The following is a 55461-nucleotide window of genomic DNA, read 5'->3' on the forward strand; positions in this document are numbered from 1 at the left end:
CCCGACCGTCTTCTTCTCGGCGATTGCACTCGCTGCCACCGTCATCTTCTGGCTCTGATCAGTGAGTCCTGAACCTACATTTCGCTGCTCCTGTCCCCACATTTCCCTGCTCTTTGCATCCGCAAGATGGACGACAGCACGAAAGGTGGATACCGTTGCGAAGAGGGAGGAGCCATGCGGGCGTGGATAGGGGAAAATAGCACGCGTTTGATCGTGATAGCGATTCTGACCGCGCTCTTCCTGACACCTCTAATGGCGCTGTGCTGGATGACCTCAGTTCCAGGCAAGTCGTGGGCCGGGCCCTTGCCTGCGCTAAGTTCGGCCGAAAGCGATCTTGCTCGGCGTCTCCGCTCCCATGTCGTCGCGATCGGTACTAGGCCGCATAACATAGGCCATGCACCCGGCTATGCCAAAGCCGCTGCCTACATCGAGCGCACGCTGACAATGCTTGGCTATAAAGTCGCGCGTCAGACCTTTGACGGGGGGCGGGCGGCCAATCTCGAAGCGATGATTGAGCCTGCCGTTCCCGGCGCACCGACACTGGTGGTCGGAGCACATTATGACAGCGTCGGCGACATGCCCGGTGCCAACGACAATGCCAGTGGCGCCGCAGCCCTGATGGAATTGGCGCGTATGCTGGCCGACCAGCGAGGCGAGGCGAAGGTCCGCATGCGACTGGTCTTCTTTGCGAATGAAGAGCCGCCATATTTTCAAACCGACCGGATGGGCAGTCTCGTTTATGCCCGGGCGCTGGCGGACAGGGGGCTGAAACCGAGTGCCATGTTCTCGCTGGAAACCTTAGGCTTCTACAGCGATCAGGCGGATAGCCAGCATTATCCCTTTCCGCTCGGCGCGCTGTACCCCGGCACCGGCAACTTCGTTGCGTTCGTGGGTACCGTCTCCTCGCGTCCGCTCGTGCGGCGCGCGGTCGCAGCGTTTCGCGCAGTTGCGCAATTCCCAAGCGTTGGCGGAACCGCGCCCGGCTTCGTTCAGGGCATCGAATGGTCCGACCACTGGTCCTTCGGCAAGATCGACGTACCGTCGTTGATGATCACCGACACCGCTCCGTTCCGTTATCCTTACTATCACACTCCGGAAGATACGCCGGATAAAGTTGACTTTGAGCGCCTTGCTCGAGTCACGGAAGGTTTGGAGCGGATGCTGAGAGGCTGGCAGTAACTTTCTCGACGTGGGAATTCGGGGGAATTCGGGGACAGTATACCTATTTGACTCCCCTACCCCGCCCGCCTAGCCTCCACCCATGGCAAGGCTTTCGCGGATCGTTGTGCCGGGCGTGGCGCATCATGTGACGCAGCGGGGGAACCGCCGATTGCCGGTATTCTTCTGCGAGGAGGACCGCACGCTCTACCTCTCCCTGCTGCGCGAGGCGGCGGCGGCGAGCGGTACGCGGTGCCTGGCGTGGTGCCTGATGGACAATCACGTCCACCTCATCCTTGTCCCCGAAACGGCCGACGGGCTGCGGGCGATGCTGGGGGAGGCGCATCGGCGCTATACCCGCCATGTCAATCTTCGAGAGGGCTGGACCGGGCACCTGTTCCAGGGCCGCTTCGCCAGCTATCCGATGGATGACGCGCATCTGATGGCAGCGGTGCGCTATGTCGAGCGCAACCCGGTGGCGGCGGGTCTGGTGGCAGAGGCCGCCGACTGGCGCTGGTCGAGCGCGCGCAGCCACATCAATGGACGACGCAGCGCCGACGATCCGCTGACCGACATCGCCGCGCTCGGCAGCCATGTCCGCAACTGGCGCGCGCTGCTGCAGCACGGGCTGGAAGCAGCCGACCTCGACGCTGAGGGGGAAGCCCAGGCCGACGCGATCGAGGCGCGCCTGCGCACCGGCCGGCCGCTGGCGGCACCGGAGCTGGTGGGGGATTGGGAAGCAGCGCTCGGGCGAAAGCTGGCGCCCGGCAAGCCGGGGCGGCGGAAGGGGATGAAATAGGTATACTGTCCCAGCATTACCAGGAGAATAGATATACTGTCCCCGCATTACCCTGCTGTCCCCGCATTACCCTGTCCCCGCATTCCCCCGCATGACTTAGGCCCTTGGGCTCGCGTGATGCCCGGTATAGAAACGCCCGCCACCCCAGCGAGTGCCCCCATGCCGCGTATCCCGATGCTCCCCCTGCGCCCGATCCTGTTCCTCGCCGCCTGCCTGCCTGCCCTCCCCGCCCATGCGCAGGACCGGCGAACCGTGACCGAGCCGGCCCTGCCCGCCGCCGTCTGCACCACCCTCGCCGCCCAGCCCGACCCCGCCCCCGGCACCGACACGCGGCGGCTGCAGGCGGCGATCGACCATTGCCGTGCCGGCGCGGCGGTGCGGCTGGTGCCGGGGACGGCGAGCGGGCGGTTCGAGAGCGGGCCGCTCGCCATGAAGTCCGGCGTCACGCTGTGGATCGATGCCGGCGCGGTGCTCGCCGCCAGCCCCGATCCGCGCGCCTATGACCTGGCCGGGCGCTGCGGCACGATCGACGACAAGGGCAAGGGGTGCGCGCCGTTCCTGCGCTTTGCCGGTACGCGCGGCGGCGGCATCGTCGGCGATGGCGTGATCGACGGGCGCGGCGGTGCGGCGATGACGGGGCGCGGCGGCGCGACCTGGTGGCAGCTCGCCCGCCAGGCACAGCGCGACGGCGGCAAGCAGAACAATCCCCGGCTGATCGAAATCGACGATGCGCGCGACATCGTCTTCTATCGCATCACGCTGCGCAACGCCGCCAATTTCCACGTCGCGATGAACGGGGTGCAGGCCGCAACCTTCTGGGGCGTGCGGATCGACACACCGGCCGATGCCCGCAACACCGACGGTATCGATCCGGGTGCATCGCAGGACATCACCATCGCCCGTGCCTATATCCGCACCGGCGACGACAATATCGCGATCAAGGCCGGCAAGGGCGCGACGCGGCACGTCTCGATCCTCGACAGCCATTTCTATGCCGGTCACGGCCTGTCGATCGGCAGCGAAACCAATGCCGGGGTCAGCGACATTCTGGTGCGTGGCGCAACCTTTGACGGCACCACCGCCGGCCTGCGCATCAAGAGCGACGCGAGCCGGGGCGGGCTGGTGCAGCGCATCGTCTATGACAATGTCTGCCTGCGCGGCGTGGCACGGCCGATCGATTTCGACACGCGCTACGATGCCCATGCGATCGGCCTTTCGATTCCGGTCTATCGCGACATCGTGCTGCGCGCAGTGCGCGGCGATGGCGGCACGCTGGTGATGCGCGGGCACGATGCCGGCCATCCCATCGGCGCGACGCTGGACGGCGTGGCGTTCGATCCGGCGACGCGGTGGCTGGTCGCCTTCGCCGATCTTGCCGTCGGGCCAGGCGGCGCCTCGCCGCTGCCGCCGGGCCTGTCCGCGCCGGCCCCGGCAGATACACTCCGCTGCGGCCCTGCGCGCTGGGAGCCCTTCCCCGCCCGTTAACCCTGAAAATCTGCGCAAGTGCCGGATCAGCAATTCAGCGTTCATCGAGCCTGCTTTATTTCCCGGATTACTGCGGGGGACACGCAGGAGCGATCACCATGAAGAAGCTATGGGCCGCCGCGACCATTCTGGCCTCGGCTTTCCCCTGCGCGGGCACTGCCTCGGCGCAGGTTTCGATCGGCATCAGCGTGCATCTCGCACCGCCGCCGCTTCCCGTCTATGCGCAGCCGCCGCTGCCGGGGCCGGACTATATCTGGACGCCGGGCTATTGGGCCTGGGACGATTACAGCGAATCCTATTTCTGGGTGCCGGGCACCTGGGTGCTCGCGCCGCGCCCCGGCCTGTTGTGGACTCCGCCCTGGTGGGGCTGGTCGGGCGGCGTTTATGTGTTCCATTCGGGCTATTGGGGGCCGCATGTCGGCTTCTATGGCGGGGTATCCTATGGCTTTGGCTATACCGGCTTCGGCTATCAGGGCGGATACTGGAATGGCGGTCACGTCTTTTACAACAAGACGGTGACCAACGTCACCAATGTCACCAACGTCACCAATGTCTACCAGCGCAACGTGGTGGTGAATAACGTCACCCATGTCAGCTATAATGGCGGGCCGGGCGGCGTGCAGGCGCAGGCAAGGGCGCAGGAACTGGCCGCGGCGCACGAAGCGCATATCGCGCCGACCAGCAACCAGCAGTCGCACCTGATGGCGGCGTGGCACAACCCCAATGCCTTCGCCTCGGCCAATCACGGTCGCCCGGCGATGGCGGCGACGGCCCGGCCGCTCGATGCGTCGCGGGTGCCGGCACGCGGCCCCTCCGGCGGCCAGCACTGGTCGCAGCCCAATCCGGGGCAGGCACAGACGAGCCGGTTTGACCGGTCCTTCCGCGCCAACGGCCAGGTTGCCCAGCCCCAAAATGCCCACGCCATGTCGGCGTGGCGGCAGCCGGCGCCGCAGCAGCATTGGGGCCCGCCCCAGCCGCCGCGCTACGCCGCACCGCCACGGGTCGCCTACCATCAACCCTCGGGCGGACAGCATCCGCGCCCGCATCCCGAGCCGCACCATGAACATCATGGCTGAGCCCCTGCCCCGGCGCGTGTACCCCGCGCGCCGGGGCATCCCCTCGACAGGCGGCGCGGAATAGCGCATCGCCCCGCCACGCGATGCGGGAGGCGGGGATGCGCCAGGAAAGCGGGACAACGCGGCTCGACATGCTGGGGCCGCGCATCTGCATCATGGGTCCGTCGAACAGCGGCAAATCGACGCTGGCAGTGGCGATCGGGCGCGCGCGGGACGTGCCGGTGGTGCATCTCGACCAGCTCCACCATTTGCCCGGCACCGACTGGGTGCCGCGCCCGGCAGACGAATTTACCGCGCTCCATGATGCGGCGATCGCCGGCGAGCGCTGGGTGATCGAGGGCAATTATTCGCGCCTGTTCCCACAGCGGCTGGCCCGGGCGACGGGGGTGATCCTGCTCGACCTCGATGCGGCGACGAGCCTGTATCGCTATGTCCGCCGCTGCTGGTTCGAGCCGGACCGGCTCGGCGCGCTGGCTGGCGGGCGGGACAGTGTGAAATGGGTGATGCTGCACCATATCGCCGTCACCTCGCGGCGGAACCGGCGGCGCTACCGGGCGGAGTTCGACGGCTGGACGGTGCCGAAGGTGGCGCTGCTGTCTCCGCACGCGCTGGCGGCGTTTTACGCGGCGGAGGGATTGGTGCGGTAATCCCGCGCGCCCGGGAGCCGGGGCAATGACCTTTCGCTCCCCTCCCTGAAAGGGAGGGGTTGGGGGGTGGGTGCGCGCGTCCGCGCGCTCCGAAGACTCTCTCCTTACCGGACAGCGAACCCGCCGCCTAACTGCGGCGGACCCACCCCCAGCCCCTCTCTTTCAGGGAGGGGAGCGAAAGCGCCAAATACGATTACCGCCCCCGCTCCGGGGGAGGATCGGGTCACCCCCCGATGCCCTCCAGCGCCTCGCTGGCTTCCATCCACGCCAGTTCCGCCGCCTCGATTTGCGCCGCCACATCGGCGCGGCGCTTCATCAGGTCGGTCATGGTTAGCTTCGCCAGCGCGGGCTCGGCGCTCGACGGATCGAACATCGCCCGATCGAGTGCCGATAGCTGGCCCTGCAGCTTCGCGATCTCCGCCTCGGCCGCCTTGGCCGCCTTGCGCAGGGCATTGCCCTTTTCGCGCGCCTCGGCGGCGGCGCGGCGGGCGTCCTTGCGGTTCTCCTTCGCCGCGCCGCCCTTCGATCCGGCGGGATCCTTGGCAAGCACGAAGGCGATATAGTCGTCGAGGCTGCCGTCGAACTCGCGCGCGGTGCCCTGGTCGACCAGCACCAGCCGGTCGGCGGTCATCTCGAGCATGTGGCGGTCGTGGCTGACCACGACGACGGTGCCGGTATAGCCGTTGAGCGCCTGGATCAGCGCCTCGCGCGCATCGACGTCGAGGTGGTTGGTCGGTTCGTCGAGGATCAGCAGGTGCGGCGCGTCGCGGGTGATCAGCGCCAGCGCGAGGCGGGCGCGCTCGCCGCCCGACAGCTTGCCGACCTTGGTGGTCGCCTTGTCGCCCGAAAAGCCGAACCGGCCGAGCTGCGCGCGCACCGCCGCCGGGCTGGCACCGGCCATGTTGCGCGTCATGTGCTCGAGCGGCGTGTCGTCGCGGTCGAGTTCCTCCACCTGATATTGGGTGAAGTATCCCACCTTCATCTTGCCGCTGGCGTTGATCGCGCCGTCCATCGGCGTGAGCTGCGCGGCGAGCAGCCGGGCGAGCGTGGTCTTGCCGTTACCGTTGCGGCCAAGCAGCGCGATGCGGTCGTCGGGGTCGATGCGCAGGTTGAGCCGCTGGAGGATCGGCCTGTCGCCATAGCCGACGCTGGCCATGTCGAGCGTGATCAGCGGCGGGCGCAGCTCGTCCGGGTTGGGGAAATCGAAGCTGAGCGAGGGATCGTCGACCAGCTCGGCGATCGGCTGCATCCGCGCCAGCGCCTTGGCGCGGCTCTGCGCCTGCTTGGCGGTCGAAGCGCGGGCGGAGTTGCGGGCGATATAGTCCTGCAGCTTCTCGCGCTCGGCCGCCTGCTTGGCGCGCGCGGCAGCGATCTGGGCCTGACGCTCGGCGCGCTGGCGCTCGAACGCGTCGTAACCGCCGGGATAGAGCGTCAGCTTGCCGCGTTCGAGGTGGAGGATGTGGTCGACGACATTGTTGAGGAAGTCGCGTTCATGGCTGACCAGCAGGATCGTCGCCGGATAGGATTTGAGGAAGTCCTCCAGCCACAGCACTGCTTCTAGATCGAGGTGGTTAGAGGGCTCGTCGAGCAGCAGCAGGTCGGGCTGCGAAAAGAGCAGGCTGGCGAGCGCGACGCGCATCCGCCAGCCGCCCGAAAAGCTCTCCAGTTCGCGGTGCTGCATCTCCTCGTCGAAGCCGAGGCCGACCAGGATGCGCGCGGCGCGTGAGGGGGCTGCATGGGCGTCGATCGCGATCAGCCGCTCATGGATTTCGCCGAGCCGGTCGGGATCGTGGCTGGTTTCGCTTTCGTGGAGCAGGGCGGCGCGCTCGGTGTCGGCGGCGAGCACGGTTTCGAACGGCGTCGCAGTGCCGCCGGGGGCCTCCTGCGCGATATAGCCTATGCGCGCGCCGCGCGGCATGTCGACGCTGCCGCCATCGGGTTCGAGCTGGCTGGCGATCACCTTCACCAGCGTCGACTTGCCGGCGCCGTTGCGGCCAATCAGGCCGATGCGGCCACGCGGGGGCAGCTTGGCGGTGGCGCCGTCGAGGATCGTGCGCCCGCCCAGGCGCACCGTGATGTCGGTTAGATTGAGCATGATCGGCCAGCGCCTAGCCGATGCGAGGGCGAAGGGCCAGCGGCCCGGTGCGGCAATCGCCAGCGGGCGTGACCCGAGCGCCGCCGGGAAGACCAGGCGCAGGGCCTGATGCGACATGTACAAGCCGCCCAGCCCCTGCGCCCGGTTCTATTGAAACGGATCCTCAGGTCCGATCAGGCCGAGCCGCGGTCGCCCGGCACCGGCACGCGGACCCGTCTCCGCTCAAGCCTCTTCGAGAAGCTCGAGATCGGCCGCCAGCGTGGCAGCGTCCACCGAGTTGCGCAGCCAGAGCTGCGCCGGCGAGCTGTTGTTGGGGTACAGCCAGATGGGATTGTTTTCCTGCAGAACCCGGTTCTTGTCATCAGCCACCATGCCCGGCACGCTGATCGAGCTGATAACCCCGGGGTTACCGGTCATCGACCACTTCTGCAGGGCCGTCGACGACAATTGATCCACGATCAACTGGGTTTCGCTCTTGGAGGAGGGTGCCGTCAAAAACAGCCGGGCCGTGGCCGGGCTATTGCTGAGACGGATCGTCTTGCTGGCAGCGTTGACGTCCCAGAGGATAAGATTGGTATCGATGTCGGGCGTAAGCCGCTTCAGCACGACCTTCGACCCAGTCTGGAGATCGCTTGCCGCCAGCACCCAACCCGGAGCAGCCGCGTACTCAATTAATACAGACATATTTCCTCCTAATAGAATATGCGTTACCGGCGAGTGTACAACCTCAACCGCACGCAAAACATTTCACCAAACTCAGTATTATTCCATAATACATTGCTTCATTGCGGAGGATGTTGCGTTTACATAGATCGATTATGGATGGTTCTAATAATATTTTACCCAAACAACATGTCTAACATCGAATATTTTAATAAGACTCTATTCATCGGGCGCGAAATTTTGGGAAATTCGCCTTTTACGACACTGGTCGGGAATGAATGCGCCCGCCGCCCGATGTGGCCCTCGATCCCCTCATGGTCGCGCTCACTTTCCATAATGGAAAGTTTTAACTTGCCGAGTCGGAAAGTCACAGCTATCGCTTTCCATATTGGAAAGAGAGGTGCCGCAATGACGAATGCAACCGAAGCGCGCGCGGCGCTGGACGCGATGCAGGCCAGCCGGGAACAGCTTGCCCGGGTGGCGCATTGCCCGCCGGCGCGGCATCTGGCCTTTGCGGGGTTGATGGCCGGCGTCGTGCTGTCGCCCGTGTTCGCGCCCTATCAGCTGGTCGCGCTGGTGCCGGTGCTGATCGGCGTGGCGCTGGTCGTGCGATGGGATCGCCGGCGGCTGGGCATGTTCATCAACGGCTATCGCCGGGGACGGACGCGGCGCGTGATTGCCGCATTCCTGCCGATGCTGCTCGCGCTTTATGGGCTGAGCGTCTACTGCGCCATCGTCCGCGAGATGGTGTGGCCGTCGGTCGCGCTGGCGGCGCTGACGATGCCGTTTGCCTATTATGGCAGCGTCATTTGGCAGCGAGTGTTCCGGCGCGAACTGGGGGTGGCGGCGTGAAGGCGCCGGCCTTCGATCCGGTGATCCACCCGCCCGCGCGGCTGCAGCTGATGGCGCTGCTCGCCAATGTGCAGGACGCAGAATTCGCGACGCTGCGCGAACTGGTGCAGGTGAGCGACTCCGTCCTGTCCAAGCACCTCGCCGCGCTGGCGGAAGCGGACTATGTCCAGCTGCGCAAGGCGGCGGCGAACGGGCGGCAGCGGACCTGGGCAGCAATGACGCGGGCGGGCCGCAAGGCGTTCGACGGCCATGTCGCGGCACTCCAGCAGCTTGCCGGGCTGACGCCAGCCTCCTAGCTGGCGCACGGCGCCGGGAACCGCTAGCGGCGAGGGATGGCTGCGCCCATCCCATCCTATGACGCGATCCTTCTCGGCGCCGGTGCGGCGGGGATGTTCTGCGCGGCCATGGCCGGGCAGCGCGGGCGCCGCGTGCTGCTGCTCGACCATGCCGATGCGCCGGGCAAGAAGATCCTGATTTCGGGCGGCGGCCGCTGCAACTTCACCAATATCGGTGCGGCGGCCGACCGCTATCTTTCCGCCAATCCGCATTTCGCCAAGTCGGCGCTCGGCCGCTACACGGCGCAGGACTTTCTGGCACTGGTCGAACGGCACGGCATTGCCTGGCATGAAAAGACGCTGGGCCAGTTGTTCTGCGACGGATCGGCGCGGCAGATTGTCGACCTGTTGCTCGACGAGTGCGCGCGGGGCGGCGTCGAGCTGCGGCTGAGCGCGGCGATTACCGATATCGACCATGCCGATGGCCGGTTCCGCGTCACGACCGCCGTCGGCACCGCCGAGGCCCCTGCCCTCGTTATCGCCACCGGCGGCCCCGCCATCCCCAAGCTGGGGGCGACCGGCTTTGCCTATGATCTGGCGCGGCGTTTCGGGCTGAAAGTGGTCGAACCGCGCCCCGCACTCGTGCCGCTGACGCTCGGCCCAGATGAGGCGCTGTTCCGCGATCTGGCGGGCGTATCGGCGCCGGTCGAGGCGCGCGCGGGCAAGGCGGCGTTCCGCGAGGCGGCTTTGTTCACGCATCGCGGCCTGTCGGGGCCGGCGATCCTGCAGGTTTCTTCCTATTGGCGGCATAGCGAGACGATCACGATCGACTTCCTGCCCGAGCACGCACCCGGCTGGCTTGCCGCGGCCAAGCGTGCCGAGCCCCGGCTGGGCCTGCGCGCGCTGCTCGCCCGCGCCCTGCCCGACCGGCTGTCCACGACGCTGGCGGAGCGGATCGCGCTGCCGGCCGAACTCGGGAATTGCCGGGACGCAATCCTTGCCGAGGCGGAACGTCGGCTGGCGGGTTGGACCTTCCGCCCCAGTGGCACCGAAGGCTTTGCCAAGGCGGAAGTGACCGTCGGCGGCATCAGCACCACCGATCTCTCCTCGCAGACAATGGAAGCGCGGCGCGTACCCGGACTGTATGCGATCGGCGAAGCAGTCGACGTCACCGGCTGGCTGGGCGGGTATAATTTCCAATGGGCCTGGGCCAGCGGCTGGGCGGCGGCGCAGGCGCTGTAGCCGTGTGAAGAGCGTGGCAGAAAGGCCACGTACGGCAACATAAGTTGGGAAATATGCAATTCACTTTCCGCGCCCGGTGGCAAGTCGCCGGGCTTTGCGTCACAATCTTGTCTATCGGGTGGGGGCGCGTATCGTTACGTTTCGTGAATACCGGAAATTGGGGTCGGTTCTGACGGCGGTGGCATTGGCGTGGCCTGCCGTGACGCTGGCGCAGCAACAGATGCCGGGTACTGCGGGCGAAACCGGTACGCTGATGTTCGGTCCGGACTATTTCGCCAAGACCGCGCTTTCGACCGCGCTGGAGATGATACAGCGCCTGCCCGGCTTCACGCCCGATTTCGGCAGTACCGATGCACGCGGCCTGGCCGGCAACAGCGGCAACATCCTGATCGACGGCAAGCCGATCGTGCTCAAAAGTCAGGGCATGGCGGAAACCTTGCGCCGCATCAGCCTGGGCAGCGTCGCCCGCATCGAGCTGATCCGCGGCGGCGCGCCGGGCATCGACATGCAAGGGCGGCCGGTGATTGCCAACATCGTGCTCAAGCGCAACGAGTCGACCGAAAAGCTGATCGACCTCCAGAGTTTCATCTATACCAACGGCTTTGTCGGCCCGGACCTTACGCTGCAATATAACCATCGCGATGGCGATGCGCGCGAGGAACTGATCGTCGAGGTGGCGCGCGACCGCACCAGCACCGGCACCGCCTGGGGCACGCGCACGCGCACCGATGCCGCCGGCAACCTGATCCAGCGCGCGGACCTCGATCTGTCGGACCGGTATCGAAACGCCAATGTGCGCGGCAGCATCGAGCGCGATGTCGGCGGCGGGCTGCTGCACCTCAACGGCCGGTTCGACTATACGCCGCTGAACAGCAACCAGCAGGTGATGGTGGAACAAGGCGCCGGCACCAATGACTGGGCGAGCGACCGGACGCACAACTGGAAGGCCGAGCTGGGTGCCAACTGGACGCGCTCGCTGGGCGAGAAGGCCGAGCTGGAGCTGATCGCGCTGCAACGGCTGGGCCATAGCAGCTATACCAGTGCCAGTTCGATCAGCAGCCTTGCCAGCACGTTCGATTCCGCCTCGCGCGACGGCGAAAGCGTGTTCCGGCCGATCCTGCGCTACAAGCTGGACAAGGACTGGTCGTTCGAGGGCGGCGGCGAGATTGCCTATAACTTCGTCGACAACAGCACGGTCTATACCGCAGCCGGCGTGCCCATCCCGCTGCCCGACCAGAAGGTGTTCGTCAGCGAATTGCGCGGCGAAGTGTTCGGCCAGGCGACCTGGACGCCCTCGGCCAACTGGACGATCGAAGGCGGGTTGCGCGCCGAGGTTTCGCGGATCGCCAGCGACGGCGACACCGACCGCAGCCGATCCTTCTTCTATCCCAAGCCGCGTCTGCAGATCACCCGCCAGCTCGGCAAGCGCGACCAGTTGCGGCTGCGGCTGGAGCGCACCGTCAGCCAGCTCGACTTCAACGATTTCATCGCCGCGACCGAGATCAACCTGGGCACGGTGCTCGCCGGCAACGCCCGGCTGGTACCGCAGCGCACCTGGACGATGGAGGCGGTGTACGACCATCGTTTCTGGGGCGACGGCGCGCTCGAACTCGGCTTAGTGCACGAAGCGACCAGCGACGTGATCGACTATATCCCGCTGGCGGGGGGCTATGACGCGGTCGGCAATATCGGCGACGGCACGCGCGATACGCTGTCCGGCACGCTCAACCTGCCGTTCGACAAGCTGGGGCTGAAGGGTGGCCGGTTGCGCGCCACGGGCGCGCTCACGCGCTCGCGCGTGACCGACCCGCTGACCGGCGAACGGCGGCGCTATGCCAAGGAAGTGCCGTTCACCTGCAACCTCACCTATACGCAGGATTTGAAGGGCGGGCGCTTCACCTTCGGCATCGACCACAGCTGCAATGCCGACCGGTACAAGCTGTATCGCATCAACGAGTTGCGCACCGTCGACATGCAGCCGCAACTGACGATCTTCGGCATCTGGAAACCGAGCAAGAAGCTGACCGTGCGCATGGACGTGGGCAACGCCACCAACGCCGCGACCAGCAATTACCGCGATCTCTATACGGTCGCGCGGAACAGCAGCCCGTTATTGTACCGGGAGGTGCGGACGCTGCGGCACGGGCAATATCTGTACCTGCAGGTGCGCCGCGCGTTTTGAGGGGTGGGTGGATCACCCTCACCCTTCCCACCACCTAAGGCGGCGGGCCCCTTCCCTCTCCCATCGGGAGAGGGAGGGAGGCGCAAAGCGCCGGAAGGGTGAGGGTGACCCGCCCGCTCAGTCCAGGTTCGGCCGGAGGTACCGCGTCGCCAGCTCCTCGCTGATCCCGCGCCGCAGCGCATATTCCTTGAGCTGGTCCTGCCCGATGCGCGCGACGCCGAAATATTCTGCCTGCGGGTGGCCGAAATAGAATCCCGACACCGCCGCCGTCGGCAGCATGGCGAAGCTTTCGGTCAGGCTGATGCCGGTGCGCTTGTGCGCATCGAGCATCTCGAACAGGATCGGTTTCAGGCTGTGTTCCGGGCAGGCCGGGTAGCCGGGTGCCGGGCGGATGCCGCGATATTGCTCGCGGATCAGCGCGTCATTGTCGAGCTGCTCGCCCTCGGCATAGCCCCAGAGCGAGGTGCGGACGAACTGGTGCAGCCGTTCCGCGAATGCCTCGGCCAGGCGGTCGGCGAGCGCCTTCAGCAGGATGTCCGAATAATCGTCGATTGCCGCCTTGAAGCGGGCGAGGTGCGGCTCGATGCCGTGGATCGAGACCGCGAAGCCGCCGATCCAGTCGCCGTCATGGTCGATGAAATCGGCCAGGCACATATTGGCGCGCCCCTCGCGCTTGGCGATCTGCTGCCGCAGGAACGGCAGGCGGACATGTTCCTCGTCGGGCAGGTGGACGATCACATCGTCGCCCTCGCGCCGGCACGGCCACAGCCCGGCCACGCCGCGCGCGGTCAGCCAGCGCTCGGCGATGATCCTGTCGAGCATCTTCTGGGCATCGGCGAACAGCGACTTGGCGCTCTCCCCGACAATCTCGTCCTCCAGGATCGCCGGATAGTTGCCCGCCAGCTCCCAGGCGCGGAAGAAGGGCGTCCAGTCGATATAGCGACGCAGGTCGCTGAGATCCCAGTCGTCGAAGCTGTGCACGCCCGGCATGCGCGGCTTGGCCGGTTTGAGCGCCATGTCGGCTTCGAAGGCGTTGGCGCGGGCATCCTCCAGCGGCAGCAGTTCGCTCTGCCCCTTGCCGGCGCGTGCAGCCCGCACATGCTCATATTCGTCCGCCACCTTGGTCACGTACGGATCGCGCTGGGTATCGGAGACGAGCGCCGTCGCCACGCCCACGGCGCGGCTGGCGTCGAGCACGTGCACCACCGGACCGGTATAGGCAGGGTCGATGCGCAGCGCAGTATGGACGCGGCTGGTGGTCGCGCCGCCGATCAGCAGCGGCATCGTCATGTTCGCGCGCTGCATTTCCTCGGCAACCGTCACCATTTCGTCGAGGCTGGGGGTGATCAGGCCCGACAGGCCGATCATGTCGGCGTCATTCTCGTTGGCGGCCTTGAGGATGTCCGGCCAGGGCACCATCACGCCGAGGTCGACGACCTCGAACCCGTTGCACTGGAGCACGACGCCGACGATGTTCTTGCCGATATCGTGGACATCGCCCTTGACGGTGGCGAGCACGATGCGGCCCTTGCCCTTGGCGCCTTCTTCCTTCTCCGCCTCGATATAGGGGAGCAGGTGCGCGACTGCCTTCTTCATCACGCGGGCAGACTTCACCACCTGCGGCAGGAACATCTTGCCCGATCCGAACAGGTCGCCGACGACGTTCATGCCGTCCATCAGCGGGCCTTCGATCACTTCGATCGGGCGGGCAAAGGTCTGGCGGCATTCCTCGGTATCCTCGACGACATGCGCGTCGATGCCCTTGACCAGCGCATGCTCGAGCCGCTTGGCGACGGGCCAGCTGCGCCATTCGGCGGCCTGCTTCTCGGCCACCGCATCGGTGCCGCGATATTTCTCGGCCAGCGCGACCAGCCGCTCGCCGGCTTCCGGATCGCGGTTGAGGATCACATCCTCGCACGCCTGGCGCAGCTCGGGGTCGATCGCGTCATAGACGTCGAGCTGGCCGGCATTGACGATCGCCATGTCCATGCCGGCAGGGATCGCGTAGTAGAGGAAGACCGAGTGCATCGCCCGGCGCACCGGTTCGTTGCCGCGGAAGCTGAACGACAGGTTCGACAGGCCGCCCGAGATATGGACGTGCGGGCAGCGCTTCTTGATCTCGCGGCACGCCTCGATGAAGTCGACGCCGTAGTTGTTGTGCTCCTCGATGCCCGTCGCCACCGCGAACACATTGGGGTCGAAGATGATATCCTCGGGCGGGAAACCGATGCCGGTGAGCAGCTTGTAGGCGCGCTCGCAAATCTCGACCTTGCGCGCCTGGGTGTCGGCCTGGCCGACCTCGTCGAACGCCATGACCACGACCGCCGCACCATAGGCCATGCACTTGCGGGCGTGCGCGAGGAACGCTTCCTCGCCTTCCTTCATGCTGATCGAGTTGACGATCGGCTTGCCCGAGACGCACTTCAGCCCCGCCTCGATCACGTCCCATTTCGAGCTGTCGATCATCACCGGCACCCGGGCGATGTCCGGCTCGGCGGCAATCAGCTTGAGGAAGGTGGTCATCGCCTCGACGGCGTCGAGCAGGCCCTCGTCCATGTTGACGTCGATCACCTGCGCGCCGTTTTCGACCTGCTGGCGCGCGACTTCGACGGCGGCGGTATAGTCGCCGGCCATCACCAGCTTCTTGAAGCGGGCCGATCCGGTGACGTTGGTGCGCTCGCCGACATTGACGAAGTTGGTGGAGGAAGGCGTGGTCATGGATCAAAACTCATCCCCCTCCCGCATGCGGGAGGGGCTAGGGGTGGGCGCCCGCTGTCCACGGGCCGGATCGCAGGAGGCGAGCGGGCGCCCCCCCCCGACCCCTCCCGCACGCGGGAGGGGAGAGAAGTCAGGCCGCCATCGTGAACGGCTCCAGCCCGGCGAGGCGGGTCCGCACTTCGGGCGTCGGGATGCTGCGCGGGGCCAGCCCCTGCACCGCCTTCGCGATCGCGCCGATATGCGCGGGCGTCGAGCCGCAGCAGCCGCCGAGGATGTTCACCTGCCCCGCATCGGCCCATTCCTTGACCAGGCCGGCGGTGGTCTCCGGCAGCTCGTCATAGGCGCCGAGCTCGTTCGGCAGGCCGGCATTCGGGTAGACCATGATCAGCGTGTCGCACAGGCCCGACAGCGTCTTCACATGCGGGCGGAGCTGTTCGGCGCCGAACGAGCAGTTGAGCCCGATCGTCACCGGCTTCGCATGGCGCACCGCGTGCCAGAACGCCTCGACCGTGTGGCCGGAAAGATTGCGCCCGGACAGGTCGGTGAGCGTCATCGACAGCATGATCGGCAGGTCGCGGCCCAGCGCCGCCCCCGCCTCGATCGCGGCCATGATCCCGGCCTTGGCGTTGAGCGTGTCGAATACCGTCTCGATCAGCACGAAGTCGATGCCGCCCTCGACCAGCGCGTCGATCTGCTCGCGATACACGTCCTTGAGGTAATCGAAGTCGATCTCGCGATAGCCGGGATCGTTGACGTCCGGCGAGAGCGACAGCGTCTTGTTGGTCGGGCCGAGAGCACCGGCAACGAAGCGGGGGCGCCAAATACCTTTTTCGGCGTCCTTCGCCTCATACTCGTCGGCAATGCTGCGGGCGAGCTTCGCGCTCTCGATGTTGATCTCGCGCACCAGATGTTCGGCGCCGTAATCGGCCTGGCTGATCCGGTTGGCGGAGAAGGTGTTGGTCTCGGCGATGTCGGCCCCGGCCTCGAAATAGGCGCGGTGGATCGAGCCGGGCACCTCGGGCTTGGTCAGCGCGAGGATGTCGTTATTGCCCTTCTGGTCGTGCGAAAGGCCAAGATCGCCGGCATAGGCAGCCTCGTCGAGCTTCCAGCGCTGGATCTCGGTGCCGAACGCGCCGTCGGTGATCAGGATGCGCTTCTGCGCTTCGGCCAGCAGTTTCTCGCGTGGTGTCATGGTCTGCCTCTCAATCCTCCCCGGCACGGGGAGGGGGACCATTCGCGCGAGCGAATGGTGGAGGGGGCCCTCCGCTGGATTCATCGCTGGTGGAGGGCCCCCTCCACCACGCCGCGTTGCGTCGCGGTCCCCCTCCCCGTGCCGGGGAGGATCGAAAATTACGCCGCCGCCACCGCCGCCTGCTGCCGCGGGCGAAGTCCCAGCAGGTGGCAGATCGCGTAGCTCAGCTCGGCGCGGTTGAGCGTGTAGAAGTGGAACTGTCGCACGCCGCCCGCATAGAGCTTGCGGCACAGTTCGGCCGCCAGCGTCGCCGCGACCAGCTGCCGCGCCGCCGGATGCTCGTCGAGCCCTTCGAACAGCTTTTCCATCCAGGCCGGCACGTCGGTGCCGCACATCGCCGACATCCGCACGACGCTGGCATAGTTCATCACCGGCATGATGCCCGGCACGATCTCGGCATCGATCCCCGCCGCCGCCGCGCGGTCGCGGAAACGCAGGAAGGTCTCGGCCTCGAAGAAGAACTGGGTGATCGCGCGGTTGGCACCGGCGTCGATCTTGCGCTTCAGATTGTCGAGATCGGCCTCGGGGCTCGGCGAATCCGGGTGGCATTCCGGATAGGCGCTTACCGAAATCTCGAACGGGTGCAGCCGGCGCAGGCCCGCGACCAGATCGGCCGCATTCTCATAGCCGCCGGGATGGGTGCGGTATTTCTCGCCGGCGCGGGGCGGATCGCCGCGCAGCGCGACAATGTGCCGCACGCCCGCCGCCCAATATTCCTCGGCGATCTGGTCGATTTCCTCGCGCGTCGCCTCGACGCAGGTGAGATGCGCGGCGGCGGCCAGCGGCGTCTCGCGGGCGATCCGCGCAACCGTCGCATGGGTGCGCTCGCGCGTCGTCCCACCGGCGCCATAGGTGACGCTGACAAAGCGGGGACCGAGCGGCGACAGCGTCTCGATCGACTGCCACAGCGTCTCTTCCATCTTCTCGGTCTTGGGCGGGAAGAATTCGAAGCTCACCGCCACATCGCCCGCCACATCGGCGAACAGCGGCGGCGCCAGGGGATCCACGATACTCATGCCGCCTTCACCTTCTCTATACTCTCGCCGGTCTTGCGACCGAGCCACAATTTCACCGTCAGCTCGCCGCCTTCCAGCGTCTGCACCTGCACCGGCGCCAGCCCGGCGCGATCGAACCAGCCGAGCATCTGCTCGTCCGAAAAGCCCAGCCGCGCATGCGCGTCGCGGGTGCGCAGCTCCTCGCGCTCGTGCGGCGCGAAATCGACGATCAGCAGCCGGCCGCCCGGCGCCAGCACCCGCGCCGCCTCGCCGATCGCCGCGCCCGGTTGCTGCGCGAAATGCAGCACATGATGCAATATAGCAGTATCCGCAGCGCCATCCGCCAGCGGCAGCGCGTAGAGATCGGCCTGGCGCAGCTCGGCATGGGTCAGGTCGGCCAGCTTGGCGCGCGCCAGCCGCAACATCTCCGAAGAGCGGTCGATCCCCAGCGCCGTTTCCGCACGCGGCCCGAACAATTCGAGCATCCGCCCGGTGCCGGTGCCGATATCGACCAGGCTGCCCAGCGATCCCTCGCCCAGCGCCGCGCCCATCGCCGCCTCGACTTCGCTTTCGGCGATGTGGAGCGAACGGATCGCGTCCCACTGCCCGGCATTGTTCTGGAACCACGCCTCGGCCGACGCCGCGCGATCGGCACGCACCGCCGCCAGCCGCGCCTGATCGGCGATCACCCAATGGTCCTGCGCATCCCAGGCATCGAGCGCGGCAAGCACCGGCGCCACCACCGCGCGCGCGCCGGGCGCCACGAATACCCAGCTGCCTTCCTTGCGCCGCTCGGCAAGCCCGGCATCGCACAATATCTTCACATGACGCGAAACCCGCGGCTGGCTCTGCCCCAGCACCTGCGCCAGTTCGCCGACGCTCAGCTCCATCGTCCGGAGCAGCGCAACGATGCGCAACCGGGTGGAGTCCGCGAGCGCGCGGAAGATGGCGAGAGGCTCTGTCATGGGCGGGATAGAGATATAAAGATATCTTTATATCAGGTCAACGCACCATCCAACCGGTTGCGCCTTGCCCCGGGGCTGGGCTAGCCCGTCCGCCGTACCCCGTTCCAGAAGGAAGAACCATGCGCAAGGCACTGATCCTCCCCGTCGCGGCGCTCGCTTTGGCCGGGCTGTCGGCCTGCGGCAACAAGGCGAAGAACGAAGCTGCCGAAGCCAATGAGGCGATGGCCGGCGACGGCAACACCATGGGCGAAGCGGTTGCCGATGTGAACGCGGCCATGGCCACCAATGCCGCGTTTGACGACGCCGAAAATTCCTATGCCGGCGCGGCGCCGGGCAACGAGATCACCGACTGAGCGTTGGCGGACGAGTGACCATGGCGCGCGTGCTTCCCCTGATGCTGTTGCTGGCCCTGTCGGCCTGTGGCGGCGCACGGGATGCCGCACCCGCCGGCCTTACCCGCGACGAAAATGCCCGGCTCGACGCCGCGGCCGCCGCGATCGACATCAACGCCACCGCCGCAAGCGGCAACGCCACGGAGCCCACGCCATGACCGATCTTCGCCCGCTGGGCGCCTCCGGGCTCGCCACCCCGCCGCTGGTGCTGGGCGGCAATGTCTTTGGCTGGACCGCCGACAAGGCGACGAGCTTCCGCATCCTCGATCGCTTCGCCGAACGCGGCGGGGTGATGATCGACACCGCCGATGTCTATTCGGCCTGGGTGCCGGGGCATCACGGCGGCGAATCGGAAAGCGTGATCGGCGAATGGCTGCGCAGCTCCGGCAAGCGCGACAAGGTGCTGATCGCCACCAAGGTCGGCATGCTGCCCGGCGAGGGCGGCGAGAAGCTGGCCCCCGCCCGCATCGCCGCCGCGGCTGAGGCGTCGCTCGCCCGGCTGGGGGTCGAGACGATCGACCTGTATTTCGCGCATCAGGATGACGAGAGCGTGCCGCAGGCCGAATATCTGGCGGCGTTCGGCACGCTGATCGACGCCGGCAAGGTCCGCGCGCTGGGCGCCTCCAACTTCCATGCCGCCCGGCTGAAGGCAGCGCTCGACCTTGCGACCAAAGAGGGGCTGCCGCATTTCCGCGTGCTCCAGCCCGAATATAATCTGGTCAGCCGCCACAAGTTCGAAGGCGAGCTGCAGGATCTGTGCATCACCCACAATATCGGCGTGGTGCCCTATTACGGGCTCGCCTCGGGCTTCCTGACCGGCAAGTACCGGAGCGAGGCTGACCTGTCGAAGAGCGTGCGCGGTGGCCGGATGGGCGAATTGCTCGCCGGCAAGGGCGCGGCGGTGCTGGCAGCGATGGATGCCGTGGCAGCGGAGACCGGCGCTACGCTGGCCCAGATCGCGCTCGCCTGGCTGGCGGCGCAGGACGGCGTGACCGCGCCGATCGCCAGCGCGACCAGCACCGAGCAGCTCGACGAACTTGTCGGCGCGTGGGACGTGGCGCTGACCCGCGACCAGCGCGACCGGCTGACGGCAGCCGGCGCCTGATGACGGCAAGCGAGCTTACCGACCTGCTGACCACCCAGCTCGTCCGCCGCTGGGGCGGCACGCGGCGGCGCTGGAAAGGCGTTCTGGGCGAGGTGCGCCTATACGACCCCGCAACCCACCCCCATTGCAACTGGGCACTCGCCCCCAGCGGCGCGACGGCCGATGTGGCGGCGGTGGAAGCACTGCTCGACGAGATACGGACGCGCTATCCGGTGGTGTCGGCGGGGTAAACAGCGGTCCATCCAAGAACAGAGCGCCTTCAGGTAACAGGCTCACGTGCGACGGCACCGTTGCGCTCGCTACCAATCGATCGACACAGCAACCACAAGCCAGCGATCAGGATCGGCACACTCAGCGTCTGCCCCATAGTCAGGCCCCACGAAAGGTGCTCGAGTCCGCGATCCGGTTGCCGCACCCATTCCAGCAGAAACCGAGCCACGGCGTACCAGGTGAGACCAGCCCCTGCGAGCCGCCCCGGCTGCCGACGCAAATCCGTTCTCCAGAACAGGAAGGACAGGAGGACCATCGTCACCACGCCTTCCAGCGCAGCCTCGTATAGCTGGCTTGGGTGTCTAGGCACGCCATCCCCCGTGCCCGGAAACACCATGCCCCAAGGCAGGTCGGTCGGGCGGCCCCAAAGCTCGCCATTCACGAAGTTGGCGATGCGTACCAGTATCATGCCGAACGGCGTGGCGCACCCGACATAGTCCAGCAGACGCAGCAGGTTCACCTTATACTGGCGGGCAAAAAGGGCCAGCGCCGCCGCCAGGCCGATCAGGCCGCCATGGAACGACAGGCCGCCATGCCAAAGCTGCACCAGTTCCAGCGGATTGCCCCATAATTCCGGATGGTAGAAGCTGGCATAGCCCAACCTTCCGCCAAGAATGACACCAAAGGCTGCATAGGCCGTCAGATCGTCAATGCCAGCGGGTGACAGGCGCATCGGGAACCCGCAGCAGGCGCCCCATATACCAGCGGGCGAGCAGGAAGGTGGCGAGGAAGCTCATCGCATACCAACGGATAGGAACCGGCCCCAGCCAGAAAGCCACCGGGGACAGCCCCAGATCAGCCCAGAGCAGCGAATGCGCGAGACTATGCGGCGTCGACGTCATCATGCGCATCTACCACCACGCCGAAACCGAGGAAACCGCGTCATGTCTCGATGCCCCATGCACAGTCGCCGGACGCGGAGTTGACGTGTCCGCTCGTCCTCACCGCAGCGCCCTCGGCCCCAGATCGGCGGGGATGGTCGCGCGATAGGCCGGCGCGACGCGGGCCTTGCTCACCTGCTCATAGGCATAGCCGGCGCGCAGCAACAGGCCGTCCGAATAGGCCGTGCCGATGAAGGACAGGCCTGCGGGCAGCCCCTGTACCAGCCCCATCGGCACGGTGAGGTGCGGATAGCCGGACACGGCGGGAAGCTCGCTGGCCGACGGGCCGGTGAACTGGTCGCCATGTGCCGGGTCGCTGAGCCAGGGCGTGCCATAGGTGGGGGTGACGAGAAGCTGGGCATCCGCCGCCTTCAGCATCGCATCGATCCCCTCGGGCCCGGCCAGATGCTGCGATTTCGCGCGGGCAGCCCTGTATTCGGGATCGTCGAGGCCCTTGGTCGCTTCCGCTTTCAGGAAAGTTTCCTGGCCGAAGAAGGGCATTTCGGCATCCTTGTGGGCGGTGTCGAACGCGATCACGTCGGCCAGCGTACGCACCTTCACGGCGGGCGGCGTGGTGGCGAGATAGGTGGCGAGGTCAGCCTTGAGTTCGGTGTGGAGCACCAGGCTCTCCGCCTCGCCCAGCCCCTCGAGCTTCGGCATCTTTACTTCCACCAGCACGGCACCCGCCGCGCGGAGTTCGTCCAGCGCCTTGTCGAACCGGGCGGCGAGTGCGTCTTCCATGTCGGGACGCCAATAGCCGATCCGCATGCCCTTCAGCGCATCGGCGCGGAGGCCGGTGGCGTAGTTCTGGCGATAGGCGTTCGCACCCTTGGTTGCCGGGTCGGCGGGATCTTCGCCGATCATCGCCGAGAAGAGCAACGCCACATCGGCAACGCTGCGCCCCATCGGGCCGGGCGTGTCCTGGCTGTGGCTGATCGGCACGACATGGGTACGGCTGACCAGCCCGAGCGTGGGCTTCAGGCCTACCAGCCCGTTCATTGCCGAAGGGCAGACGACCGAGCCGTCGGTTTCCGTCCCCACCGCCAGCGCGGCGAGGCTCGCCGCCACTGCCACGCCCGACCCGCTCGACGAGCCGCACGCGGAGCGGTCGAGCGCATAGGGGTTGCGCACCAGCCCGCCGACGGCACTCCACCCGCTCATCGACCGGTCGGAGCGGATATTCGCCCATTCGCTGAGATTGGTCTTGCCCAGGATCACCGCCCCGCCCGCGCGCAATTGCGCCACCAGCGGCGCATCGCGGCCGGTGCGGTTATCCTTCAGCGCCAGGCTGCCGGCGGTGGTGGGCAGCTCCTTGGTCTCGATATTGTCCTTGATCAGCACGGGGATGCCGTCGAGCGGCCCCAGCGTCTTGCCGGCCTTGCGCCGGGCATCGCTGGCACGCGCCTGGGCCAGCGCATCGGGGCTTACGGCGATCACCGAGCGGAGCGTCGGCCCCTTGCGGTCGATCGCTTCGATGCGGGCGAGATAGGCGGCGGTAATCGCCGCGCTGCTCGTCTTGCCGGCCGCAAGATCGACCCAAAGCTGCGTCGCGGGGACTTCCTCCACCTGCGCTGCGCCCTGCGCCCAGGCCGGCCCCGAGGCTGCCGCCGCCACCGCTATCGCCAAACCCCAAAGCCGCATCGCCGTCCCCTTTTGCTGTCGTGGCGGCCAGCCTAACATTGCCCAATCGCGGCGCAATCCTGCCTGCGCGGACATTCCGCAAGATCGGTCGGGCGGGCGCGGCGGCGGGGCGGTAGCAGGGCGGCGCCACGGAGGAAATGATGCAGCCAACACCGCTCGAACGCTACCATGACCGGATGCAGCGGGTGCTCGACCATATCGACGCGCACCCGGATGCCGATCTGGACCTGGAGACACTGGCGCGCGTCGCGGCGTTTTCGAAGCATCATTTCCACCGCCAGTTCAGCGCCTTGTTCGGCCTGTCGGTGCATCGCTACGTCCAGCTCGTGCGGATGAAGCGAGCGTCGTATCGCCTTGCCTATCGGCAGCACGAGGCGATCACCGGAATCGCGTTTGACGCCGGCTATGAAGCGCCCGAGGCCTTTGCCCGGGCCTTTCGCCAGCGCTTCGGGCAGGCGCCGTCGCAGTTCCGCGCCGCGCCGGACTGGCAGCCATGGCATGCGGCCCTCGCGCCGCTCACCCAAGCCAGGAGCCAGACCATGCAGACCCGATTCACCTTGGACGACGTGACGATCCTCGACGTTCCAGCCACGCCGGTTGCATTCATGACCCATCGCGGCGACCCCGCGCATCTGGGGGAGACGATCCGCCGATTCATCGCGTGGCGCAAGTCGACCGGCCATCGCCCGCCGGCAAGCGCCACCTACACCATCTTCCACACCGATCCGCGCACCACGCCCCCCGAGGACTATCGGCTCGACCTGTGCGCCGGCGCCGCGCATCCGGTGGCGGACCCGGCGCAGGGCATCGAGCCGGGCCTGATTCCGGCCGGGCGCTGCGCCATGCTGCGCGTGGTGGGCCAGGCCGACGATCTCGAGCCGGCGGCGCTGTTCCTATACCGCAACTGGCTGCCGGAAAGCGGCGAGGAGCCGGGCGACTTTCCGCTCTTTGCCCGTCGCGTGACCTTCTTTCCCGACGTTGCCGAGCATGAAGCGGTGACGGAGCTGTATCTGCCGCTTCAATAGCGCCCATGGTGCAGCTTGCGCGGGGCGCACCACAAGCGGTTGTGCCCCGCGCGATTCATCCCCGTAAATTTATTTGCAGTTCCATGTTCGTTCCCTTGCCTTTTGCGAAGGTAAGGAAAGTCCGTGCGTCGCGCCTGGTAACCGGTTTCGGCTGTGCCACGAACCGAGTCATTTCAGCGACGAACCGTTGCATTCAGAAGTCATTTACTGTCTTGTGCCCGGACTCGGATTGGCACAATCTGTAGTGGTTGCACTGGGGAGCACGCTCAAGCACTGGTAGACCTTGGTTCGCATAGCCATATGCGAGGCGGGACTGTTCGTGCCGGCGGCCGGGAATGCGTACACTTTTTGTTCTTACGCAAACCGGACAGTGCTACCATCGGGTACAACCCCCGAGTCGTACAGCGTAGGGCATCACAGGGGCTTGCAGGCATGGAATTCAGGGACACCGAAACGAGCGTGAACGACACCGCCACCATCGAAGCCGCGCCTGCCGTGCGCAAGGAACTGGACAGCAAGGCCGTTGCGCCCCGACCCTATCCGGTCGAGGTCGATCATGCCCGCGACGCACTGCTCACCGATTTCGGCAAGGAAACGCTGCGCGACCGCTATCTGCTGCCCGGCGAAAGCTATCAGGATCTGTTCGTCCGCGTCGCCTCTGCCTATGCCGACGATGCCGCGCACGCCCAGCGGCTCTATGACTATATCTCGAAGCTGTGGTTCATGCCGGCCACCCCGGTGCTGTCGAACGGCGGCACGGGCCGCGGCCTGCCGATCAGCTGCTACCTAAACTCGGTGCCCGACAGCCTGGACGGCATCGTCCAGACCTGGAACGAGAATGTCTGGCTCGCCTCACGCGGCGGCGGCATCGGCACCTATTGGGGCAGCGTGCGCGGTATCGGCGAGCCGGTCGGCCTGAATGGCAAGACCAGCGGCATCATTCCGTTCGTCCGCGTGATGGATTCGCTGACGCTCGCGATTTCGCAGGGCTCGCTGCGCCGCGGTTCGGCCGCCTGCTATCTCGACATCTCGCATCCCGAAATCGAGGAGTTCCTCGAAATCCGCAAACCCTCGGGCGACTTCAACCGCAAGGCGCTGAACCTGCACCACGGCGTACTGATCCCCGACGCCTTCATGGAAGCCGTGCGCGACGGCGCGGAGTGGGAGCTGAAGAGCCCGAAGGACGGGTCGGTCCGCGGCAAGGTCGATGCGCGCGCGCTGTTCCAGAAGCTGGTCGAAACCCGGCTGGCGACGGGCGAGCCGTACATCGTGTTCTCGGATCACGTGAACTCGACGATGCCCAAGCATCATCGCGATCTGGGCCTGAAGGTCTCGACCTCGAACCTCTGCTCGGAAATCACGCTGCCGACCGGCCGCGACCATCTGGGCAACGACCGCACCGCCGTGTGCTGCCTGTCCTCGCTCAACCTGGAAACCTGGGACGAGTGGAGCAAGGACAAGCGCTTCGTGGAAGACGTGATGCGCTTCCTCGACAACGTCCTGACCGACTATATCGCGCGCGCGCCCGACGAAATGGCCCGCGCCCGCTATTCGGCGGAGCGCGAGCGTTCGGTCGGACTGGGCGTGATGGGCTTCCACAGCTTCCTGCAGGCGCGCGGGCTGCCGTTCGAAGGCGCGATGGCGAAGAGCTGGAATCTCCGCATCTTCAAGCACATCAGCGCGCAGGTGAACGAAGCGTCGATGGCGCTGGCGGTCGAACGCGGCCCCTGCCCCGACGCCGCCGACATGGGCGTGATGGAACGATTCAGCTGCAAGATGGCGATCGCGCCCACCGCGTCGATCTCGATCATCTGCGGCGGCACCAGCGCCTGCATCGAGCCGATCCCGGCGAACATCTACACGCACAAGACGCTGAGCGGCTCCTTCTCGGTCAAGAACCCGTATCTGGAGAAGCTGCTCAAGGAAAAGTCGAAGAATTCCGACGCGGTGTGGAATTCGATCCTCGAGCAGGGCGGCTCGGTCCAGCATCTCGACTTCCTGACGCAGGAAGAAAAGGATGTGTACAAGACCAGCTTCGAGATCGACCAGCGCTGGATCCTCGAACTGGCTGGCGACCGCGCGCCGTTCATCGACCAGGCGCAGTCGCTCAACCTGTTCATCCCGGCGGACGTGGAAAAGTGGGACCTGCTGATGCTCCACTATCGGGCGTGGGAGCTGGGCATCAAGTCGCTCTACTATCTCCGCTCCAAGTCGGTGCAGCGCGCCGGCTTCGCAGGCGGCGTCGAGGCCGACAACACGATCGAAAAGCCGAAGTTCGATCTGGGCGAGACGACCGACTACGACGAATGCCTGGCGTGCCAGTGAGCAAACGGGATGGAGGAGCGGCGCATCCCTGAAATTCCCTCTCCCCTTGTGGGAGAGGGAGGGGCCCGCGCTGCACAGCAGCGTGGGAGGGTGAGGGGGACAGGTGCAAGCCGGTCCCGCGGCAATGCCGAAGGCCTTATCAAGCGCCAGCTTCTTCCAGCCACTATCGTCGCCCGCTCGCGCGCGAATCGTCGCGACGCCGGTCCGGTCGAACGCACATTATGGGCAGCGCTACGCCGCGCGCTGCCGCACGCGAGGTTCCGCAGGCAAGTACCGATGGGTCCGTATTACGCCGATTTCTGTTCGCACGGAGCGAAGCTGATCGTCGAAGTCGACGACGCGACGCATGTCGTGCGCCGGGAGCAGGATGCCGCACGTACCAGTTTTCTGCACGCCGAAGGCTATCGCGTACTGCGCTTTTGGAACAACGAGGTGATGACCAACCTCGATGGCGTGCTCGCAGAAATTATGCGGCATGTGGATGAAGGTGGCAGGGCGTGAACCCGCGTCCCCCTCACCCTTCCCACCGCCTGCGGCGGCGGGCCCCTTCCCTCTCCCACAAGGGGAGAGGGAGTGGTGCGCTCCTGCTCCCTCTTCCCTTGTGGGGGAGGGAGAGAGCCACGAATCGGCGGAAGGGTGAGGGGGACTCACGCCTTCCGCTTAACAGCTCACGCCTCTTCTTCAAAAATCTCCACCGCCACATCAGCGTTGGCGGACAGTCGCACCTTGTCACCTTCGATTTCGGCAACCAGTCCGAGCGGGATGTAGTGGTGGTGCCCTTCATGGCTGCCCTCGGCACCCTCGACCTGCGCCGCCGAATCCTTCTTGGTCAGCTTGATACGGTGATGCTCGACCTTGTCGACGGTGCCGATGTGCACGCCGTCGGCGCCAATGACTTCCATATGCTCGCGGACATCGCTGTGGTGGCCCATGCTCGTTCTCCTTCGATGGCTTCGGTTCGGGTAACGCATACGGGGGCGGAACGGTCCACGACATCGGGCAATCGCCGGATGCGCGCACTACGTAGGGTGGGCGCCGTGCGACAAACTACCATACACCCGGATAGGAAGTCGCAATGAAACCCGTCCGCACAGCCCTTGCGCTCACCGCCCTCGCGTTGCTCGCCGCTTGCGCCCATCAGGTGCCGAGCGCCGTGCAGCCGCACGCGCCGGGCTTCCTGCTCGGCCTGTGGCACGGCTTCATCTTTCCTGTGGCCTGGGCGCTGTCGCTGATCTTCCCGGACATCGCGGTCTATGCGGTACCGAACAATGGCGGCTGGTATGATTTCGGCTTCTTCATCGGCGTAGTGTTCCTGGGTGTCGGCGCCAATGGTGGCCGCAAGGTCGTCTATCGCGAGCGCATCGTGATGCGCGATGGCGGGCGGGTGATCGACCAGTGACGCGCAGCCTCGCCCTTCAGGCTGGGATCGGCATTGCCTCGGGCATCACCGGACTGATCGTGCTGATCCGCCCGGAAATGGCGCGCGGGCTGCTGCGCGTCGCACCGGGCGAAGCGGCGACCTATGCGCTGCGGATCGGCGGCATGATGCTGGTCGCGCTCGGCCTGTTCCTCACCGGCTTCGCGCTGGCCTTTGCGAGTGCTGGAGGGGTGGCGTGAGCGAGACACTCCCGATGGAACGAGGCCGCTATCGACCCACCGGCAAACATTGGTTTGCGCTGAAGCTGATCATAGCCTTGGCGGTTCTCGGGCTACTCAGCGCCATGCCCGTAAGAGATACCGTCCTGTACTGCGGGTATGTTCTAGTCGCATTGCACGGCATTTTCGAAGCCGCTTGGCTTCTTTTCAAGCCACAACGCAGCCGCGAGGCCGCCGAGGATGGCCAGTCCATTCGTACCGTACGCGTGCAAGGAACATTTCTGCTGATCGCCTGGGCAGCGCTCCTCTTCTTCGCCATTCCAAAATTGTTCTGATCCGGAGTACCCGCAATGTCGCTTCTCGAAGCCCGCAAGACCTACAAGCCCTTCGAATATCCCTGGGCCTATGAATATTGGAAGCGCCAGCAGCAGGTCCACTGGCTGCCGGAAGAAGTGCCGCTGGGCGAGGATTGCCGCGACTGGGCGCAGAAGCTGACCGATCACGAGCGCAACCTGCTCACCCAGATCTTCCGCTTTTTCACCCAGGCCGACGTGGAAGTGCAGGATTGCTACCACGAGAAATACGGCCGCGTGTTCAAGCCGACCGAGATCAAGATGATGCTCACCGCCTTTTCCAACATGGAGACGGTGCACATCGCGGCGTACAGCCACCTGCTCGACACGATCGGCATGCCCGAGACCGAGTACTCAGCCTTCCTCCAGTACAAGGAGATGAAGGACAAGCACGACTATCTCGCCACCTTCGGCGTCGATACCGACGAGGATATCGCCAAGACGCTGGCGATGTTCGGCGGCTTTACCGAGGGGTTGCAGCTGTTCGCCTCGTTCGCGATGCTGATGAACTTCCCGCGCTTCAACAAGATGAAGGGCATGGGGCAGATCGTCAGCTGGTCGGTGCGCGACGAGAGCCTGCACTGCGAAGGCATCATCAAGCTGTTCCACACCTTCTGCAAGGAACGGAACTGCCTGACCCCCAGCGTGCGCGACGACATTCTCGACATGTGCCAGAAGACGGTGCGGATCGAGGACGCCTTCATCGACCTGGTGTTCGAGATGGGCCCGGTGAACGGCATGACGCCCAAGGACATCAAGAAGTACGTCCGCTTCATCGCCGACTGGCGGCTGGGCCAGCTGGGCATGAAGCCGATCTACATGATCGACGAGCACCCCCTGCCCTGGCTCGCCCCGCTGCTCAACGGCGTCGAACATGCCAACTTCTTCGAAACCCGCGCGACCGAATATTCGAAGGCGGCGACGCGCGGCCAGTGGAACGAAGTGTGGGACAGCTTCGACAAGCGCCAAAAGGCGAAGGTCGGTACTGCCGCCAACGAAGACCCGAACGGCGAAGGCGACATGTTCGCCAAGGCCGGCATCGCGGCGGAGTAAATTATTTTCTTTGCCGCGATCGCACCTACACGATCGCGGCAACCCACCCAGAGAAAGGAGAAATATATGTAATCACGAAATTAGATATCCCGAAAAATGGGCATGCCTAGACACGGGGAATGTTGCTCCTTGGCCAATGCGGGGTGGCGGAAGAATAGACCGAAAAGGCGGTCAGAGCCTTGTATGCCACATAGAACATTTCCACTACGATCGCCCGCCTGCCCAGAACAGCAGGAGACCCATCGTGAAATCAATAATCTTTCTCGATGCGGACGAATGTTGGACTTGGAAAATCCTCGACGAATATGGTGTGTATTTGCGCTCAACCAGTCGCCTTAGCTCCCAAGCCGAAGCGCTGTTGAATATGGCCCGTGAAACGCATCTTATAGCCTCGATGCTAATCTCAGCCTAACCGTCCGTGCGGGCGGGGGATTATTCTCCCGCCCAATCGGCGTCGTCTATAGATGCGCGATCAGATAGCGGATCAGGTCGACCGCGCCGGAAAGGCTGACCGGCGCCACCAGCAGCACCAGCGCATAAAACAGCAGCATGCGCGTCAGCACGCGCTCGCGCCGGCTGCGCGGGACAGGCGCGGGCGGCTGCGGCTCCGGCCGTGGCCAGACTCGATGCTCGTCATAGAACATGGCCGCAGCATAACATGTTCGGCACGGCGGCGGCGGAACAACCGCGCCTTCCGGCAATTGTCGGCGTAACGGTTCGCCGCATTCGTCCACCAATCGTCGCGCCGTTTACCATTTATTAACTTCACTTTCCGATTTCTTACCGCGCCGGTCGCCAGTCAGGCGGTTCGGGGTTTCGACAAGGATTGTAAGGATGCACCGGCTCGCCTGCGCGTTGCTTGTCGTGACCATGCTCGCCGCCTGCCAGCCCGGCAGCGGGGGAACGGGGCCCCGACCCGTCGTCATCGCCGAAACACCACCGCCCCCGCCCTTGTGGCGGACGCGCATTGCCGATGCCGACGTACCGCGGCTCGATACGCTCGCCACCAGCTGGAGCCGGCTGCACGCCGCGCTGCGCAGTGCCGTGCGGCGGGCGCAGGGCGCGGCGATCGACCCGGCAGCGGCCCAGGCGCACCCGGCGCTGCCACCCGGTTCCTATCGCTGCCGAACGTTACGGCTGCACGCAGGCGCGCGCGGCCTTGCGACGGTGCAGGCCAGCACCCCCGGCTTCTGCTTCGTCTCGCCCACCGGCGAGACCGAGGATGCCGCGCCGCTGGGCTTTGCCAAGCAGACCGGCAGCGATGTCGTTGCCGGCTATGTCTATCCCGATGGCAAGCGGTATGTCTTTCTCGGCGCGCGCCAGCGCCGCGCGGGCGAAAACGACCTCGCCTATGGCCGCGAAACCGAGCGCAACGTGGTCGGCACGCTCGAGCGCTATGGCCCGTTCCGCTGGCGGCTGGTCACCCCGGGCGCCGAAGCGGGCGACGTACTGGTCTATGAACTGACGCCGGTGCCGGCGGAGAGCCAGCCGCGCGGTTGAACCGCGCATCGCGTTCATCTGCTCGACAGAAACCGTTGCCGCGCTGCAACAGGACGATGCGAAGTTCCGCAACTGCGCAACTTTCCCGCACTGCGGAACATTGATCCCCCGTCCCCGCCGCCGCGAGCGTCGCCGGCCTGCGGAGACTGGTTTTGTCAGCGTACGAGGTTTTCTCCACATGCGTATTTTTCTCGCTGCCGCGGCGTTGGCCGCGCTTCCCTTCGCCGTCTGTGCTGCGCACGCGCAGGACAGCACGACCACGCCGCCGCCCGCAGCCGATACGACGCCGGCGGCCGATGCGGGCACGCCAAAGGCCCCCGATGGTTCGCGTGCATTCGGCGTCGAACCCTATATCGGCGTGATGGGCGGCTGGGAGCAGTTCGATCGCCAGCCCAATGCGGGCATTCCGATCCAGCCGGGCCGCTATCGTTATGACGGCGCGCTGGTGCAGGGCGTCGCGGGCGTCAATGTTCCGCTGGGTCCGGTGTTCGTCGGCGTCGAAGGCAATGCGACCAAAGGCGTGAGCGGCGACATCGACTGGGAATATGGCGCCGCCGGCCGCTTCGGTCTGCGCGCAGGGGACAGCGGCCTGATCTATGGCAAGGTCGGCTATCAGTGGGTCAACTTCGACAAGATCCCCAATGCCAATCGCGACTATCACGCGATGACCTATGGCTTGGGCGTCGAAGTAGGGCCGAAGGATATCGGCCTGGGCGGCATCACCGGGCGCAGCGGTGTGCGGCTGCGGCTGGAAATGAACACCTTCAATGATGCCAAGAGCTTCCGCCCGATGGCGGGCATCATCGCGCATTTCTAACCTTTGGGCGGGCGTACCGATGGGTGCGCCCGCTTGCCCCATGTTGATCCGCATCAACGCCGGCAAGGGCGCACCGGCCTAGAGGCACGGACCATGTCCGACCTACTTTCGCCCTTTCAGCGTATCGGCGGGGCCGATGCGGTCCACGCGATCGTCGATCGCTTCTACGATCTGGTCGAAACCGACCCGACCTATACCGAACTGCGGGCAATGCATGGCGCGGATTTTGGGCCGGTACGCGAATCGCTTACGCTGTTCCTGACCGCCTGGACCGGCGGCCCGCGCGACTGGTTTTCGGCACGCCCCGGCACTTGCATCATGTCGCTGCACCGCGCACTGGGCGTCACCAGCCAGACGGCCGCGCAATGGGCGCACGCCATGGACCGGGCGATCGCCGCAGACCCGGGGCTAGACCCCGAACTCGCCCGCTGGTTTTCCGACGCACTCGACCGGATGTGCCGCGGCATGGCGGCGCAATCGGCGATGACGGGCGCAGCAGCCTAGGGGCGCCGCGCCCCGTTTGCTCAGTGCGTTTCGGGCTTGCGATAAAGCTGGTGGCAGGCGCCGCAGGTCTTGCCGACTTCGGCGAACTGGGCGGCGAAACCTGGCTGATCGCCAGCTTTGGCAAGTTCCGCGAGCTTGGCCGTAGCGGCGGCGAAATCGGCCGCCTTGGCCTCGAAACCAGCACGGTCGCTCCAGATCGTCGGCAGCGCTTCGGAGTTGGGAGCAGTGCTGCCGGCGGGGAACATGCCCGGCAGCGCCTTTGCCCAGGCGGCGAGCGCGCGGGCGCCACCGGCCAGCGTCTTCACATCGTCGCCGCGCGCAATGGCACCCTTCATCCCGCCCATCACGGCACCCGAAAGACGAAACGCCGCCTGGCGTCCGGCGATAACATCTGCGCTCGAATCGGCCGGCGCCGCGCCGCTGCCTGCATGTGCCACTGCCGCCGCCAACAGCAGGGCAGACCCCGCCAGACCCCAACGCACGATCCGCATCGCTCTTCTCCGCTTTCGAGGAACCGCGCCTGTCTACTCCGCCCGCGGGCAGCGGGCAACGTGCGGGAAAGCTTCTCCGTTTCGGAGCAGTTCGGCGCCGAAATGGAGATTGGATGCCGTATGAGGCGAGGCGTGACGATGAACGCCTCGCCCCGACTGGATTATGTGTGCCAGCACTGCGGTGCCGGCGGCGCGACCCGCGATGCCTGGGCCGAATGGGACATCGATGCGCAGGACTGGCAGTTAAGCGAGATCTTCGATTTCGCCTTTTGCCATCACTGCCACCGCGAGACGCGGCTGGTGCCGGTGCCCATCGCCGCGCACAACGACAAGCACTGAGCGTTCAGCGCTCTACCCCCAACTGCCACAGCACGAAGGCCATCTCGTCAGCATATTCGCGCAGGCTCTCCCAGCGGCCCGACTTGCCGCCATGGCCGGCGCCCATATTGGTCTTGAGCAGCAGCACATTCTGGTCGGTCTTGGTGGCGCGCAGCCGCGCCGCCCATTTGGCCGGCTCCCAATAGGTCACGCGCGGGTCGTTCAGCCCGCCCGAGATGAACAGCGGCGGATAGGCCTGCGCGGTCACATTGTCATAGGGGCTATAGCTGCGGATCAGCTCGAACGCGGCCTTGTCCTCGATCGGGTTGCCCCATTCGGGCCATTCGCCGGGCGTGAGCGGCAGGCTTTCGTCGAGCATGGTGTTGAGCACGTCGACGAACGGCACGTCGGCGATCACCGCGCCCCAAAGCTCGGGATCGGAATTTACCACCGCGCCCATCAGCTCGCCGCCCGCCGAACGGCCGGCAATCGCGATCTGGCCGGGGGCAGTATAGCCCAGCGCAATCAGGCCCTTTGCCACATCGACGAAATCGTTGAACGTGTTGGTGCGCTTCTCCAGCTTGCCCTCGTGATACCAGTGCTGGCCGAGATCGTCGCCGCCGCGGATATGGGCGATGGCGAAGGCCATGCCGCGGTCGAGGAACGACATACGACTGGTGGAAAAGCCCGGCGGGATGGCATGACCATAGGCGCCGTACGCATAGAGATAGAGCTTGCCGCTGCCGTCGCGCGGGAAGTCGTGCGGATAGACGATCGACACTGGCACGGCCGTACCGTCGCGCGCGGTGATGGTCCGCCGTTCGGTGCGGTATTTGCTGCCATCATAGCCGCTGGGAATTTCCTGGACCTTCAGCGTCTCGAGATCGCCGGTCGCCATGTCATAGTCATAGACCGTTCCGGGCGTGACCATCGATTCATAGCCGAGCCGCAGCTTGGTTACGGCATATTCGGGGTTGTCGCCCAGATCGGCGACATAGCTCGCCTCGGGGAAGCGCAGCCGCGTGGGCCTCCCGCCTTCATAGCTGTGCAGCTCGATCTGATCGAGTCCGTCCTCGCGCCCCTCGACTACGAAGAAATCAGCAAAACAGGTCACGCCGGTCATGTAGAAATGGCGCGAAGGCGCGATACGTTCGGTCCATTCACCCGGCGCGGTGACGGGGGCGGTCACCAACCGCCAATTGGTGTCGGTATCGTTAGTGTGGATGAACAGCGTGCCGTCATGCTCATCGACATCATATTCGCGGCCCGGCTTGCGCGGTGCGACACAGACCGGCTTGGCGGCGGGATTGTCGGCGGGGAGCAGCCAGACTTCGCTGGTAGTGTGATCGCCTGTCGCAATGGTCAGCCATTTGCGCGACTGAGTCTCCCCCACCGCGACGCGATAGCCTTCATCGGCTTCGCGGAACAGCTCGACATCCTGCTCGACCGGCTCGCCGAGCTTGTGCCAGCGGGCATTGTCGGTACGCCAGTTCTCATTGGCGACGCCATAGAGAAAACCCTGCGAATCCGCCGTCCAGACGATTTCGGAAAGCATGTCGGTGATCGTGTCGGGCAGCAATTCGCCGGTGGTGAGATCCTTCACCCGCACCACGAACCGCTCGGATCCGTTATCGTCATAGGCATAGGCCAGCCAGCGGCCGTCCGGGCTCGCTGAAATCGCACCGAGACGGAAATATTCCTTCCCGGCAGCCAGTGCCGGCTCGTCGAGGATCAGTTCATCCGGTCCGCCTGCTGCCAGCTTGCGCCACCAGCGCGGATATTCGCCGCCGGTTTCATGATCGGTCCAGTAGAGCCAGTCGCCATCCTTTTGCGGAACGGTCGATTCGTCTTCCTTGATGCGCCCGCGCATTTCCTGAAACAGCGTTTCGGCGAGCGGTTTCAAGGGTGCCATCACCGCTTCGAAATAGGCGTTCTCTTCCTCCAGATAGGCGAGCACGTCCTTGTCGGTGACTTCGGGATAGCCGGGGTCGCGCAGCCATGCCCAAGGGTCTTCGATGGTGATGCCGTGGCGGGTGAAGCTGTGCGGGCGCGTCGCCGCTACGGGCGGCTTGGGCAGATCGGTCATCCCCGCTTCATAGCCCAGCCTAACGCTCTGTCGAACCCTCCGCGTCATCGGGCAGGTCATAGAGGCGCCAGACATGTTCGCCGGTTACGGTATCGGCATAGGCGCGCCCCTGCGCATCGAGGCTGGGGCGATAGCGGAAGCGCTTCTGGATCAGGCGGCACGTCGTCTCGTCCAGATCGCGATTGCCGCTCGTGCGCGTGACGGTGCAACTGGTGACGCGGCCGTTCACGCCCACGACAAAGCGCAGGCCGACGGTACCGCTCGCGCCGGCCTTCAGCGCGGCGCGGGGATAATCGGAGTCGCGCAGGCTGCCCGAAAGCCAGCGCAGCGGCGTGCCGCCGCCACCGCCAGGCCCCTTGCCGGCATCGCCGCTGCCCATGCCGTCACCCTGCCCGCCCGCGCCCGTGCCCGGCCCGGGAAGCGGTGCCGCCCCCTGACTTGCCTCGCTGCCGGTGCCGGCCTTGGGCGCAGCGATCAGCGGCGGTGGCGGAAGCAGCAGCATGACCTTTGGCGCGACTACCTCAGTGGCTTGCGAAACTTTGTTGGGCGGCGCTGCAGCCCCTTCGGCCTTGGGCGCGGCACGGCGCGGCGCGGGGGCCGGCGCAGGATCGGGCACCGGCGGTGGCGGCGTGAAGGTAATCAACAGCGGATCGCGCGCGATGATAATAGGCATCCGCACCGTGAATGCCGCGAGCAGTGCCACTGCCAGCAGCCCTTCGACCGCCAGCGCTGCCGCCGCACCGCCCAGCCGGCTGCGAGAAAAGCGCGACATCATGGTCACAATACGCCTTCTGCGGGCGGTTGTTTCGGGTTCATGCAACCGAAATGTGCCATCGACGATTGTTACGCAGGTAACGGAAACCAAAAGATGGGAACGCAGCATGCGCAAGACAATCGCTACCCTGAGTGCTTTCGCCCTGATGATGCCGGTGATCGCACCGATTGCGCCAGCCAGCGCGCAATCGCGCTATGAAGGCAGCTCCAGCTCGCACAAGCGGGTGCGCTATGTGAAGAAATGCCGCCACTCCAGCGGTACGGCAGGCCTGATCGCCGGCGGTGTGGCGGGTGCCGTGGCGGGTCCGGCGATCATCGGTCACGGCCTGCTGGGCGCCGTTGTCGGCGGCGGCGCCGGCGCGCTGGGCGGCCGCGCGATCGACCGCAGCATGACCGCAAAGAACCGCTGCTATTATGTGCGGGTCCGCCGCTGATCTACGACGCCGTACGTCCACGTTCCCCTCTCGCTCGCGGGAGGGGAGCACAGGGCAGAGGCACACCCCTTCCAAAAACGCACCGCATGGGCCAGATCGGCAGCATCACTGCGTTTTGAGGAAGTACCCATGTCCAGCTATGCCGACCGCCTGCAGGCGCTGCGCGACCAGCTCGCGCGCGACCGGCTCGACGGCTTTGTCGTGCCGCTCACCGACGAACATATGTCGGAATATGTCGGCGCCTATGCGCAGCGACTGGCGTGGCTGACCGGCTTTCAGGGCTCGGCTGGTACCGCGGTGGTGCTGCCGCAGGAAGCAGCGATCTTCACCGACGGGCGCTATACGCTGCAGGTGCGCCAGCAGGTTTCGGCGGAGCATTGGGAATATGTCGGCGTGCCCGCAACCAGCGTTGCGGCATGGCTGGGCGAACACGCCCCGAATGGCGGGCGGATCGGCTATGATCCGTGGCTGCACACCCGAACCTGGGTGGAAGAAGCGCGCAAGGCGCTCGCCGAAAAGGGCGCCGAACTCGTTGCGGTCGACACCAACCCGGTCGACGCCGTGTGGCCTGACCGCCCCGCCCCTTCCGACGCCCCCCTCGAAGTGCTCGACGAGGCGCTGGCCGGCAAATCCTCGGCCGCAAAGCGTGCGGACATCGCCGACTGGCTGCACGCCCGCAAGGCCGATGCAGTGGTCGTCGCCGCGCTCGATTCGATCGCCTGGGCGTTCAATATTCGCGGCACCGATGTCACTCACACGCCGGTCGCCCTGTCCTATGCCGTGGTACATGCCGATGGCACGGCGGACCTGTATGTCGCCCCCGAAAAGCTGACCGAGGCGGTACGCCAGCATCTTGGCAACGCCGTGCGTGTACACGACCGCGCTGCCTTCGCGCCCGCACTCGGCCAGTTTGCCGGCAAGCGTGTGGTTGCCGATCCTGGCAGCGCCGTCGCGGCCATCTTCGACCGGCTCGAGGCCGGCGGCGCGCGCGTGATCGCGCTGCGTGACCCGGTGATTTTTGCCAAGGCGATCAAGAACCCGGCGGAGATTGCCGGGCACCAGGCAGCGCAGGCCCGGGACGGCGCGGCACTCAGCCGCTTCCTGAAATGGTTCGAGGAAACCGCGCCGCAGGGCGGGCTTACCGAGCTTTCCGCCGCCGACAAGCTGCACGAATTTCGTGAGGCCACCGGGCGGCTGAAGGATCTGTCGTTCGACACGATTTCGGCAACCGGCCCGAACGGCGCGATTCCGCACTACAAGGTGACCGAGGAATCGAGCCTCCCGATCGAACGTGGACAGCTCTATCTGGTCGACTCGGGTGGCCAATATGGCGACGGGACCACCGATGTGACGCGGGTGCTGCCCGTGGGCGAAGCGAGCCACGAGATGAAAGACCGCTTCACCCGGGTGCTGAAGGGTCATATCGCCATTGCGACCGCGATTTTCCCCGATGGTACCACCGGCGCACAGCTCGACGCCTATGCCCGGCGTCCGCTGTGGGAAGCGGGTCTCGATTTCGCCCATGGCACCGGCCACGGCGTGGGCGCCTATCTGTCGGTGCACGAAGGGCCGCAGCGCATCGCCCCGCCCTCCTATCCCGGCGGACAGGCGCTGGAGCCGCTGCGGGCGGGCATGTTCCTTTCGAACGAGCCCGGCTATTACAAGGCCGGCGAATATGGCATCCGCATCGAGAATCTGGTGCTGATCGTCGAACGCACCATTCCCGGCGGCGACCAGCCGATGCTCGCGTTCGAAACGCTGACCTTCGCGCCGATTGAGCGAACGCTGATTTTACCGGAGCTGTTAACGCCTTCGGAACGCGACTGGCTCAACCTGTACCATGCGCGGGTTCTCGACATTGTCGGCCCGCAACTGGACGGGGATGAGCGGCAATGGCTAGTGGAGAAATGCGCGCCAATCGCCTGATGTGGTTTTTCGCCGGCGCAGCCACGATGGCGATCTATCTGATGGGGCCCCATGCGATCATGGATAAGGCCTATGATTTCGGTCAGTCCGCCGCCGACTGGATTCGGCCGCACTGATCGGTGTCCGATTCGGGCGTCGGATTGCTGTCGGCGACCCTCTGGCCGCGTGCCTGGGCCTTTCTGCGACGGAGATTGGCCCGCAACGCCTCGGCCAATCGCGCCTTTTTGTCCGCTTCGCTCATAGGGGTGCGATAAACCGACAAATGGCGGGTTGACAATCGGGTAGCCGCCTGCACATAGGCGCCTCCCGCCCGACGCCGGTCGTCGGTTCGAGTGCTGCCGTAGCTCAGTGGTAGAGCGCATCCTTGGTAAGGCTGAGGTCGTGAGTTCAATCCTCACCGGCAGCACCATCCGCACCCGCACAAATTAGAGAAAAACATTCCCTTCGGGGGAAGGCGTCTGGATATGAAAGCCTGCGCTCTCGCTCTTCGTCTCCATTTCGCATCCACTAAACATCGCGTTTTCGGCGGTATTTGGAAAGACTCGGATGGGGAAAGTCTTCCCCTGCCGCCGCGCCGACGTCGCGGCGGACCCCTTCTGCGGGCGGCTCCGCCCCCCAGGCTGTGCAGAAACTCATTGCGATGACGCTGGACGCAGGTCGATCACCCTGAAGATGAAGCGGCGTGCTTCCTTTAGCTTGCCTCGATTAATGCCCTAGCCCCGGCGGTGTTCACCGCGCGGATCATGTTGAAGGCCAGGACCGATAGCGCCGCTTCTGCCTTCACTTTCCGCAACCCTCGGGTGAGGAATCTTCCACCGCCCGACATTCGTTTGATAGTTCCGAATGGGTGTTCGACCGTGCATCGCCTGATGCGCATCAAGCCAGGATCGGCGTAGATCCGTGCTTCCATTCGATCGAGCGCACCCTGGTCGAAGAGCCGATGGATCGTGCGTTGGGCGCCCGGTGTGCAGCGCGGTTTGAGGGCGCAAGTCTTGCACGCCGATGTGCGGTATCGAATCGCCCGATTGCGGGTGTGCTTACCCGATGGGCGCAACGTCTGGCCGCTTGGACATCTGATCGTGTCAGTATCCTCGTCATAGACAAACTGGGTCGGCCGGAAGTGCTCTGTATTCATGGCTCCGCGTTTGATCGGGGCTGACACGGTGATTGCCTCCGTCTCGCAGCGGGCGACCTCTTCTGCATTGGAGTAGCCGCCGTCAGTCAGGACGTGCAATTCGTCGGCTTCCAGCACCTCCTTGGCCGCCAACGAAACTGGATGAAGGAGATGGCTGTCGTTCGCGTCGCTATACACATCGTGGTGGACAATGAGGCCGCTCGTCACGTCGACAACGCTCTGGAGGTTGTAGGACGGTAACTTGGGCGCGCGCGCATAACCCATAGGCCGGGCCTCGGGCTCGCCGAAGACAAGCACCTTCTCCTCGCGCTTCGTCAATTCGGCCTGTCGCTTGGCGAGGCGTTCCTTGCGGCGTTGGAGCGAGGCGATAGCGCCGGCGAATGCCTCCCGATGTTTGGGCTGATCGTTGAAGCCTTGCGCTACCTGCTCGTCGATCGCATCCAGGCGGTCGAGATAATAGGCGATCTCGCGCTCCGTATGTGCGACGTCTCGCGTCAACCGCTCGGCGCCCGCGATGTTCTTCGGGCTCGCGACCGCCCGCATCTTCGTCCCATCGAGCGCGACGGTACGGCCGCCGATCAAGCCTTGCTCCCGGCAGAATTGCACGAAGGCAGCGCTGGCCCTGACGATCGCCTCGGGATTGTCATGCCGGAAGGCGGCAATCGTGCGGTAGTCGGGTGCGAGACGACGCATCAACCACAGCGCTTCAAGGTCACGAAGGCAGGCACGTTCCAACATCCGCGAAGAGCGGATCTGATTCAGATAGCCCCAAATATACAAGCGCAGCATATCCTCCGGGCAATACCCCGGACGTCCGGTCGCAGCCGCGACGGCACGTTCGAACCCCAGTTCAAGGAAATCCAGGGTTTCAACGAAGGCGTCCACTACACGGACAAGGGCGTCTTGTGAGACGTAATCCTCTATACGAGGAGGAAGCATCTCGAACTGTCCTCTATTCGCGCCTTCGATAGACGGCATGTCTGTGTCCCGATCCCATTTGCGGTCTCATGGACAATAGTCGATTGCGCGGTGAGCGGGCCTCGCATTGCGACCAACGGGTGCAGTGGCGAGTCGAGCTGCTACAGGGAATCGAGCTGGTCCGCAGGGGCAAATATCCTCCCCAGGGGGATAGGATAATGCGATCGTATCGACTACATCGCGACCATGACGTCGCTCTCCGATCTGCTCCAGCAAAGCGCCTCCCATGCGTGGCTGTTCGTCCCGACCGCGATCCTGCTTGGCTCGCTGCACGGCCTAGAACCAGGCCATTCCAAGACGATGATGGCCGCCTTCATCATCGCGGTGCGCGGCACCGTCCGCCAAGCAGTCCTGCTCGGCCTGGCCGCCACGCTCTCCCATACGGCAGTGGTCTGGATCGTGGCGCTCGGCGGCATGTGGGTGTTCGGCGATCTCAATGCCGAGAGCACCGAGCCCTATTTCCAGCTTGCCTCGGGCCTGCTGATCGTCGTGATCGCCGCCTGGATGCTATGGCGCACGCGCCGCGAACAGATCGCGGCCGATCACTACCATTACGATCATGATCACGCGCATCACCATGATCACTCCCACGATCATGATCACGACCACCACCACCATGACCATGACCATAATTGTAACCATGCGGAGCCGGGCGAAGCGGAGGAGCGCGGGCTTGAGGTCACGACCGGCGGGTTCGTGGATGCGCACGAAATGGAGCACGCGGCCGATATTCGCCGCCGCTTCGCCGACCGCAACGTCACCACTGGCCAGATTGTCCTGTTCGGCCTGACCGGCGGCCTCATCCCGTGCCCCGGCGCGATCACCGTGCTGCTGCTCTGCCTCCAACTCCAGCGCCTCGCCTTAGGGGCCGTGTTGGTGCTCTGTTTCAGCATCGGGCTCGCCATCACGATGGTCGCATCCGGCGTGATCGCTGCCGTTAGTGTGCGCCAGGTTTCCAAACACTGGAGCGGCTTCGGCGAGATCGTGCGCAAGGCGCCTTACGCCTCCGGCGCCGTCATCCTCCTTGTCGGCCTCTATTTGGCGTTCCACGGATGGATGACACTACCGCATTGAAGTGAGGAGTTGACCCTATGAGCCATGCCGCAAATCCCGACCTCCTGAATCGCCTGAAGCGCGCGCAGGGCCATCTGGCCAAGATCGTCGAGATGGTTGCCGAAGGACGCGATGGCCTTCAGATCGCGCAGCAGATGCAGGCTGTGATCGCCGCGCTCGACAAGACCAAAACGCTGCTGGTGAGCGACCATATCGAGCATCATCTGGAGGAGGTGGTCGGGCCGCTGCCCAAGGCGGTCCGCGACGATCTCGCCAAGCTCGGCGAGCTGGCGAAATATCTCTGACCCGATGTGCCTCAGTCCCGCGCTGGCGGGAAGTTCAGCCTGAGCGCCAAGATGGCAGCGGGACGGCCGCGCGCCGGCACAGCCACGAACAGCGTGTTCAACTCGGGCACGTAGAGTCCGGTGCGGGCGCCGCCGGCGGTCTGGACGCGCTCACTGCTGCCGTAGGCAGCGATCACATCGACATGACCGGCGCCGCACACCAGCAGGATGTGATTGCCCGCAATAAACAGATCATCGGCATCGCCGCACACCGACTTCACTGACACGGTATTGCCGCTGGCGGTGTCGATCGTCGCCATCGCCGCCGGCAGACGGTAGGCGATCTTGATCGACTTCCCCGAAGGATCGACCGCCAGCGGGAAGTTAAGCCGGTGGAGCCCGGTCGACCAGCGCGCGAGCTGCCGGCTCTGATCGATGTCGGCGGCGATGACCGAGCCGTCATCGGGCACATTGATATAGACGCGCGAACCGAACAGCCGGAACCCTTCGGGGTGCCCCGGCAGCGTCAGCCGGCCGAGAACCTTGTGGGTGGCCGGGTCGATCGTCGCGAGCGCGCCCTTGCCGTAGCCGACGATCACATGACCGTTGCGCGGATCGACACGAACATTATCGGCATCGTCGCCAAGGTCGATCCGCGCCAGCTCGCGTCGATCGGCGGCATAGAAATGGACCGAGCCATCACCGCAGGCCACGACCAGCTCCCGTTCGTCCGGCAGCCAGGCGACTCCTTGCGGCTCGGAGAGGCTGGCGATCCGCCCCACAACCTTGCCCGCCGCAAGGTCGATCTCGTCGACCGTGCCGTTGGCGATCTCGGCGACGAACAGGCGGTGGTCGGCGAGATCAACCGCAAGATGGTCGATGCGGCCCCTGGTGTTGGGGAGCGCGATCGTCCGTTCGAGGACCAGCGGCGAGCGCAGATTGGTCGGTTGTGCCTGACTGCATCCCGGCAGCCCGAGCAGCAGGATCGCCGCCAGTCCTCCCCAGTGCTTCACCGGCTTGCCCTAGCTCGCAGCCACGGCAACGTGGCTCAATGCCGCGGCGATCCCGCGCGCCAGCTTCTGCGCGTCATCATTCGCCCAGAAGTGCATGAAGAACAGGCGCGGCTCATCGTCGAGCATATGGTTGTGGAGCGCCGTCACCTCGATGCCGTTCTCGCGCAGCGCGCGCAGCACGGGATTCACCTCGGCGGCGGTCAGCACGAAGTCGCCGGTGATTGCGGCCTTGCCGCCACCGGTCGGCTGGAAGCTGATTGCTTCGGCCGACCCCATCGCCGGTGGCAGCGCCATGCCGCCCTCGCGCGGCGCTTCTGCGCGCGGAACGCCGAACGCATAGACGCCGCCACCGATCTTGCCCTTGTGGCCGATGATGCGGTCGAGTGCGGCAGTGTCGAGGTCGATCGTCTCGGGCGCCGCCGGACTCGCTGTGACGGGAGCGGAGAGCGGCGTGCCGCTGAGTGCCAGCGCGTCATGCAGCACCTTGGCGAGATGCGCCGGATCGCCGTGGCCAGCGACATGCATATACATGGTGTGTGGGGCGTTGCGCAGCAGGTGGTTGTGGAGCGCGGTGATCTCGACGCCGCCGGCGATCAGCTTCGCCATCACCGGGTTCACCTCGGTATCGGTGAGCACAAGGTCGCCCATCACCATCACCTGGCCCGGGCCATGCGCAACGAACGCCAACCATGATCCGAGCGCCAGCGCCGGCTTGAGCGTCACGCCGTCGAGAACCACATGCAGGTCGCTGCGCGGCAGGCCGATGCGATAGACGCCGCCCGGCATTTCGGTGCCCGGCTTGCCGATTGCGGTGGCGACCGCCTGTTCCCAAGGCTCGGCCGCCTGAGCCGGCATTCCCAGTGCGAAAAGGCCCAGCAGCCCCAGCATCGCAATACGCGTCATAACACTCTCCTTGTCGGTAACGACTAGCTAATCAGGACGTAGGCGGCGCCCAGCGCTGCACAGGTGCCGAGCACCGGCAGCACCCCGGCCTTGAACCGGAACACCGCGATCACAGCACCGGTGGCGAGCAGCAGCGCGGGCCATTTGATCGACGTGAGGACCGGGAGGTCGAGCGTACCACCCGCGAAGGGCAGCGCGCGGACTTCGCCGAATAGCGTGTGGATCGCGAACCAGACCGCGAGGTTGAGGATCACACCCACCACCGCAGCGGTGATCGCCGCCAAGGCGGCCGAGAGCGCGCGGTTGCCACGCAGCCGCTCGACGAACGGCGCGCCGGCGAAGATCCACAGGAAGCACGGAACGAAGGTCACCCAGGTCGTGAGCACTGCGCCGAGCGTCGCCGCGAGGAGCGGCGGCAGACCGGTTGTTTCGCGGAAGGCGGCGAGGAAGCCGACGAACTGGGTCACCATGATCAGCGGCCCGGGCGTAGTCTCGGCCATGCCGAGCCCATCGAGCATTTCGCCAGGCTTGAGCCAGTGATAGGTGCCGACCGCTTCCTGCGCGACATAGGCGAGCACGGCATAGGCACCGCCGAACGTCACCACCGCCATCTGACTGAAGAAGGTGGCGATGCGGCTGAACACATCGTCGGGTCCGAGCGCGATCAGCAGCGCCGCGACCGGTGCCAGCCAGAGCAGCAGGAATGCCGCGGAAATGGCCAACGACCAGGAGAGGTTCGGCCGCGCGTGGTCGGGCAGCTTCTCGCCAAGCGCGGTATCCCGATCATGGACGACCTCACCCGCGCCAGCACCGTGGCCCCCGCCGCCCTTGAACGCCGGATGACCGGCGCGGCCGCCGAAGAAGCCGATTAGAGCCGCGATGAGCACGATCAGCGGAAACGGTGCCCGCAGGAAGAAGATGGCGATAAACGCGGCGGCGGCCATTCCGCGCATGACGTTGTTCTTGAGCGCCCGCGAGCCGACCCGGAACACAGCCTGGAGCACGATCGCGAGCACGGCGGCCTTGAGGCCGAAGAAAAGGCCGGTGACGAGCGGCACTTGACCGAGCAGGACATAGATGTAGCTCAGGCCGAGGATCGCCAAAAAGCCCGGCAGCACGAACAATGCGCCGGCGACGAGGCCGCCCTTGGTCTTGTGGAGCAGCCAGCCGATGTAAATGGCGAGCTGCTGGGCTTCGGGACCAGGCAGCAGCATGCAGTAGTTGAGCGCGTGGAGGAACCGCTCCTCGCCGATCCAGCGCTTCTCGTCGACCAGGATACGGTGCATCACCGCGATCTGCCCGGCGGGGCCGCCAAAGGAGAGCGCCGCGATACGCGCCCAGACACGCACGGCCTCGCCGAAGGGAATTCCGTGGTTGTTAGCCGGCACCACGCCGTCGGAAGGCAATTCTGCCACGGCGCCGGTCATGACTGCACCTTGTCTTTAGCCCGCGCCTTGGCGGGTTGATGCGAAGACCAGTTGTGAGTCTCTTCGGAGGCGTCACGGCACCAGCGGAAGAAGGCATCGTAGAGCAGCATCCCCGCTTCGAGCTGCTCGATATCGTCGGCATACATGCGCGAAAGGCCGAGCGAGGCAGCCAGCAGACCCGCCGCTTCGGGCACGAGATCCGGCTGCCCAGTGTCGGCGCCGCGCACGATCGGAGCCAGGCGCGCGAGCGGCCGGTATTCGCCGAGCCCAAACGCCTCGATCATCACGTCGAACGTGCAGGACTCGCCACGATGGCTCCACCTCACGCCTTCGCCTTCAATGTCGAAGGGCGCCGCACCAAAGCGCTCGGCTACGCCCTGGACCTCGGCCGACGCCACGAACAGGAAGATCGCGCTGGGATCGACGAACCGGCGGATCAGCCAGGGACAAGCGATCCGGTCGACCTTGGGACGGCCGCGTGTCACCCAGACTGTGCGACCACTGGCATCCCGCTTGGGCAAGACGGTTTCCGACACCATCGGCAGACCGGCCTCAGCCCAACCAGTGACGCCGCCTTCCAGTGCCTCGGCTGTAACGCCTTCATGACGAAGCCGGGCCGCGATGCCTTGGCTCAACGCGCTGCCGTCGCGGCACACGATGATCGCCGCGCGACCGTGGAACTCTGGAGCCCAGGCGGCAACGTCAGCCGGAGAACGGCGCAAGGTTCCAGGGACGAAGAGGGGTTCGCTGGCGAACTCTTCGTCCGGCCGAACGTCGATGAGTGCCGGCCCGGTCGGGATGCCGATCAGGTGCGCAAGTTTATCTGTAGAGATCGTATTTAGGGCAGGCATGGTGCGTCCTTCCAAGAATCAGGACGCGAATCTTCAGCCTGTCGCCTCGTGGGGAGATCGCGATCCCCATACCAGCATCATGGCGATCCCATCGGTCCCGGTCAACCTGCGCGAACGTATGCGTTAAGCGGCGCCCTTCCGCGAGTTTTAGCACAGCCTGCCCCGCAACGCCCCCGAGAGTGAGGGGAGAGCGGGAAGCTCCCGTGACGGGTAAGGACTGAGAGAGAGGCTCTCGGCGCCCGTCGCGGAGAATTCCCATGGCGACGATCCTCACGCAATCTGACACCTCCCGGCCTCCGTCGAGCGGCTACAAGGTCGATATCTCGCGCGGCCAACGCATCGGGCGCGTATCATCCGAATGGTTCTCGCGCCCGGACGACGAGCGCTTCCTCTCCCTGTCCTCGCTCCATGCGGCGGTGAAGGCCCGGGCAGACCGCGCCACCGCGCGGACGGTCGAAACCCGCGACGTCAAGGTCGAGGCGAGGCGGGACGATGCCGAGCACCTGGCGCTGCTCGTGCCCGGCCGCGACGAGCCGATCGCCCCGACCCATTGGTCGTTCGGTCAGCTCTGCAGCCTGGTCGGCGCCCCTTCGGGCTATCTCCGCCAGCTTCCCGCGCCGCTGGCAGGCATCAACATGCAGCACGGCCTGCTGTCGCATCGTGCCGACCTTATAAAGACGCTGGAAACCGACGACGGTCGGATCGAGCTCCGTGCCGTCACCGGCCCGGACTATGGCCGCATCTGGGACCATGAGTTGGTCGCAGCGGTCATGAAGATCGCGGGCGACGGCACCGGCGACACGCGCTGGAAGGTGCCTGGGCTGCTCGACTGGTCGACCATGACCCACAACCCGTTCGTGGAAGTGACGAAGGACACCACGACGCTCTACGCGAGCGATCGCGACGTCTTCCTCTTTCTGGTCGACGATGCCCACCCGATCGAAGCCGGGCGCCTGCCGAACGGCGATCCCGACCTCTTCTTCCGCGGTTTTTACGCGTGGAACAGCGAAGTGGGCTCCAAGACGCTGGGCATCGCCTCATTCTACCTCCGGGCCGTCTGCATGAACCGCAACATCTGGGGCGCCGAGGGCTTCGAAGAGATCAGCATCCGGCACAGCAAGTTCGCCGGGAACCGCTTCGCGCACGAGGCGGCGCCCGCGCTGGAGAGTTTCGCGACGTCGTCGCCGGTCCCGTTCATGGCCGGCATCAAAGCCGCGCGCGAGCGCCTGGTCGCCCGCACCGCCGAGGACCGGCAAGCCTTCCTGCGCAAACGCGGTTTCTCGAAAGGCGACACCGACCGGATCATCGCCACGGTGCTCGACGAAGAGGGTCATCCCCCTGCGTCGATCTTCGATTTTGTTCAGGGGATCACCGCGGTCGCGCGCGACAAGCCACATCAGGACACCCGACTCGATCTTGAGGGCAAAGCCGCCAAGCTCCTCGCCGCCGCCGCCTGACGGTGCTCGCACTCACATAGCGAAAGGAGCGATCCCATGATCGTGCTCCCTGAAACCATTCGCTACGCGTTGCGGGCGAATGACATCAATCGGCGCGCCGCGGAACAGTCGGACAAGTCCCAACCGGACCCGCCGCCCGTGGTCAAATTCTTCAACCCGCTCGGGAGCCAGACCTGGCTCGCCACTGAACTCGCCGGGGATGGCGATGTGCTCTGGGGACTCGCTGACCTTGGGTTTGGTTGTCCCGAGGTCGGTCCCTGGTCGCTCGGCGAGCTGTCCGCGATCCGCCTGCCGTTCGGCATGGGCATCGAGATCGACGCGGCTTTCATGTCCGAGGTGCCGCTGTCGGTCTGGGCGACCTGGTCTCGCCGGACAGGTTCGATCCTCTGGACCGAAACCCTGTTCCGGCGGTCGCCGCCCGGCAACCTGCCTCCGGATTAATTGCCCAGATCGGGCGCCGGCGCGGCTCTCACCCTCCTAGAGGGAGAGGGCTGCGCCGGCTCCATGACGGGTTGAGGGTCGAGAGAGAGTCTCCCGGCCGCCCGTTGTGGAGAAGACCCATGACCAAGCATCTGAAGATCGTCCTGAGCGGTTCGCGAGACATCCCGTTCAATCAGCTGGTGCTGAGCCAGGCCAATGTCCGGCGCGTGAAGGCCGGCGTCTCGATCGACGCGCTCGCCGCCGACATCGCCCGCCGCGGCCTCTTGCAGAGCCTGACCGTCCGAGCCCAGCGTGATGCCGAGGGCAATGAGACCGGCCTGTTCGAGGTGCCGGCCGGCGGCCGCCGCTTCCGCGCGCTCGAAAAGCTGGTGAAGCAGCGTCGTCTTACCAAGACCCAGGCTGTCCCGTGCATCGTGCGCGACGATGATCAGGTCTCGGCCGAAGAGGATTCGCTCGCCGAGAACGTCCATCGCGAGGCGCTGCATCCGCTCGACCAGTTCCGCGCGATGCAGCAGCTGGTGACCCAGGGCACCGACATCGAGACCGTTGCCGCCACCTTCATGACGACCGCTGCCGTCGTGAAGCAGCGGCTGCGCCTCGCTTCCGTGTCGCCGAAGCTGCACGACGTCTACGCCGAAGACGGCATGACACTCGAACAGCTCATGGCCTTTTCGGTCTCCGAGGACCATGAGCGCCAGGAGCAGGTCTGGGACATGCTCCAGTCCAGCTACAACCAGCAGCCCTATATGATCCGCTCCAAGCTGACCGAGCAATCGGTGCGGGCAACGGATAAGCGGGTCCGCTTCGTCGGGCTCGATGCCTATGTCGCAGCGGGCGGCTATGTCCTGCGCGACCTGTTCGAAGACGACCAGGGCGGATGGCTGCAGGACGTGACCTTGCTCGACCGCATGGTCGACGAGAAGCTCAAGGCCGAGGGCGCGCGGATCGGCGCGGAAGGCTGGAAGTGGATCGCGGTCGCGGTCGACTTTTCCTATGATTATGACGACGGGATGCGCGTGATCGCCGGCGACCAGCCGGAGATGACGGAAGCCGACGAGGCCAGGCTTGCAGCGCTTCGCGAGGAAGCCGACGCGCTCGAGGAGGAATGGTCGGGTACGGCCGAGGTGCCCGACGAGGTCGACGCCCGCGTCACCGCGATCGATGAGGAGATCAGCGCGATTGTCTCTCGCCCGCTGGTCTATCAGCCGTCCGAGATTGCCCGTGCTGGCGCGTTCGTCAGCATCGATGTCGACGGCTCGCTCTACATCGAGCGTGGTTACGTCCGGCCCGAGGATGAACCTGCTGAGGAGCCTGCCGCTGACGGCGACGAGCAGCACGGCATGCGGATCGATGATCCCGAGCACGAAACGGCCGATGACGACGCCCGCCCGGCGATCGTTACCGTCGGAGGTGCGCCGGGCACTAACGATCCGGCCGACGAGGACGAGCAGGACGACCTGCTGCGTCCGTTGCCCGACCGCCTGGTCACCGAGCTGACCACGCATCGCACGCTTGCATTGCGCAATGCCGTCGCGACGCACCCGCAGGTCGCTTTCGCCGCCGTTCTCCACGCGCTCGCGCTCGACACCTTCTACCACTATTCGTCGGGCACGAGCTGCATCGAGATCTCGGTTCGCGGCGGCAGTCTTGGCACCCATGCGCCGGGCTTGGGCGACAGCGCCTCCGCTCGCGCGATCGACCAGCGGCACGAGAGCTGGGCCGAACGTCTGCCCGACCAGCCGCAAGACCTCTGGGATGCGCTGATTGCTCTCAGCGCCGAAGATCAGGCGGCGCTCTTTGCCCATTGTGCGTCGTTCGGCGTCAACGCGGTCTGGGAACCCGCGAACCGCTACAATGAGGGGCGCGTCTCGGCACGGACCGTCTCGGGCCGGATCGAGCACAGCCATGTCCTCGGTCGAGCCGCTGAACTCGACATGGTCGCGGCGGGCTGGAGCGCGACGGTCGACAATTACCTGGGCCGCGTGACGAAGGCCCGCATCCTGAGCGCGGTCGACGAAGCCAGGGGTCCCGAGGTCGCGGCGCGCCTTTCCGGCCTCAAGAAGCCCGAGATGGCGAAGGAGGCCGAACAGCTGCTTGGGCAGACCGGCTGGCTCGCCGAGCCACTGCGCACGCCGGCCATCGAACCGGTCGAAGATTCGGCAGCGATCGACGGCGAACCGGCCGTGGAGTCGGAACCCGCGCCGGAGCACGATGAGACAGAGGGTGAAGAGGCCTTCGCCATCGCGGCGGAATAGCTCCTGTCCATTCTGGGGCCTGTCGCAGCGGCAGGCCCCATTTTTGTTGGAGAACCTTTATGGCCGGCATCGCAACCGATCTTTCCCGGCAGCTCGCCCGCAACGCCGAGGCCGTATGCCGTCATTATCTTGGCGCGGGCCACCGCGAGGGCCGCTACTGGATCGCCGGCGACATTCAGGGATCGAAGGGCCGCAGCCTTTATGTCCGCTTGAAGGGCGGGGAGCATGGCAAGGGCGCGGCCGGCAAATGGACCGATGCCGCCACCGGCGAGCATGGCGATCTCCTCGACCTGATCGGGCTCAATTGCGGTCACCGCCTGCTGTCCGACACCCTCGACGAGGCGCGCCGCTTCCTGGCTCTTCCACGCGAGGTACCGGACTATGACCCCGACCAGCCCGCCGCGCCGCGGGGATCGCGCAAGGCCGCGGTACGCCTGTTCGCCGCATCACTGCCGATCGCCGGCACGCTGGCCGAACGCTATCTTCGGGCGCGGGGGATCACCGGCATCCGCACCGAACGCTGGCTCCGCTTCCATCCTCGTTGCTGGTATCGCCCATCCGACGACGATCCCCCGGGCACGCCAAACGCCTTTCCGGCATTGATCGCCGCCGTCACAGATGAGGATGGCACGATCACGGGCTGCCATCGCACCTGGCTGGCATCGGATGGCACCGACAAAGCGCCGATCGTGACGCCGCGCCGAGCGATGGGCGACCTTCTTGGCATGGGCGTGCGGTTCGGTCACGCAAGCCCGGTCATGATCGCAGGCGAAGGTCTTGAGACCGTCCTATCGATGCGCATGGCAGCAACGGCCCTCCCGGCAATCGCGACGCTGTCCTCCGCGCACCTTGCCGCGATCCGCTTTCCTCCGATGCTCCGTCGGCTCTATGTCGCGCGCGACCGCGATCCTGCCGGAGCCAACGCGATGGTCAGGCTCCGCGAGCGAACAGCCGGCGCCGGCATCGAGATGATCGACCTCGAGCCTAAGGCGGACGACTTCAACACCGACCTTCAGCAGATGGGGCTCGATCCATTCCGCGACTTTCTCCGCACGCTCATCGATGTCGATGATCTGAGCCGCATGACTGTGCGCAGTTGAGCGGTGCGCAAATCCGTCATCGATCCTCACGTTGATGTCCCGCGCCCCGGCCTTCTGAGAGGGCGACGGATCGACAGCCGCCCGGCCCGCACAACGGCTGCGCCGCGGCTATTTTCCGCCGCGCGGCCGCTTCGCTTCCGCGCTTTGCATCGCGATCCAAAATAGCCGCGCTCCGCCGTCCTCCGCGTCGCTTCGGCCCCGCCGGCTCTGACGTGCCGTATCGCTAGTGCTCGGGGTGCGCGGGCCGAGCGGCCGCCGCCAGTCGTCGCCACGAAGGCCGCGAGAGGCGCGGTCACGCGAGGATGAGACGATGACCGATCACGACGAACCCGAACCCGAACAGTCAAACATCGCGCACCTGCTCGACGAACTTGAGCTCTACGGCCGGCGGCCGTTCGACGACGAAGCCGACCCTCGGCCGCTTCCCGCAGCCCGCTTGGTCGAAGGTGCCGCCGCCGACACATTCGATGCAATGGTCGCGGCGCTCGCCGACACGCGGCTCGAACCCGACCTCGAAGATCTGCTCTGGGGCATCACCAACGTCTTCCACCGCGCAGGCGAACGGGTCGAACGCGAGCTCGACGACAATGAGCAGGAGCAACGCCGTCTCCAACGCGGGCAGGATGGCTCGGAGGTTCGTTCCGTCGAGCTGGAAACGTCGACGGCGATCGGCCGCAGCCTGCTCGAACGACGCGATGCGATGGAAGCCTTTCGCGATGCCTTCGCCGAACAATTCCAGACGCACTGCCGCAAGCCCTGGGTCACACGATCGGGATCAATGCTGAACCGCAAGACGCTGACCGCGAGCATGATCGACAGCCGTGATTTCATCATGGCGCGCAAACGGGCAGACGCCGAACTCCTCATCCCCGCAGGCACCCGCATCGCCATCACTGGTGGTCCCGACTATCAGGATCACAAGCGCATCTGGGATGCCCTCGATCGCGTTCTCGCCAGGTACGCCGATATGGTCCTGCTGCATGGCGGAACGCCAACCGGCGCCGAGCATATCGCGGCATGTTGGGCGCGCGATCGCAAGATCACAGCCATCGTTTTCCGGCCCGACTGGGGCAAGCACGCCAAGGCGGCTCCCTTCAAGCGCAACGATGTCATGCTCGAGCAGCTGCCCGCAGGCGTCATGCACTTCCCGGGCACCGGCATCAGCGCCAACCTCGCCGACAAGGCCCGCAAGGCGGGCATTCCGGTCTGGAAATTCGAGTGACGGAGCCAATCAGTTCGCGGGGCACAGTCACTTTCGGCTGCGCCTTGCGGCGGGGAGCATCCGACTTGGCTGGTCCTCCATTAAACTGTCGCGACTAGGAGATGAGCGAGCTTTCCTGGACCAGTAGGGCATCGAAGCTCGACTTGCCTGTGGACGGCGCCACTCCCCGCTCTTTGGGGCGCTAGTCCTTTCCGGACCCGCGGCCTTAACGATCAACCCGCAAGGGGTCCGCTATGCTTCGCATGCGGCCGCTGCTCGGGCTTTGCCCTCCCGGACGCGGTGATCGCGGCCGCGCGCCCGGATGCGTCGGCGCCTGTCGAGCGGGGAGTGGCCCCGCCCTAGCACAGGAGCAGATCATGAGCCTCGAAGCCGCGCAGCGCTACGCCTGGAACCTCGCCTGCACCCTCAAGGTCATCATCATCCTGATCGAGACCGACCAGGGCTATAATGCGCTACCAAGCGATGACTATGACGGCGACGCCGATCATGTGGTCCGCGAATATGACGTATTCGCAATGTAATTGCCGCGATGCTCTCACCACTTGCCGCGGCGGCGGTTTCGCCGCCGCGCGTCCTTTGCTATATTCCTCGCGCGCTGTGGTGGCTGGTGGAAGCGCGTCCAATCTCTTGATCGAAAGGACGTAGCCATGTTCATCCTTCTTCCATTGAGCCTGATCGGCGTCGGCTTTCTCGTCTATGCGGTCTTCGCAGGCGCGACGCTGGCACTTCCGATCGGCGCCGGCGTTGCAGCTGGCCTCGCTGCCAGCGCCCTCGGCGTGTCGCCACTGGCGTCAGTTGCAATCGGTGTAGCAACATTCATGGGCGTGATTGCGCTCGGCCGGTTCGCGGCGCTCACCCTGCCGGGCCGCTCGTCTCGGGCGCTCCTGATCGTGTCTTTCGCTGTTCCGGCGGCTATTGCTGGCTTCTCGACCGCAAACGCGCTCGGCACGTTGCTCGGCCTCGCCAGTGTCGCGACCTGTGCTCTTGTTGCCCTCCTGACGGCTGCGGTCGCCGCGCATCGGGTAGGCCGTCCAATCAGCTAACGGCGAGCGTCCGTTGTTCGCCAAACAGCCCCGCCCGGTCGATCCGGGCGGGGCTTTTTAATTCCGGGTCACCGAAGGCCGAAAGGGGCGAGGATGATGGTGCCGGATCACCCGCCTCTTCTGCGAGAGGTGGCAGCGGAGCGCAAACCCAGAGTGTCGGACGCGACCCTTCTATTGGTCCTCATCGCGCTGGCAATGGGCGGCGGGTTTGGCCCGGTCCGGTTCTTCGCCGCGAAGGAAATCATGGTGCGGTCCGGGCCCAGATGGGAAACCAGCCAGCCTGTTCGCAGGCAGATTTATCCGATCGCGCGAACGCGGATGGAGGCTTCTGGACGGCGTTGATCGTCGGGGCCACGTCTCCAGGCGGCGGATCCAGGCCAGTGCCCAAACGGCCTCTCTTCATGGCTTTGATGACCGGGACCGGCTTCGCCTCTGCCGCTCATGGCCGCAACGGCTCTGGGTCGCTTTTTTCCCCTGTCGGCTGCGCCGGCATTCCTCGCGGGTCAAAAAAGCGTCTCGCCGCCGTCTTCCGCTGACGCTTCAGGTCTGACGACTGCAGCCGCGGCAGCCCCGGTCATGTCCCAAGCCATCGAGACCGTGATGGGCACGGACCTCGTGGATCAAGACTGGAGACTTAACATGGCTACCATCGGCACCTTCAAGAAGACCGCCAACAGCGAGTTCGTCGGCGACATCGTTACCCTGAGCGTCCAGGCCAAGGGCGTCCGGATCGTTCCCGACAGCAACCGCGCCAATGACAATGCCCCGTCGCACCGGGTGATGGTTGGCCGGGCCGAAATTGGCGCCGCCTGGACCAAGCAGTCGAACGAGGGCCGTGACTATCTGGGCCTCAAGCTCGACGATCCGAGCTTCACCGCTCCGATCTACGCCAACCTCTTCGACGACGAGGACGGCGAAACCTTCAATCTGATCTGGTCGCGCCAGTCGCGCCGCAACGGCGACTGATCGGATCGAACCAGCCTCGCCCGGATCGACCGGGCGGGGCTTTCGTTTGCTCCATTCTGGTTCTAAATGTTAATGATTAGCAGTAGCTTTACCTTATCCGCTGATAAGCGCCGACGATATTGTGGTGCAGCGACACGTCAACATAGCTTTAGCCGCAGGGGGCATCGAAGGAGTGAACGATGCCAGGTTACAATCGCTTGCGCTTACCCGAAGGCTATCACGCCCTTGCCAATCTGAATGCGCGTGGCTTTGCTTGGGAATGGCTCCGCCGCAATCCCGACTTCCGGTCCATCTGGCTGTCCGCAGGCGCCACCGCTCGTAGAGCGGCGTCAGCCGCCGATGCCGCCCTGCGCCGGTCGGCACGGCCGCAGGTGAACATCCCGCAGCACCCGTTGGCGAGGAGGTGGTCCCCCTGGGGCCTGACCTTTCGCTCCGCACCCTGACGTCGCGGCGACGGCGGCGCCGGCGATCGGGTGGATCCCGGAGCTCGACACCTCCGTCCTGACGATCGTCCGCCCGGTGCGGTGGGCCGCCTCCGCGGGCGATCTTCGCTTTCATCCCGAGCGCTGGGGCGACCGCGTGGTCCGCATCGCATCGCCGACGGGTTCACATCTCCTGATCCACCGCCATGGAGCATCCGAGCTGTCGCTCTGGCTGCCCGCGCGCGCCGAGCCGATCCCCGGCGGGAGCTTTGGTCTCTACCTTCATCCCGACACGAACCACGTCGATCGGGTTCGTGCCGCATCGAACTTCCGCCGTGCGATCGGTCTCGGACATCCAATCCGGGCAGCGCCGTTTGCCCAGGCGCATCGGCACGCCGCAATGTTGTGCCTGTACGACCTCGCGCAGTCCGGCGCGTCGCTCCGCGACATTGCCGCCGAGCTGCTTGAACCGATGCCGGACGATTGGCGGTCGAGCTCGGAGCGTTCGGATCTACGCCGTCTTGCCGAAGCGGCGTCCGAGATGGTTGCAGGTGGGTATCGGCAACTGCTGGGCTCACGTCCGGTATCCTAGCAGCCACTGAACTGGTGATGTGGCCGGAAGCGGGAACCCCGGTTTCCGGCCACCACGGCCTGCCTTTCGTCACCGATGATGACCGGGTTCGCGAGACGCTTTGCAGGCGCCCCGCTTCCTCGAATCAGGAGCCCGGTCATGCCCGACATCATCAAGGACACTCGTTATCTGCGCACCAAGGAGGCCGCCCACTATGTCGGCCTTTCGGCGCGCACATTGGAGAAACATCGGACCTACGGCACCGGTCCGGCTTACCGGAAAATCGGCGGCCGCGTCGTCTACACGCTCGAGGAGTTGCGCGCCTGGGTCGACCGCGGAGCGTGCGCCTCGACCTCTGATCCGAATAATGGTTCGGTCCTTCCGGCCGCGCGCCGTCCCGGGCACGCCTCGGAGCAAGAGCGATGATCCGGGGTCTGCTCGGGCC

At 65.7% G+C, this 55461-nt stretch carries 57 protein-coding genes, 1 tRNA gene and 1 pseudogene (1 of these 59 only partly in view); 42 read left to right on the forward strand and 17 right to left on the reverse strand.

The features are described from left to right. The first annotated feature begins 126 nt into the window (after positions 1-126). The 5 genes from ACT53M_RS03790 (at position 127) to ACT53M_RS03810 (ending at position 5165) form a co-directional block, all read left to right on the forward strand. Positions 127-1179, forward strand: coding sequence for a M28 family peptidase (locus ACT53M_RS03790; protein ID WP_476226765.1), 1053 nt, complete (start codon positions 127-129; stop codon positions 1177-1179). Between the two features lie 82 nt (positions 1180-1261). After that, positions 1262-1957, forward strand: coding sequence for a transposase (locus ACT53M_RS03795; protein ID WP_476226764.1), 696 nt, complete (start codon positions 1262-1264; stop codon positions 1955-1957). A gap of 159 nt (positions 1958-2116) precedes the next feature. Continuing rightward, on the forward strand, positions 2117-3442 hold the full coding sequence (locus ACT53M_RS03800; protein WP_476231597.1) for a glycoside hydrolase family 28 protein: 1326 nt from the start codon (positions 2117-2119) through the stop codon (positions 3440-3442). Between the two features lie 98 nt (positions 3443-3540). Then, the gene (locus ACT53M_RS03805) at positions 3541-4518 is read left to right on the forward strand and encodes a YXWGXW repeat-containing protein (RefSeq protein WP_476231598.1); all 978 of its coding nucleotides are present in this window, start codon (positions 3541-3543) and stop codon (positions 4516-4518) included. A 98-nt stretch (positions 4519-4616) separates the two neighbouring features. Beyond that, positions 4617-5165 carry a P-loop NTPase family protein gene (locus ACT53M_RS03810; protein WP_476231600.1) on the forward strand — a complete coding sequence of 183 codons (549 nt, stop codon included), beginning with the start codon at positions 4617-4619 and terminating at the stop codon, positions 5163-5165. 223 nt (positions 5166-5388) lie between these two features. Here the strand turns inward: ACT53M_RS03810 and ACT53M_RS03815 are convergent, their stop codons facing one another. Together ACT53M_RS03815 and ACT53M_RS03820 are read right to left on the reverse strand one after the other, a co-directional pair. Further along, complete coding sequence (locus tag ACT53M_RS03815) at positions 5389-7260, reverse strand: ABC-F family ATP-binding cassette domain-containing protein (protein WP_476232383.1); 1872 nt, start codon at positions 7258-7260, stop codon at positions 5389-5391. A 222-nt stretch (positions 7261-7482) separates the two neighbouring features. After that, positions 7483-7944, reverse strand: coding sequence for an RICIN domain-containing protein (locus ACT53M_RS03820; protein ID WP_476231602.1), 462 nt, complete (start codon positions 7942-7944; stop codon positions 7483-7485). Between the two features lie 387 nt (positions 7945-8331). On the opposite strand from ACT53M_RS03820, the gene ACT53M_RS03825 reads away from it, so the two are divergent. From ACT53M_RS03825 to ACT53M_RS03840, 4 genes are all read left to right on the forward strand, one after another. Further along, positions 8332-8775 (forward strand): hypothetical protein, encoded by a 444-nt coding sequence (locus ACT53M_RS03825; RefSeq protein ID WP_476231603.1) that lies wholly within the window; start codon positions 8332-8334, stop codon positions 8773-8775. Next, complete coding sequence (locus tag ACT53M_RS03830) at positions 8772-9071, forward strand: transcriptional regulator (protein WP_476231605.1); 300 nt, start codon at positions 8772-8774, stop codon at positions 9069-9071. Before ACT53M_RS03825 ends, ACT53M_RS03830 begins: the two co-directional genes overlap by 4 nt. Positions 9072-9107: 36 nt before the next feature. Next, entirely contained in the window at positions 9108-10292 is a 1185-nt protein-coding gene (locus tag ACT53M_RS03835) for a BaiN/RdsA family NAD(P)/FAD-dependent oxidoreductase (RefSeq protein WP_476231607.1), read from the forward strand. A 178-nt stretch (positions 10293-10470) separates the two neighbouring features. Further along, a complete protein-coding gene (locus ACT53M_RS03840) occupies positions 10471-12474 on the forward strand; it encodes a TonB-dependent receptor plug domain-containing protein (RefSeq protein WP_476232385.1) in 2004 nt (667 codons plus the stop codon). A gap of 117 nt (positions 12475-12591) precedes the next feature. Here the strand turns inward: ACT53M_RS03840 and metH are convergent, their stop codons facing one another. The 4 genes from metH to ACT53M_RS03860 form a co-directional block, all read right to left on the reverse strand. Continuing rightward, entirely contained in the window at positions 12592-15192 is a 2601-nt protein-coding gene (gene metH, locus ACT53M_RS03845; protein WP_476231609.1) for a methionine synthase, read from the reverse strand. A 130-nt stretch (positions 15193-15322) separates the two neighbouring features. Then, entirely contained in the window at positions 15323-16384 is a 1062-nt protein-coding gene (locus tag ACT53M_RS03850; RefSeq protein ID WP_476231611.1) for a homocysteine S-methyltransferase family protein, read from the reverse strand. 158 nt (positions 16385-16542) lie between these two features. Next, positions 16543-17460, reverse strand: coding sequence for a methylenetetrahydrofolate reductase (gene metF, locus ACT53M_RS03855; RefSeq protein WP_476231612.1), 918 nt, complete (start codon positions 17458-17460; stop codon positions 16543-16545). Beyond that, complete coding sequence (locus ACT53M_RS03860) at positions 17457-18404, reverse strand: ArsR/SmtB family transcription factor (RefSeq protein WP_476231613.1); 948 nt, start codon at positions 18402-18404, stop codon at positions 17457-17459. The genes metF and ACT53M_RS03860 overlap by 4 nt, the downstream gene beginning before the upstream one ends. Before the next feature lie 119 nt (positions 18405-18523). On the opposite strand from ACT53M_RS03860, the gene ACT53M_RS03865 reads away from it, so the two are divergent. Genes ACT53M_RS03865 through ACT53M_RS03880 form a run of 4 tightly spaced genes read left to right on the forward strand, consistent with a single transcriptional unit; the run spans position 18524 to position 20131 of the window. Continuing rightward, positions 18524-18757 carry a hypothetical protein gene (locus tag ACT53M_RS03865; RefSeq protein ID WP_476231615.1) on the forward strand — a complete coding sequence of 78 codons (234 nt, stop codon included), beginning with the start codon at positions 18524-18526 and terminating at the stop codon, positions 18755-18757. 20 nt (positions 18758-18777) lie between these two features. Further along, positions 18778-18954, forward strand: a complete 177-nt coding sequence (locus ACT53M_RS03870) for a hypothetical protein (protein WP_476231616.1) — start codon at positions 18778-18780, stop codon at positions 18952-18954. Beyond that, the gene (locus ACT53M_RS03875) at positions 18951-19901 is read left to right on the forward strand and encodes an aldo/keto reductase (RefSeq protein WP_476231617.1); all 951 of its coding nucleotides are present in this window, start codon (positions 18951-18953) and stop codon (positions 19899-19901) included. Before ACT53M_RS03870 ends, ACT53M_RS03875 begins: the two co-directional genes overlap by 4 nt. Beyond that, entirely contained in the window at positions 19901-20131 is a 231-nt protein-coding gene (locus tag ACT53M_RS03880) for a hypothetical protein (RefSeq protein ID WP_476231619.1), read from the forward strand. The genes ACT53M_RS03875 and ACT53M_RS03880 overlap by 1 nt, the downstream gene beginning before the upstream one ends. 29 nt (positions 20132-20160) lie before the next feature. Here the strand turns inward: ACT53M_RS03880 and lgt are convergent. Both lgt and ACT53M_RS03890 read right to left on the reverse strand, forming a co-directional pair. After that, positions 20161-21016, reverse strand: a pseudogene (lgt, locus tag ACT53M_RS03885) (prolipoprotein diacylglyceryl transferase). Between the two features lie 96 nt (positions 21017-21112). After that, entirely contained in the window at positions 21113-22693 is a 1581-nt protein-coding gene (locus ACT53M_RS03890) for an amidase (protein WP_476231621.1), read from the reverse strand. Between the two features lie 137 nt (positions 22694-22830). Between ACT53M_RS03890 and ACT53M_RS03895 the strand changes: the two genes are divergently transcribed. From ACT53M_RS03895 to ACT53M_RS03905, 3 genes are all read left to right on the forward strand, one after another. Further along, the gene (locus tag ACT53M_RS03895; RefSeq protein WP_476231623.1) at positions 22831-23718 is read left to right on the forward strand and encodes an AraC family transcriptional regulator; all 888 of its coding nucleotides are present in this window, start codon (positions 22831-22833) and stop codon (positions 23716-23718) included. Positions 23719-24150: 432 nt separating this feature from the next. Continuing rightward, positions 24151-26043, forward strand: coding sequence for a ribonucleoside-diphosphate reductase subunit alpha (locus tag ACT53M_RS03900; protein ID WP_476231624.1), 1893 nt, complete (start codon positions 24151-24153; stop codon positions 26041-26043). A gap of 9 nt (positions 26044-26052) precedes the next feature. Then, the gene (locus tag ACT53M_RS03905; RefSeq protein ID WP_476231626.1) at positions 26053-26544 is read left to right on the forward strand and encodes a DUF559 domain-containing protein; all 492 of its coding nucleotides are present in this window, start codon (positions 26053-26055) and stop codon (positions 26542-26544) included. A 167-nt stretch (positions 26545-26711) separates the two neighbouring features. Here the strand turns inward: ACT53M_RS03905 and ACT53M_RS03910 are convergent, their stop codons facing one another. Then, complete coding sequence (locus tag ACT53M_RS03910; protein WP_476231627.1) at positions 26712-26975, reverse strand: DUF2171 domain-containing protein; 264 nt, start codon at positions 26973-26975, stop codon at positions 26712-26714. Positions 26976-27118: 143 nt separating this feature from the next. On the opposite strand from ACT53M_RS03910, the gene ACT53M_RS03915 reads away from it, so the two are divergent. From ACT53M_RS03915 to ACT53M_RS03945, 7 genes are all read left to right on the forward strand, one after another. Beyond that, positions 27119-27442, forward strand: coding sequence for a hypothetical protein (locus ACT53M_RS03915; protein ID WP_476231628.1), 324 nt, complete (start codon positions 27119-27121; stop codon positions 27440-27442). Beyond that, positions 27439-27660, forward strand: a complete 222-nt coding sequence (locus ACT53M_RS03920) for a hypothetical protein (RefSeq protein WP_476226741.1) — start codon at positions 27439-27441, stop codon at positions 27658-27660. The genes ACT53M_RS03915 and ACT53M_RS03920 overlap by 4 nt, the downstream gene beginning before the upstream one ends. Then, a complete protein-coding gene (locus ACT53M_RS03925; protein ID WP_476231629.1) occupies positions 27657-27974 on the forward strand; it encodes a hypothetical protein in 318 nt (105 codons plus the stop codon). The genes ACT53M_RS03920 and ACT53M_RS03925 overlap by 4 nt, the downstream gene beginning before the upstream one ends. A gap of 15 nt (positions 27975-27989) precedes the next feature. After that, positions 27990-29045 (forward strand): ribonucleotide-diphosphate reductase subunit beta, encoded by a 1056-nt coding sequence (locus ACT53M_RS03930; RefSeq protein WP_476226739.1) that lies wholly within the window; start codon positions 27990-27992, stop codon positions 29043-29045. Positions 29046-29879: 834 nt separating this feature from the next. Next, positions 29880-30545 (forward strand): DUF4893 domain-containing protein, encoded by a 666-nt coding sequence (locus ACT53M_RS03935; RefSeq protein ID WP_476231630.1) that lies wholly within the window; start codon positions 29880-29882, stop codon positions 30543-30545. Between the two features lie 178 nt (positions 30546-30723). Continuing rightward, the gene (locus tag ACT53M_RS03940) at positions 30724-31362 is read left to right on the forward strand and encodes an outer membrane protein (protein ID WP_476231631.1); all 639 of its coding nucleotides are present in this window, start codon (positions 30724-30726) and stop codon (positions 31360-31362) included. Positions 31363-31455: 93 nt separating this feature from the next. Continuing rightward, positions 31456-31866, forward strand: coding sequence for a globin domain-containing protein (locus ACT53M_RS03945; protein WP_476226735.1), 411 nt, complete (start codon positions 31456-31458; stop codon positions 31864-31866). 20 nt (positions 31867-31886) lie between these two features. On the opposite strand, the gene ACT53M_RS03950 is transcribed toward ACT53M_RS03945, so the two are convergent. Further along, positions 31887-32357: a c-type cytochrome gene (locus ACT53M_RS03950; RefSeq protein ID WP_476231633.1), complete on the reverse strand. Its 471-nt coding sequence runs from the start codon at positions 32355-32357 to the stop codon at positions 31887-31889. A gap of 138 nt (positions 32358-32495) precedes the next feature. Between ACT53M_RS03950 and ACT53M_RS03955 the strand changes: the two genes are divergently transcribed. Next, complete coding sequence (locus ACT53M_RS03955) at positions 32496-32696, forward strand: hypothetical protein (protein WP_476231634.1); 201 nt, start codon at positions 32496-32498, stop codon at positions 32694-32696. A 4-nt stretch (positions 32697-32700) separates the two neighbouring features. On the opposite strand, the gene ACT53M_RS03960 is transcribed toward ACT53M_RS03955, so the two are convergent. Together ACT53M_RS03960 and ACT53M_RS03965 are read right to left on the reverse strand one after the other, a co-directional pair. Then, complete coding sequence (locus ACT53M_RS03960; protein WP_476232387.1) at positions 32701-34761, reverse strand: S9 family peptidase; 2061 nt, start codon at positions 34759-34761, stop codon at positions 32701-32703. 19 nt (positions 34762-34780) lie between these two features. Beyond that, complete coding sequence (locus ACT53M_RS03965) at positions 34781-35536, reverse strand: energy transducer TonB (protein WP_476231635.1); 756 nt, start codon at positions 35534-35536, stop codon at positions 34781-34783. A gap of 106 nt (positions 35537-35642) precedes the next feature. Here ACT53M_RS03965 and ACT53M_RS03970 point away from each other — a divergent pair, with 106 nt between their 5' ends. The 4 genes from ACT53M_RS03970 (at position 35643) to ACT53M_RS03985 (ending at position 38304) form a co-directional block, all read left to right on the forward strand. After that, positions 35643-35969 carry a hypothetical protein gene (locus tag ACT53M_RS03970; RefSeq protein WP_476226731.1) on the forward strand — a complete coding sequence of 109 codons (327 nt, stop codon included), beginning with the start codon at positions 35643-35645 and terminating at the stop codon, positions 35967-35969. A 129-nt stretch (positions 35970-36098) separates the two neighbouring features. Then, positions 36099-37895, forward strand: coding sequence for an aminopeptidase P family protein (locus ACT53M_RS03975; RefSeq protein WP_476231636.1), 1797 nt, complete (start codon positions 36099-36101; stop codon positions 37893-37895). Continuing rightward, on the forward strand, positions 37877-38011 hold the full coding sequence (locus ACT53M_RS03980) for a hypothetical protein (protein WP_476226729.1): 135 nt from the start codon (positions 37877-37879) through the stop codon (positions 38009-38011). The genes ACT53M_RS03975 and ACT53M_RS03980 overlap by 19 nt, the downstream gene beginning before the upstream one ends. 218 nt (positions 38012-38229) lie before the next feature. Further along, positions 38230-38304, forward strand: a tRNA-Thr gene (locus ACT53M_RS03985). 282 nt (positions 38305-38586) lie between these two features. Here ACT53M_RS03985 and ACT53M_RS03990 read toward each other — a convergent pair. Further along, complete coding sequence (locus tag ACT53M_RS03990; RefSeq protein ID WP_476231637.1) at positions 38587-40008, reverse strand: IS1182 family transposase; 1422 nt, start codon at positions 40006-40008, stop codon at positions 38587-38589. Positions 40009-40194: 186 nt separating this feature from the next. Here ACT53M_RS03990 and ACT53M_RS03995 point away from each other — a divergent pair, with 186 nt between their 5' ends. Both ACT53M_RS03995 and ACT53M_RS04000 read left to right on the forward strand, forming a co-directional pair. Beyond that, positions 40195-41082 carry a nickel/cobalt efflux transporter gene (locus ACT53M_RS03995; RefSeq protein WP_476231638.1) on the forward strand — a complete coding sequence of 296 codons (888 nt, stop codon included), beginning with the start codon at positions 40195-40197 and terminating at the stop codon, positions 41080-41082. A gap of 17 nt (positions 41083-41099) precedes the next feature. After that, positions 41100-41366 (forward strand): metal-sensing transcriptional repressor, encoded by a 267-nt coding sequence (locus ACT53M_RS04000; protein WP_476231639.1) that lies wholly within the window; start codon positions 41100-41102, stop codon positions 41364-41366. An 11-nt stretch (positions 41367-41377) separates the two neighbouring features. Here the strand turns inward: ACT53M_RS04000 and ACT53M_RS04005 are convergent, their stop codons facing one another. The 4 genes from ACT53M_RS04005 to ACT53M_RS04020 are packed head-to-tail and all read right to left on the reverse strand — an operon-like array spanning position 41378 to position 45539. Next, positions 41378-42358, reverse strand: a complete 981-nt coding sequence (locus ACT53M_RS04005) for a YncE family protein (RefSeq protein WP_476231640.1) — start codon at positions 42356-42358, stop codon at positions 41378-41380. A gap of 9 nt (positions 42359-42367) precedes the next feature. Beyond that, complete coding sequence (locus tag ACT53M_RS04010; protein WP_476231641.1) at positions 42368-43261, reverse strand: DUF1259 domain-containing protein; 894 nt, start codon at positions 43259-43261, stop codon at positions 42368-42370. Positions 43262-43284: 23 nt separating this feature from the next. Further along, positions 43285-44688 carry a chromate efflux transporter gene (gene chrA, locus ACT53M_RS04015; protein WP_476231642.1) on the reverse strand — a complete coding sequence of 468 codons (1404 nt, stop codon included), beginning with the start codon at positions 44686-44688 and terminating at the stop codon, positions 43285-43287. Further along, positions 44685-45539 (reverse strand): chromate resistance protein ChrB domain-containing protein, encoded by an 855-nt coding sequence (locus tag ACT53M_RS04020; RefSeq protein WP_476231643.1) that lies wholly within the window; start codon positions 45537-45539, stop codon positions 44685-44687. The genes chrA and ACT53M_RS04020 overlap by 4 nt, the downstream gene beginning before the upstream one ends. A 257-nt stretch (positions 45540-45796) precedes the next feature. Here ACT53M_RS04020 and ACT53M_RS04025 point away from each other — a divergent pair, with 257 nt between their 5' ends. The 12 genes from ACT53M_RS04025 to ACT53M_RS04080 form a co-directional block, all read left to right on the forward strand. Then, entirely contained in the window at positions 45797-46996 is a 1200-nt protein-coding gene (locus ACT53M_RS04025) for a DUF932 domain-containing protein (RefSeq protein ID WP_476231644.1), read from the forward strand. Between the two features lie 36 nt (positions 46997-47032). Then, positions 47033-47437 carry a DUF2958 domain-containing protein gene (locus ACT53M_RS04030; protein ID WP_476231645.1) on the forward strand — a complete coding sequence of 135 codons (405 nt, stop codon included), beginning with the start codon at positions 47033-47035 and terminating at the stop codon, positions 47435-47437. A gap of 119 nt (positions 47438-47556) precedes the next feature. Then, a complete protein-coding gene (locus ACT53M_RS04035; protein ID WP_476231646.1) occupies positions 47557-49692 on the forward strand; it encodes a ParB/RepB/Spo0J family partition protein in 2136 nt (711 codons plus the stop codon). Between the two features lie 59 nt (positions 49693-49751). After that, positions 49752-50792, forward strand: a complete 1041-nt coding sequence (locus ACT53M_RS04040; protein WP_476231647.1) for a DUF7146 domain-containing protein — start codon at positions 49752-49754, stop codon at positions 50790-50792. Positions 50793-51102: 310 nt separating this feature from the next. Further along, positions 51103-52014 (forward strand): DUF2493 domain-containing protein, encoded by a 912-nt coding sequence (locus ACT53M_RS04045; RefSeq protein WP_476231648.1) that lies wholly within the window; start codon positions 51103-51105, stop codon positions 52012-52014. Between the two features lie 356 nt (positions 52015-52370). Then, positions 52371-52535, forward strand: coding sequence for a hypothetical protein (locus ACT53M_RS04050; protein WP_476231649.1), 165 nt, complete (start codon positions 52371-52373; stop codon positions 52533-52535). Between the two features lie 126 nt (positions 52536-52661). Then, a complete protein-coding gene (locus ACT53M_RS04055) occupies positions 52662-53057 on the forward strand; it encodes a hypothetical protein (RefSeq protein ID WP_476231650.1) in 396 nt (131 codons plus the stop codon). A 639-nt stretch (positions 53058-53696) separates the two neighbouring features. Continuing rightward, the gene (locus tag ACT53M_RS04060; protein ID WP_476231651.1) at positions 53697-54023 is read left to right on the forward strand and encodes a DUF736 domain-containing protein; all 327 of its coding nucleotides are present in this window, start codon (positions 53697-53699) and stop codon (positions 54021-54023) included. A 179-nt stretch (positions 54024-54202) separates the two neighbouring features. After that, positions 54203-54466, forward strand: coding sequence for a transcriptional regulator domain-containing protein (locus tag ACT53M_RS04065; protein WP_476231653.1), 264 nt, complete (start codon positions 54203-54205; stop codon positions 54464-54466). Between the two features lie 76 nt (positions 54467-54542). Further along, on the forward strand, positions 54543-55037 hold the full coding sequence (locus tag ACT53M_RS04070) for a DUF2285 domain-containing protein (protein ID WP_476231654.1): 495 nt from the start codon (positions 54543-54545) through the stop codon (positions 55035-55037). Positions 55038-55175: 138 nt separating this feature from the next. After that, positions 55176-55442, forward strand: a complete 267-nt coding sequence (locus ACT53M_RS04075) for a helix-turn-helix transcriptional regulator (protein WP_476231655.1) — start codon at positions 55176-55178, stop codon at positions 55440-55442. Then, on the forward strand, positions 55439-55461 hold the start of the coding sequence (locus tag ACT53M_RS04080; protein WP_476231656.1) for a S26 family signal peptidase. Its footprint extends 547 nt past the window's final position; 23 of the gene's 570 nt are visible here — the first part of the coding sequence; it begins with the start codon at positions 55439-55441; its stop codon lies off the right edge, out of view. Before ACT53M_RS04075 ends, ACT53M_RS04080 begins: the two co-directional genes overlap by 4 nt.

Source organism: Sphingomonas sp. DMC6, from assembly GCF_056314225.1.

Bases quoted from the DNA above. Each gene is read 5' to 3' on its own strand.
- ACT53M_RS03790 (WP_476226765.1), top strand. From the start codon at position 127: ATGGACGACAGCACGAAAGGTGGATACCGTTGCGAAGAGGGAGGAGCC.
- ACT53M_RS03795 (WP_476226764.1), top strand. From the start codon at position 1,262: ATGGCAAGGCTTTCGCGGATCGTTGTGCCGGGCGTGGCGCATCATGTG.
- ACT53M_RS03800 (WP_476231597.1), top strand. From the start codon at position 2,117: ATGCCGCGTATCCCGATGCTCCCCCTGCGCCCGATCCTGTTCCTCGCC.
- ACT53M_RS03805 (WP_476231598.1), top strand. From the start codon at position 3,541: ATGAAGAAGCTATGGGCCGCCGCGACCATTCTGGCCTCGGCTTTCCCC.
- ACT53M_RS03810 (WP_476231600.1), top strand. From the start codon at position 4,617: ATGCGCCAGGAAAGCGGGACAACGCGGCTCGACATGCTGGGGCCGCGC.
- ACT53M_RS03815 (WP_476232383.1), bottom strand. From the start codon at position 7,260: ATGCTCAATCTAACCGACATCACGGTGCGCCTGGGCGGGCGCACGATC.
- ACT53M_RS03820 (WP_476231602.1), bottom strand. From the start codon at position 7,944: ATGTCTGTATTAATTGAGTACGCGGCTGCTCCGGGTTGGGTGCTGGCG.
- ACT53M_RS03825 (WP_476231603.1), top strand. From the start codon at position 8,332: ATGACGAATGCAACCGAAGCGCGCGCGGCGCTGGACGCGATGCAGGCC.
- ACT53M_RS03835 (WP_476231607.1), top strand. From the start codon at position 9,108: ATGGCTGCGCCCATCCCATCCTATGACGCGATCCTTCTCGGCGCCGGT.
- metH (WP_476231609.1), bottom strand. From the start codon at position 15,192: ATGACCACGCCTTCCTCCACCAACTTCGTCAATGTCGGCGAGCGCACC.
- ACT53M_RS03850 (WP_476231611.1), bottom strand. From the start codon at position 16,384: ATGACACCACGCGAGAAACTGCTGGCCGAAGCGCAGAAGCGCATCCTG.
- metF (WP_476231612.1), bottom strand. From the start codon at position 17,460: ATGAGTATCGTGGATCCCCTGGCGCCGCCGCTGTTCGCCGATGTGGCG.
- ACT53M_RS03860 (WP_476231613.1), bottom strand. From the start codon at position 18,404: ATGACAGAGCCTCTCGCCATCTTCCGCGCGCTCGCGGACTCCACCCGG.
- ACT53M_RS03865 (WP_476231615.1), top strand. From the start codon at position 18,524: ATGCGCAAGGCACTGATCCTCCCCGTCGCGGCGCTCGCTTTGGCCGGG.
- ACT53M_RS03870 (WP_476231616.1), top strand. From the start codon at position 18,778: ATGGCGCGCGTGCTTCCCCTGATGCTGTTGCTGGCCCTGTCGGCCTGT.
- ACT53M_RS03875 (WP_476231617.1), top strand. From the start codon at position 18,951: ATGACCGATCTTCGCCCGCTGGGCGCCTCCGGGCTCGCCACCCCGCCG.
- ACT53M_RS03880 (WP_476231619.1), top strand. From the start codon at position 19,901: ATGACGGCAAGCGAGCTTACCGACCTGCTGACCACCCAGCTCGTCCGC.
- ACT53M_RS03890 (WP_476231621.1), bottom strand. From the start codon at position 22,693: ATGCGGCTTTGGGGTTTGGCGATAGCGGTGGCGGCGGCAGCCTCGGGG.
- ACT53M_RS03895 (WP_476231623.1), top strand. From the start codon at position 22,831: ATGATGCAGCCAACACCGCTCGAACGCTACCATGACCGGATGCAGCGG.
- ACT53M_RS03900 (WP_476231624.1), top strand. From the start codon at position 24,151: ATGGAATTCAGGGACACCGAAACGAGCGTGAACGACACCGCCACCATC.
- ACT53M_RS03905 (WP_476231626.1), top strand. From the start codon at position 26,053: ATGGAGGAGCGGCGCATCCCTGAAATTCCCTCTCCCCTTGTGGGAGAG.
- ACT53M_RS03910 (WP_476231627.1), bottom strand. From the start codon at position 26,975: ATGGGCCACCACAGCGATGTCCGCGAGCATATGGAAGTCATTGGCGCC.
- ACT53M_RS03915 (WP_476231628.1), top strand. From the start codon at position 27,119: ATGAAACCCGTCCGCACAGCCCTTGCGCTCACCGCCCTCGCGTTGCTC.
- ACT53M_RS03930 (WP_476226739.1), top strand. From the start codon at position 27,990: ATGTCGCTTCTCGAAGCCCGCAAGACCTACAAGCCCTTCGAATATCCC.
- ACT53M_RS03935 (WP_476231630.1), top strand. From the start codon at position 29,880: ATGCACCGGCTCGCCTGCGCGTTGCTTGTCGTGACCATGCTCGCCGCC.
- ACT53M_RS03940 (WP_476231631.1), top strand. From the start codon at position 30,724: ATGCGTATTTTTCTCGCTGCCGCGGCGTTGGCCGCGCTTCCCTTCGCC.
- ACT53M_RS03945 (WP_476226735.1), top strand. From the start codon at position 31,456: ATGTCCGACCTACTTTCGCCCTTTCAGCGTATCGGCGGGGCCGATGCG.
- ACT53M_RS03950 (WP_476231633.1), bottom strand. From the start codon at position 32,357: ATGCGGATCGTGCGTTGGGGTCTGGCGGGGTCTGCCCTGCTGTTGGCG.
- ACT53M_RS03955 (WP_476231634.1), top strand. From the start codon at position 32,496: ATGAACGCCTCGCCCCGACTGGATTATGTGTGCCAGCACTGCGGTGCC.
- ACT53M_RS03960 (WP_476232387.1), bottom strand. From the start codon at position 34,761: ATGACCGATCTGCCCAAGCCGCCCGTAGCGGCGACGCGCCCGCACAGC.
- ACT53M_RS03965 (WP_476231635.1), bottom strand. From the start codon at position 35,536: ATGATGTCGCGCTTTTCTCGCAGCCGGCTGGGCGGTGCGGCGGCAGCG.
- ACT53M_RS03970 (WP_476226731.1), top strand. From the start codon at position 35,643: ATGCGCAAGACAATCGCTACCCTGAGTGCTTTCGCCCTGATGATGCCG.
- ACT53M_RS03975 (WP_476231636.1), top strand. From the start codon at position 36,099: ATGTCCAGCTATGCCGACCGCCTGCAGGCGCTGCGCGACCAGCTCGCG.
- ACT53M_RS03980 (WP_476226729.1), top strand. From the start codon at position 37,877: ATGCGCGCCAATCGCCTGATGTGGTTTTTCGCCGGCGCAGCCACGATG.
- ACT53M_RS03990 (WP_476231637.1), bottom strand. From the start codon at position 40,008: ATGCCGTCTATCGAAGGCGCGAATAGAGGACAGTTCGAGATGCTTCCT.
- ACT53M_RS03995 (WP_476231638.1), top strand. From the start codon at position 40,195: ATGACGTCGCTCTCCGATCTGCTCCAGCAAAGCGCCTCCCATGCGTGG.
- ACT53M_RS04000 (WP_476231639.1), top strand. From the start codon at position 41,100: ATGAGCCATGCCGCAAATCCCGACCTCCTGAATCGCCTGAAGCGCGCG.
- ACT53M_RS04010 (WP_476231641.1), bottom strand. From the start codon at position 43,261: ATGACGCGTATTGCGATGCTGGGGCTGCTGGGCCTTTTCGCACTGGGA.
- chrA (WP_476231642.1), bottom strand. From the start codon at position 44,688: ATGACCGGCGCCGTGGCAGAATTGCCTTCCGACGGCGTGGTGCCGGCT.
- ACT53M_RS04020 (WP_476231643.1), bottom strand. From the start codon at position 45,539: ATGCCTGCCCTAAATACGATCTCTACAGATAAACTTGCGCACCTGATC.
- ACT53M_RS04025 (WP_476231644.1), top strand. From the start codon at position 45,797: ATGGCGACGATCCTCACGCAATCTGACACCTCCCGGCCTCCGTCGAGC.
- ACT53M_RS04030 (WP_476231645.1), top strand. From the start codon at position 47,033: ATGATCGTGCTCCCTGAAACCATTCGCTACGCGTTGCGGGCGAATGAC.
- ACT53M_RS04035 (WP_476231646.1), top strand. From the start codon at position 47,557: ATGACCAAGCATCTGAAGATCGTCCTGAGCGGTTCGCGAGACATCCCG.
- ACT53M_RS04040 (WP_476231647.1), top strand. From the start codon at position 49,752: ATGGCCGGCATCGCAACCGATCTTTCCCGGCAGCTCGCCCGCAACGCC.
- ACT53M_RS04045 (WP_476231648.1), top strand. From the start codon at position 51,103: ATGACCGATCACGACGAACCCGAACCCGAACAGTCAAACATCGCGCAC.
- ACT53M_RS04050 (WP_476231649.1), top strand. From the start codon at position 52,371: ATGAGCCTCGAAGCCGCGCAGCGCTACGCCTGGAACCTCGCCTGCACC.
- ACT53M_RS04055 (WP_476231650.1), top strand. From the start codon at position 52,662: ATGTTCATCCTTCTTCCATTGAGCCTGATCGGCGTCGGCTTTCTCGTC.
- ACT53M_RS04060 (WP_476231651.1), top strand. From the start codon at position 53,697: ATGGCTACCATCGGCACCTTCAAGAAGACCGCCAACAGCGAGTTCGTC.
- ACT53M_RS04065 (WP_476231653.1), top strand. From the start codon at position 54,203: ATGCCAGGTTACAATCGCTTGCGCTTACCCGAAGGCTATCACGCCCTT.
- ACT53M_RS04075 (WP_476231655.1), top strand. From the start codon at position 55,176: ATGCCCGACATCATCAAGGACACTCGTTATCTGCGCACCAAGGAGGCC.